The organism is Marinobacter sp. H13 (assembly GCF_059072335.1).
In genome coordinates this window covers 629,394-687,064 of sequence record NZ_JCACRU010000001.1, presented here as the reverse complement: position 1 = coordinate 687,064, position 57,671 = coordinate 629,394, and the positions used below count along the sequence as shown (strand labels likewise).

Below are 57,671 nucleotides of genomic sequence, written 5' to 3'. Positions count from 1 at the left end.
GATTTTTCAGAGTCTGAACAAAAGCATCTGCTGGCTGGCCTTTCTTTATCAGGAGCGGCAGGTATAACCGATGCTAATTTTTCTGGTGTTTTCATATCGCCTTCATCACTTTTTTTGGCTTTTTTTGTTTTTTCTCAGGTTCTTGGGATTTTGTCTTGCTATGCAGCTGAAGCGGATGGAAAGATAGAGAAAGCAACTAGCAAAAATTCTCGTTGTCCTCTCTTTATAAGATTGAGCGTTTTTATTTTGGTTGGCCTAGCTCTTTGTTTTTATTGGTTCGGTCTCATTGAATTTTTCGATGCAATGTCGCTTGATGCCGAAACTTTTCGTGAACAAGAGCGAAGTCCGTTTGCTGCGAGATTTTGGCTGCATGGCCTGTTTCCGAGATCGCCATGATCATGTTCCGTTGGTGTGAATTTTGCAAATTGTTATTCATTAGGGTCTTTGTTGAGTAAACAGATGAAAAATGAAGAAATCGGATTCACCTTAATTGACCTCATGATCGTTGTTGCGATTGTCGGGATATTGTCGGCGCTAGCGTTCCCTGTTTACCAGAAGTATGTTATTGAATCACAAATGAAAAGAGCAGTTTCCGAGCTAAGCTATTATCGGGCCAACTTTGAAGAGGCGGTTTCTCGCCCATCAACCTTAGATAATCGCTCTTTGGGTTACACGCCTTCAACTTTGACCACGGGAAGTTTGTCTGAAAATATTGCTACTATTAATGGTGACGGTTCTGGTCAATTAGAAGTGACCCTCGGGGGCGATGTTCATCCGATTTTGTCAGGTGTGATTGTGAGGCATTCGAGAACACCGCTTGGCGAGTGGCGGTGTATCCTTTCCAATACTCCGGTTGACGCGTGGAGATCTAGTTACGTCCCCGACGGATGTGTTGTCGAATAGACGCATACGTATGTGTTGGTTAAACCTCCACCTCCTCAAACAACTCCGGCACCTCAACATCCCAGCCAAACTTATCTCGAATCCTCTTACGCATTACGTCACTAGCAACCATCTCCCCGTGAGTGACGTACACTTTCTCAGGCTTGAGTGAACCCTGTTCCAGCCAGGCCAAAATCTCGTTGTAATCCCCATGCGCAGAAAGCGAATCCAGATTATGAATTTCGGCCTTAACCGGCCAATGCTCGCCATGAATCTTCACCGATTCCGCGCCATTCACCAATGCATCCCCACGAGTACCTGGAGCTTGGAAGCCCGCAAAAACAATGCTGTTTCGAGGATTCGGTAGAAGTGTTTTCAGGTGGTGTAGCACCCGTCCACCACTGGCCATCCCGCTAGCAGAAATAATCACGCAGGGGTAGCGCACCGCGTCCAGCTCAATCGACTCTTCCACCTTTCGAACAAACGTGGTTTTCTCATCAATCAGTTCGCACTGAGCCGCGTTAAGCTTATGTTCCTTGTGGTGCTTGCAGAAGATCTCCGTAGCCTTGATGGCCATCGGGCTGTTCAGGAACACGGGAAGCTTGGGAATCTTCCCGTCGCCCATAATCTTGTGAATTACATAAAGCAGCATCTGTGCCCGGCCAACGGCAAAAGCGGGTAAAAGCACAATGCCTCCGCGACCCGCGGTTTTAGTAATGATGTCTGCCAATTCCGCTTCCGGGTCCGTCTCGCCATGAGCGCGATCCCCGTAGGTTGATTCGCACACCAGCACGTCGGCTTTCTGCAGCGGCTCCGGCGGCCGCATGATGATGTCGTTTTGTCGCCCCACGTCACCGCTGAACACAACCGTTCTGTCTGCGCCCTGGTGATGAACGTGCACACAGGATGACCCCAGAATATGCCCGGCCGGGGTAAAGGTTACCTGGAACCCTTTCACCGGCTCGAACGTCTCGTGGTAGTGCAGGGACTCAAAATGTTTTAGAGCTTCCCAGGCGTCTTTCTCGGTGAACAGCGGCTCCGGCATCTCGTGCTTCGAGAACTTCTTGCGGAAGGCGTATTTCGCATCCTCTTCTTGCAGAAAGCCGGCATCCGGCAGCAGTACCTTGCACAGTTCATGGGTGGCTTTGGTGCAGTAAACCTTGCCTTTGAAGCCGTTTTTCACCAGGGCGGGTAAATAGCCGGAATGGTCAATATGGGCGTGGGTAAGCACCACCGCATCAATAGTGGATGGATCCACCGGGAACTTCGCCCAGTTGCGCCGGCGCAGGGTTTTGACGCCCTGGTACATGCCACAGTCCACCAGTACACGGTGCCTATCATCCGAGAGCAGGTAGCGGGAGCCGGTGACTGTGCCTGTGCCGCCAAGGAAGCGAAGTTTCATAGAGGCGTCCTTCTGGTTCTTTGTTAAGGGAGTGTTACTATTACCCATCATAGTTCATAACGTTTTGATCTGAAGCAGGAAGCGAATCGCATGCATTACAGCTCCATCCTCCCGGATGTCATCAAGGTAGCAGACGAGGCCAGCGAGAAAGTGCTTCATATTTACCAGTCAGACTTCAAGGTGAGCTACAAGGCGGATGATTCGCCCATCACGGCTGCAGATACCGCTGCCCATGACATCATCGTCCACGGTCTGCGCAGAATAAGTCGCGACATCCCTATACTTTCCGAGGAAGGTAAAGACATTCCCTGGGAAGAGCGCAAGCACTGGCGCCGATTCTGGCTGGTGGATCCCGTCGACGGTACCAAGGACTTTACGCAGCGCACCGGGGAGTTCACTGTCAACATCGCCATGATTGAGGACGGTGAGCCCGTTATGGGTGTGGTCATGGCTCCGGCTTTGAAAGAAGCCTACTGGGGTGTGGTCGGTGAGGGCGCCCATATGCGCGATCGCACAGGCAAAGTTCACCGGATTAGGGTGGCGGAGCCCAAAAACGTAAAGCGTGTTGTGGCCAGCAAGAATCACCTTAACCCGGAGACCAGAGCGTTTATCGATAAGCTCGGTGAGCACGAACTCGTGCAGGCTGGCAGCTCGTTAAAGTTTTGCCGTATTGCCGAGGGGCACGCTGATATATACCCACGTATGGGGCCAACCTGCGAGTGGGATACAGGCGCCGCGCAGGCGGTGCTGGTGGCGGCCGGTGGGAAAGTTCAAACGGTGGATGGCAAGCCTTTGAAATATGGTAAACAAGATGTGTTAAATCCTTATTTCATTGCGGCGGGAAGCTGGTACATTCCCCAGCCATGACATGGTATGCACTTCAGCACAAGCCGGCGCAGGGTGACCGTGCCCTGCAACATCTTCAAAATCAAGACATTGTCTGTTTCTACCCGAAAATTACGGTGGAGAAAATCAAAGCCGGCAAGCGCACCAAAAGGCTTGAGCCGCTCTTTCCCGGCTATCTGTTCGTGAATCTGGAACAAACCGATCCTATGTGGGCAAAGCTGCGCTCCACTCGTGGTGTGCTGCGAATTGTGAGTTTTGCCAACAAGCCCGCCGCCATCAGTGATGAGGTTATCCAGCACATCAAGGACAGCCTGGATTCGGTGGCAGAGCAGGGCGGTATCAAGCCCGGTCAGGCCGTTCACTTGAGTGAGGGGCCGTTCGAGGGCATTCATGCTATCTTCCAGGCCTATGATGGAGAGGCGCGGGCTATCGTGCTGATTAACTTCATGCAGAAGCAGCAGAGGGTGAAAGTTCCGGTATCTGCGCTGAAAACCTGAGCAGTTTCCGCTTGAAACATCTACCGAAATCCCATGCCAGGCTTCAGGCTCTGGCTGTTTTAGGCGAAATGCCTGCATAATAATAAAAAAGGACGGCCACCTATGGAAGATAAGCAGCGTTCAGTTCAATCCTCTTATGACCACGAGATCAGCCTCGTTGACCTGGCTTCCACCTTCTTAAAGCGACGTCGAATATTCTACCTCGTATTTCTCGTATCTCTGGCGGCGGGCGTTCTATACGCCATGCTCTTGCCGGAAAAATATGATTATGTCAGCTTGTTCAGGCTGGCCGAGAAAGAGTCCGGAAATTTTATTGAGAAGCCGGCCATAGTGATCGCAACGCTGGAGAATCGTTGGCTTCCGGACATTGAGGCCCTTCACCAGGCGGAACAGGACCAGTCCATTCCGTTTGAGGTTCGCTTCTCGAACCCGGAGAACACCGGGCTTATCCGGATTGTCTCCGAAGGCACACCCGCCCAGGAGGAGGGCATCAAGCGAGTTCATCGCCAGCTCATTGAGAAATTGCAACAAACGCAATCCGTAACCGTCTCCAGGCTGCAAGAGAACCTTGAAAGGCAAATCGAATCGCTCACTTCCACCATTGGCAAGTTGGAGGGTTCTTGGGATGCCGGAGCCGCACTTGCCGATACGGTTGAAAAGCGCCTTTCCCTGGAGGCGGTCCTCAGTTCCATCCAACCGGCGGAACAACTGCTGCTCAATCGTCAGAGCGCGGAGCGAAAAGGCCCCGCACGGAGCCTGATTGTGGTGTTGGCTGCCATGCTGGGTTTGATGACCGGCATTCTTCTTTCGTTTTTCGCGGAGTTTGTAAGTTTGGTTAGAGCAAACCTGAGCGAAATGTAGACGGAAAAATTGAGATTCTGAACCTTTAACAATTCTTTACCCCCGTAACCTCCTGATAACGCATGTGTCAGACTTTTTGTCACTTGCGTGTCATAGACATTGCTGTAAAATCGGCACGCTTCTGAAACAGTACATTCACCTACCGACAAGGATACAGTTGGGAGTCAGTTGTCCCCTTCCTTTTGCCTGTTTCCTGTCGTTTTCAAATAATCCAACTTTATGACCTTAAAACACTGGGCCCTGGTCGGTGGGGCGGTAGCGTGTCTGACAAGTGTTTCTCTCCCCGCGGCCCCCTGGCTTGAGCCGGGCGATTCGCGGGCGAGATTTGCGGCCCAGAAGCTGGCTGACCGTGGCCATATGGATCGCACCATAAGCACTTGGCCGATAATGTGGAGTGCGGTCGACAGTGGCCTGGAGGACAGCGTCAGCGCTGACCAGGCTTCCGTGGGCTCCGCTGCTGCCTACCTGCGCTTCGAAAAGGAACAGCAGGCTCAGCAGGGTTTCCGGGGCGAGTACAGCCTCTATGGCAGCAGCGAGATACCCGGAGTTCGCGGTTTTGATCAGAATCCACTTGCGAAAGCTGGCACGGCTATCAACCTCCAGTGGCAAGGCGAAGTATGGGCCCTGGGGCTCAAGCCTTCATACGCCCATGAAACCGATGACGACGAAGAGCTTCGCTTGGATGGTAGCTACCTGGCTGCGGCTGCAGGTAACTGGGTGTTGGGCGCTGGGGCCATTGATCGGTGGTGGGGACCCGGCTGGCAGTCCAGCCTTATTCTCTCCAACAACGCCCGCCCCATGCCGGCGCTTTGGATTAATCGGAACAATACCCACGCTTTTGAAACCCCTTGGTTAAGCTGGATCGGCCCCTGGCAGTTCACAGCGCTTGCCGGCCAATATGAGAGTGACCGTGCGGTACCCGATGCCAAACTGATCGGCATGCGCTTCACGTTCCGCCCGATCGATGGCCTGGATATTGGTCTCTCACGGGCCATCATGTTCGGTGGAGAAGGGCGGCCTGAGGGCGCGTCGACCATATGGAACGCGCTGATCGGACGCGATAACGGCCAGCTCGAGGAAAACGACCCGGGCAACCAGCTCGCCAGCATTGATGCCCGCTATGGATTCTCAATTGGTCAGCAGTCTATGGGCTTATACGCCCAGATGATGGGCGAAGACGAAGCGGGCGCCTTTCCAGCCCGTAAGTCCTGGCTTTTGGGCGCGGACTGGACGACGCAGTTATTCAAAGCTGACCAGCAGTGGTTTGTTGAGTACACAAACACCCTGGCGGACGACTTCCTGGGCGATGCCATGCCCAACATCACCTACGACCACTCCCGCTACCGCTCTGGCTATCGCTATTACGGCCGCAGTATGGGGGCAAGTTTTGATGGTGACGCAGAAGCGGTAACCCTGGGTGCATTCAACTTTTTCGATAGTGGTGCCAACCTTGCTGCCAAAGTGACGTTCGCCCGGCTAAACAAGGATGGCGTAAGCCGCGCAGTTGTGACTGATAGCGACATTTTCTATGCCGTGCCCGAGAGTGACCAGGATGTTGCCATTCTTGATCTTGGATACGGCAATCGTTTTTTGAATGGCTGGCTTGACCTGGGCCTCCAGGCTACTGACAAGAAAATCCAGTACCTGGGCGGCGAAAAAGACCAATGGTCTTTGGAAGCCACCTGGACCTACCGTTTCTAAACTTTACCGAACCAAACCGCCGGATCTATAACTGTGAAGCTTAAGAATCTATTGCTCCCGCTGGCTCTGCTGTTGCCAATGGCGGCCGCCGCCCAATCCATCAGCCCGTCTCAGATTGAGCAGTTCAAAAACTTGCCAAGGGCCCAGCAAGAAGCCCTGGCTCGGCAGTACGGCATAGACCTGGATAATATTCAGGGTCGCCGCCAGAGCCAGCAACGCCCTGAAAATATTGATGTTGTCGAGCCTGAACAAAATGATGCGAGTGACAATCAACGGCGGATGCAAAAAGAGCAGGAACAGCAGCAGAAAGAGGAAGAGCTGGCCCGAAAAAATGGGGGGCTTAAACCCTTCGGGTACGATCTCTTTGCGGGTAGCCCAACAACCTTTGCTCCGGTAACGGAAATTCCCGTTCCCAACGATTACACACTCGGCCCTGGCGACGTGCTCCGCATTCAGTTGTGGGGTAAAGAAAATCAGCAGCTTGAACTGCCAGTCAGTCGTGATGGCTCAATCAGCTTTCCCAACTCCGGCCCTCTCAGCGTTGCAGGCCTGAGCTTTGATGAAGCGCGCCAACAGATCCGCAAACGGGTCTCCGAACAATACATCGGCGTGGAAGCCGGTGTTTCCCTTGGCGAACTGCGTAGCATGCGGGTATTTGTGCTGGGCGAGGCCCGCAATCCCGGTTCCTACACGGTAAGCTCGCTTTCCACCATCACCAATGCATTGTATGTGTCAGGCGGTGTAAAACAGTCCGGATCCCTGCGCGCTGTGCAGCACAAGCGCAATGGCAAGCTCATCGGCATCCTGGATCTGTATGACCTGCTTCTCAATGGCGACAGCTCTGGTGACCACCGCCTCCAGCCAGGGGATGTTGTTTTCATTCCGCCAGTCGGCGAGCGCGCGGGCATTGATGGTGAAGTGTACCGACCCGCTCTCTACGAGTTGGAAGACGAAACCAGCCTCAAGGAGCTGGTGCGCCTGGCCGGGGGGCTTACCCCCCAGGCTTATCCGGAACGAGTAAAAATTGAGCGCACCAATGAAGACTTCCTGAGAATCATCGCAGAAGCGGATTACACGGAGCAGAAGGGCCAGAGTGCTCGGGTGCTGCCAGGGGATCGCATCACCATTGCTTCCATTGCCGACATCACCGGCCAGTATATCGAAGTTCGTGGGGCCGCCACGCGACCGGGGCGCTACGCCTTCGTGCCCGGCATGAGGGTGTCATCTGTCCTCAAAAATCTCCGAAACGACCTTTTGCCTGCGGCAGATCGAGATGTAGCGCTTCTCGTAAGAAAGTCCACGGATGATCACCTGAGCACCGTGGTGATTGATCTGCGAGATGCCCTTCGCAGCCCCGGTAGTGAAGCCGATCTGATCCTTGAGGAACGCGACCAATTACTCGTGTTCTCTGATCTGGAGAAAACAGAACTCGATGAAAGGGCCCTTAGATACGCCGAATACCAGGATCTTCAGGAGCGCCTGGAGAAAGGCGAGCGAATTTCGAAGCCGTCCGAGCAACAGTTGGCCAATCTGCGTCCCCAACAGCGGGAGGAGCTCCAGCAGAACTATGAAGAGCGCCGTTGGCTTGCCATGCTGGAGCGAGAGCAACTAACTGAAAGTGAACAGGACGGGCTGCGGCAGCTGCAGGATGCAAAGCGGGAGAAGCTACTGCCAGGTTTGGTGAAGCAGCTTCGCATCCAGGCAACGCCCCTCGAGCCTGCCTCGTTTGTCACCATATCCGGCGAAGTACGCTATCCGGGAGAATATCCTATCCCCGAAAACGGCGGGCTTGCCGATGCAATTGCTCTCGCCGGAGGCCTGAAAGACTCAGCTTCGCTCCTTTCGGCGGAACTGGCTAGATCGGAGCTTGCAGAAGAGGGCGACCGCAGAGTGATCACCCGCCAGATTGCATTGGCGGATGTAATGGCAGGGGAAACGCGGCAAGCACTTCAAAGCCGTGATTCTATCCTGATTCAGCCTACTCCGGATTTTGACAAACAATTCCGAATCACCCTTTCTGGTGAGGTACGCTATCCGGGAGAGTACACCTTTGGTGAAGGGGAGACTCTGAGGGACGTCATTCTCCGCGCGGGCGGCTTGACTGAGAACGCATTCCCGAGAGGAGCCGTGTTCACCCGCCAGAAGCTTCGCCGGTTGGAGGCCCAGCGCCTGCGAGAGGCCGAAGAACGCTTGCAGGGTGACCTCCTGGGTGTCCAGCTCCAGGGCGACACCTTCGGCGGGCAGAACGCTCAGCGGGTGCAGCAGGTTCAGGGCTTGTTGGAAGAGGTTCAGAACAGTCGTCCTGTGGGCCGCATGGTTATCGACCTTGCCGCAGTTATGAAGGATGAAGGCTATCAGAACATCCGCCTTCAGGATGGCGATTCCTTGAGTGTTCCGAATATACCGCAGTCAGTTTCAGTGTTCGGAGAAGTCCAGTTCCCGACCAGTCACCTTCATCAGCCCGGTCTCACCGTTGATGACTACCTTGAGCGCTCTGGCGGCCCAACCCGCCAGGCCGATGACAGCAGAGTTTACGTTGTGAAGGCAGACGGCTCTGTGATGCTGCCAGAGAAAAGTAGATGGTTCGGTGGACGTAGCCAGCAACTGGAGCCGGGAGACACTATCATAATGCCGATTGACGTGGACCGTCTGAACAAGCTGGAGTTGTGGACAAACGTAAGCCAAATCGTATATCAGATGGCCCTTGGTGCAGCAGCTGTGGGGAACCTGTGATGAGCAAGCATGAGGTGCCGGTTCAGCCGGCAATGGCGCAGCCCTACTATCCGGGTGATGAGATCGACCTGCGGGAACTCTTTGTCACACTCTGGCGGGGCAAGTGGATCATACTTTTCTCCACCATTGCTTTTGCTGCTGCAGGCGTTTTATTTGCCCTCAGTAAACCTAATATCTATCAGGCCAGCGTTTTACTAGCACCAACCCAGGACGAGGGCGGTATTGGTGGATTAAGTGGCCAGTTGGGTGGCCTGGCCAGTCTGGCCGGTATCAATCTGGGTGGCGGCGGTGCTAATAAAACCGTGATGGCCAAACAGGTATTGCAATCCCACGCCTTTCTTTCCGATTTCATTCATCGCCATAACCTGAGTGTGCCGCTAATGGCGACCGAAGGCTGGAACACGGAAAACCAGGAATGGGTGATCAACCGGGAAGTCTATAATCCGCAGACCAATGAATGGCTTCAGGATGAGGACGGCAAAAGTTATAAACCGACGGATTGGGACTTGGTGAAGAAGTTCAGAGAGAGCCACCTCAGCATTTCTGAAGATCAAGAAACCGGCATGGTGACTCTGAGTGTGAAAAGTCAATCACCGCCAATGGCGAAAGAGTTGGCGGCAAAGCTGGCACACGACATTAACGAGCACATGCGCCAGCAGGATATAAACGATGCTGAGGCCCGAATTGCTTATCTGGAGGAGAAACTCAGCGAAACTAACATAGCTGGCATGCAGCAAGTTTTTTATCAACTGGTTGAAAGCGAAACGCGCACCGTTATGTTGGCTAATGCCCAGAGTGAGTACATATTTAAAACAGTTGACCCTGCGGTTGTGCCTCAGGAGAAGAGCGAGCCTAAGCGGGCTATTATAGCTATCGTTTCCACAATGTTGGGAGGCATGCTGGGTATTTTCCTTTGGTTCATTATTGTTTTCATTCGGAACAGTAAGAAGTCAATGGACTGAGAGATCCACACAAAGTGTTCGCATGCTAGTGGCTTAGGTCCCCCCGTTCCCACTTTCCAATTCACCAATTGATATCGTTAATCAAAATGCAAAAAGATCAGCTCACCATCGCCGTTATAGGTCTTGGCTACGTAGGCCTGCCTTTAGCCGTAGAATTCGGAAAAAAACGCAACGTCATTGGGTTCGATATCAACCAGAGCCGAATTGACGAACTCCACGCCGGACACGATTCCACTCTTGAAGTTGAAGACGAACTGTTGTCTGAGGCAAGAAGCCTTAGCTTTACCACGAAAGTCGCAGATTTGGTCGCCGCGAACGTGTATATCGTTACGGTTCCTACTCCGATTACAGAGCACAAAACACCGGACCTCACGCCCCTGGTTAAAGCCAGTGAAACCATTGGCAAGACACTCAAAAACGGCGATGTAGTTGTTTATGAATCGACCGTATATTCCGGGGCTACGGAAGAAGATTGCGTGCCTGTTCTGGAAAGAGTTTCTGGCCTGAAATTCAATCAGGATTTTTATGTTGGTTACAGCCCTGAGCGAATCAACCCAGGCGACAAAGACCACCGGGTTACAAGCATAAAAAAAGTAACTTCGGGCTCTACGCCTGAAATCGCCGAACTGGTAGATAACCTTTACAACGAAATCATCACGGCCGGTACTCACAAAGCCAGCAGCATCAGAGTGGCTGAAGCTGCCAAGGTTATCGAGAACACACAGCGCGACCTGAATATTGCCCTCATCAATGAGCTGGCGGTTATCTTCAATCGGATGGGCATTGATACTGAAGCAGTGCTGGAAGCGGCTGGTACTAAGTGGAACTTTCTTCCATTTCGCCCGGGACTTGTCGGCGGGCACTGCATCGGAGTGGATCCGTACTACTTGACCCATAAAGCCCAGGCTATTGGCTACCACCCTGAGATAATCCTCGCAGGTCGGCGATTGAATGACAGCATGGGTGAGTACGTAGTGTCTCAGTTGGTCAAAGGAATGCTCAAAAAACGTATTCACGTTGAGGGCGCACGGGTTCTCGTTATGGGGCTGACTTTCAAGGAAAACTGCCCTGATTTACGAAACACCCGGGTTATCGATATTGTGAGGGAGCTAAAGGAATACAACACTCAGGTAGACGTGTTTGACCCTTGGGTTTCGAAAGAAGAGGCCAAGCATGAATACGATATTGTGCCAGTAAGCGAACTGGAAAGCGGCGTTTACGATGCGATTATTATTGCCGTCGGCCACCAACAGTTCGCAGCGATGGGCATGGGGAAAATCCGCAAATTGTGTAAACAAGACGACCACCTTGTTTACGACCTGAAGTATTTGTTCCCTGCCGATCAGACGGATCTACGCCTTTGAGCACTTTTCAACAATGAACGCACATCATCAAATGGAGTAATTAAAGCGTGAGCAAAAAGTTTGCCCTGATCGGCGCCGCCGGTTACATCGCCCCTCGCCACATGAAAGCCATCAAGGAGACCGGTAATGAACTGGTAGCTGCGCTGGACAAAAATGATTCAGTGGGCATTATTGATAGCTTCTTCCCCGATGCCGACTTTTTCACCGAATTCGAGCGCTTCGATCGTCATATCGATAAGCTCAGGAGAGTAAACGGCGGCCGCGCAGTGGACTATGTAGGCATCTGTTCGCCGAACTACCTCCACGACTCCCACATGCGTTTTGCGCTGCGCTCGGGCGCTGATGCCATTTGCGAAAAGCCATTGGTGCTGAACCCCTGGAACATTGATGGCCTTCAAGAAATCGAACGGGATACAGGCCAGAAGGTAAACACGATCCTCCAGCTTCGCCTGCACCCCTCCATTATCGCGTTGCGGGAAAAAGTGCAGAATGAGCAGAAAGCCACCAAGCATGAAGTAGACCTAACCTATATCACGTCCCGTGGTCACTGGTACCTGCAGTCCTGGAAAGGCGACGAACACAAATCAGGTGGTATTGCTACCAACATCGGCGTTCATTTTTATGACATGCTGCACTTTATCTTTGGCGAGCTGCAGGAAAACGTGGTCCATCACAGCGATGACACCATGGCCGCCGGCTACCTCGAATACGAAAAAGCCCGAGTGCGATGGTTCCTGTCCGTGGATTATAAATATGTACCGGAAAGCGCCAAGGCGGATGGCCAGCGCACCTACCGCTCAATAACCGTGGATGGTGAGGAAATCGAATTCTCTGGTGGCTTCACAGACCTCCATACTCGCAGCTATGAAGAAATTCTCAAAGGCAATGGGTTCGGTCTGGAAGAAAACCGCGTGGCAATCGAGACCGTTGCCACCATCAGAAATGCAAGCCCTGCGGGGCTCACTGGTAACTACCATCCTTTCCTTAAGAACTGAGAGTGAGCGATGTGAACAAAGGGGCCTGCCCCCATGAGGTCAGACCCCATTTTAACCAAACAAAGGTAAGAGCTATGTTGGCAACCGTCCACCCCAGCGCCATAGTAGATGAAGGGGCCCAAATCGGCGAAGGCTCCCGAGTCTGGCATTTCGTCCACGTATGCGGTGGTGCCAGAGTTGGCAAAAACGTCTCCATGGGCCAGAACGTATTCGTCGGCAACAAGGTCACTATCGGCGACAACTGTAAAATCCAGAACAACGTCTCCGTCTATGACAACGTCCATCTTGAAGAAGGCGTGTTCTGTGGCCCAAGCATGGTCTTCACCAACGTATACAATCCCCGCTCCCTGATCGAACGCAAGAGCGAATACAGGGATACACTGGTGAAAAAGGGGGCAACATTAGGTGCCAACTGCACCATCGTATGCGGCGTGACCGTTGGCGAATACGCCTTTGTTGGCGCGGGCGCGGTTATTAACAAAGATGTCCCGGCCTACGCGCTCATGGTTGGTGTTCCCGCGAGACAGATAGGTTGGATGAGTGAGTTCGGCGAACAACTGGACTTACCGGTGAAAGGGGAGGGTGAGACCACTTGTCCCCATACTGGCAGCCGTTACGTGCTGAAAGACAACCAATTGATCAAACACTGAGAGCCATCTCTCTGATAATGGATAAAGCAGAAAGGTATTTGCCAAATGCAATTCGTAGACCTGGCCGCCCAACAAGCCCGCATCAAAGACCAGATAGACCAGAATATCCAGAGAGTGCTCGCCCATGGCAAATACATTCTGGGCCCCGAGATTGCTGAACTGGAGGAGAAGCTCGCTGCCTACTGCGGAGCCAAGCACTGTATCTCGGTTGCAAATGGAACAGATGCGCTTCAAATTGCCCAGATGGCATTGGGGGTGGGCCCCGGCGACGAAGTGATTGTGCCGGGTTTTAGCTACATCGCCACGGCGGAGACGCCAGCCGTGCTGGGGGCAAAGCCGGTTTACGTGGACATCGATCCGAAAACCTACAACCTGAATCCTGAAAAGCTTGACGCAGCTATTACTCCCCGGACCAAAGCCATTATTCCGGTGTCGCTGTATGGCCAGTGCGCAGATTTCGATGCCATCAACGCCATTGCCGAGAAGCACGGAATCCCCGTCATCGAAGACGGGGCGCAAAGCTTTGGCGCCAACTACAAGGGTAAAAAGTCCTGCAATCTGACCACCATCGGGTGCACCAGCTTCTTCCCGAGCAAACCACTGGGCTGCTATGGCGATGGTGGTGCTATCTTCACGAACGACGACGAGCTGGCCATTATACTGCGGCAGATTGCCCGCCATGGTCAGGATCGGCGTTATCATCATATCCGCGTAGGGGTAAACAGCCGGTTGGACACTGTGCAGGCAGCCATTCTGTTGCCGAAGTTGGGCTTGCTTGAAGAGGAAATTCAGCTGCGTAACCAGGTTGCTGAAAATTATGCACGCTTACTTAATGACGCTGGGATCGATACAGCGCCCTTTGTCGAAGCGCATAATGTATCAGCCTGGGCGCAGTACACTATTCGCGTAAACAATCGTGAGGCCGTTCAGAAGAAGCTTAACGAGGCGGGCGTTCCAACGGCGGTGCATTATCCGATTCCGTTGAATAAGCAGCCGGCTGTTGCAGACCCTGCTGCTGATCTACCTGCAGGGGACGAGGCTGCCAGGGTTGTTATGTCGTTGCCTATGCATCCTTACATGTCTGAGGGTGATCAGACGCGTGTGGTTGAAGCATTGGGCGGGCTTTGATCCCCCATGCATATTCTTTTTTTTCCATCTTGGTACCCCGATTATCCCGCAGATGTCAAAGGCGTGTTTTTCAGAGACCAGGCATTTGCTCTCCTGAAATACGGACACCAGGTAGGGGTGATTGCTCCAAAGCTCAAATCCTTGCGAACGCTGGTGAATCGCGGAGGGGCACCATTTACACCCTCTTATGAGTTGGACGAAGGTATTCCAACCTATCGACGGGACGTGCTTGCGGCCTTGCCGCGTGTGCCATTTGGTAATTACTGGCTTTTCAGCAAAGCAGCACGATCGTTGTTCAAACAATATATCAAGTACCATGGAAAGCCGGATATCCTGCATGCCCACTCCGCGATATACAGTGGTGCGGCGGCGGCAGGTTTAGCCAGCGAATTCAGCATCCCGATGGTTTTAACCGAGCACAGTAGCGCTTTCGCCCGAAATCTTTATTCAGACTGGCAGCTGGAGTTAGCGAGAAGTGCCCTGTACGGCGCGCACAGGAGGATCGCTGTGAGCCCAGCGCTCGGACAGATTCTCGGTGATGCTTTCCCGCCAACCAGGAATCGTTGGCATTGGGTACCTAACGTCGTATCACACCGCTTCAAGGTCCCAAATAAAGTCATTGAAAAGAAAGACGCCATTCGATTCCTGAACCTTGCGCTGATGACAGAGAATAAGGGTCAGCTAGATCTCATTGAAGCCTTCAAAACCGTTGCAGATAGTAATCCCTCCGCCGAGCTTTGGTTTGGTGGTGACGGGCCAATTCGGCAAGCCTTGGAAAAGAGGGCCTCCGAGCTCGATATTGCCAATAACGTGCGTTTTCTAGGGATGGTTCCTCCTGCAGAGGTGCCTCAACTCCTTGAGCAAGTTGACATAATGGTGGTTTCCAGCCATTACGAAACATTTGGCGTCGTAGCGGCAGAGGCGTTGATGGCAGGTGTGCCCGTTATCGCGACGCGTTGTGGTGGCCCTGAGTGTATTGTTGAGCAGGGCGACGGTCTGCTCGTTCCCGTCAAAAACCCCAAAGCCCTTGGTTCTGCGATGAAGGCATTGTCGGACGATCTAGAGTCTTTCGACCCTGTCTCGATTGCTGCTCGAGCCCGAGCGCGCTTCTCAGGGGAAGCCATTGCTGGAAGGCTGACCAGAGAATACAAGGAGGCGATAGCCTCAAGTAAGAAAGAGCCCGAATGGGCATGAGTGCGTTGCTTTTAAAAGTCCGGCAACTCGCCTCCGGCTCGCCCATGAGACGAAACATAGGCATGACACTGGGGCGTCAGATTGCAGCAGCACTGATGCAGTTGCTGGTTGTGGTTATTATTGCCAGGCAACTCGGGCCGGAAGGGAATGGTTTCTACGCCATGGCGGTGCTGGTACCAACACTGCTCGCAAACTTTTTGAATCTCGGGATTGGTCCCGCGACCGTTTACCATCTCAGTCGCCGTGATTTTTCCGCTAACCAAGCCGTTCGAGGAAATATCCGGCTCGCCTTGGTTATTACCTTTGTTGGTTTGGTCGTATCTTTACCAGTACTCACTGCCTGGGGCGATACTCTGTTCCCAGGAATTCCGAAAGAACTCTTGTTTATCGGGTTAGCCTGTTTTCCAATCATGCTCTTACTGGCCTTCTTGGCTACAGTGTTACAGGGCATGGAGGATTTTCGGGCGTTTAATGCATCGGTACTACTCCCACCTTTGATAACGCTCACAGGGGTGACGGTTGCGTTGTATATATTTGATGCAGGCATCTACGGTGCACTAACTGCATTCATTTTGGGCCAATTGGCCGCACTCATCGCTGTCTCTCTGTTTCTGCGAACTCACGTGCCAGTGGATGAGGCGAAAGTGGCAGGCAAGCGGGCCGATAAAGCAAACAGCTACAATCAGCGGGTTTTGGATTATGGCTGGAAATCCCATCTTTCAAATGTGATAACGCTCATAAACTACCGGGCCGATATCTTCCTCGTAAACTTCTTTCTTACTCCTGCCGCCACGGGACTCTACGTGATAGCAGTGCAGATATCGGAGAAGCTCTGGATGCCATCCCAGGCTGTCAGCACGGTGTTGTTTCCCAGGCTTTCGGCGATGAAAGATAAGCCGCTGGAGCGCCTGAAACTTACGAGAAAGGGCTTTGTTCTGGTGGCACTGATAACCGCGTTTATCAGTGGAATTGCCGCATTGGCACTCTATTGGCTTATCGGTCCAATTTTTGGCGACGATTACCGCGAGGCGTTGCCCGCATTCCTGTGGTTGATTCCGGGCGTAGTCCTCTGGGCGGGTGCGCGGGTTCAGGCAAACTGCATCGCCGCAGCCGGTAAGCCGGAATGGAATATGTACGTTTCACTGGGTGTTTTAACTATTAATGTCGGTGGAAACATAATGTTGATACCAGAGTATGGAATCGTAGGAGCAGCTTGGGCGACCAGTTTTGCCTATGTTTTTGATGCGATATCAAAATATTTTCTAATCGAGCGTAATTCAAAAATGCATGAAGCTTTATAGAAGTATTTTAGGAAAGTTGATCCTTAACAACTAGTTAGCTTATTTGTATATTTAAAAGTATTTTTATTCAGGAAAGTTGATGTTAAGTTTTCGTGTAAATTCAGCTTTTTATTTTATTTATTTTTTTCTCGTTCTCGCTATATTTTTAAGCTCTATAAACATAGTTCCGGGTATGGTCTCCTGGGTCTCGAACAAGTTAATTTATGCTTTTGTTTTGTGTCTTTTGTTTATTTGTATATTTTTTCATCGTATACAGTTTTCGAGATTGCAGATTTTCATACTTGGAATAATGATTTTTTATTTTATATTCCTGGCTTTTGTAACAGTTTTTTCGGTAAGTTCAAAGGATTGGATTCCTAATATAGTCGGAAAGGGGTTTATGTATGGAGCCCTATTTTTGGTCGCTGTAGCTGCAAATAATTTGCTAGGACCCAAGAAATGTGTAGGCCCGTTTCTTCTCATTGGAGGCGCTGTCTTAAGTGTTTCGATATTAATGTTTTTAGGGGTCGACCTCCCCTACTATGGGGTTGAGAGGTCAACTTTAACAGACGAGCTTAGATCGTCTTCGATGTTTGGTTTGCTATTTTTTTCGGGTCCATATGTGAATCAGAACTCATTTGGGGCTTTTTTAGTTGTAAATGTTTCAGTTCTCGCTCTTTTTCTATTTGGTTTTAGAGTGTCAGGTTTTCTGAAGATTGTTCTTCAGGCAGCTTTAGTTTTATCTTTATTGTTTCTTTTGGCCACGGTAGCTCGAGCATCGATTCTTGCGGTCGTTATGATAGCGGCGTTGTTTTCTATTAGGTCACTGGGTGATAGATCTGTTCGACTGGGTGGAGCGCTCATCATATGTTTTCTTTTTTTTATATATGCTTATATTCCTGACATACTGGATACTCTTTTTCAGAGGGTGCAATCCGACGGAACCAGTCACCGGGCAATTATTTGGCAGGATGCTATGCGCCGCCTCTCAGAATCTCCTCTCACCGGCGTCGGTGAATATTCTTATAAAATGGGCAACGAAGAGTTGAGCGCTCACAATTCCTATATTCAAAAACTAGTTACCGATGGCGTTGTTGTTTTTGTATTGTGGGTGATCTTTTATGTTTTGTATTTCTTAAAAAGCTTTTCTTTAATTTTTTTTAAAAAATCATTTTATTTTAATGAAGTAAGATTGATCGCATCTGCGAGCTTTATTGCGCTGTGCATTCATCAGTTTTTCGAAATCAATTTTTTTAATTCGTTTGGTTTGCTACCCTTATATGCATTCATCTTGTCAACGATCATTGAAGGTGTTCCTCGCAAGAGATACGTTTTTTCGTGAAATTCAGGCTTGAAGTAAATTTCGACAGATATGCTTGAGATTTTGTTAAGTCCTTTTTTGTGGAAGTTGGCTATTGGCTGGGTTGGCTAGGAGTGGTTCTGTGTTATTGTTTTTGTTCTTGGTTAGACCCAAGAGGATTTTGATCTATTTTTATGTCCTGTTCTCGTTTTTTTGCTATCTCTAGTAAGTTCATCAATTATTAATAACTTCATTTTCTTTTTGGCGATCTTTTCCTCACCAGGCGTGTCGGGATTTTTGGTGAAAGTTTGATGGTTAATATTCTGAATTTTTCAGGGACTCTGTGAGTGTATGTCTATAATTTTTATTGAGCCAAATAATGTTCCGGGATCACCAGCTTTCGAGAGAGTCTCTGCTTTTAAGCAGTTTTTTACGGAAAATGGTATTGAGTGTCGATTGATTAGTCAAAATCAGTTCAAGGTTCTAGATCTTATTTTACGTAAGGATAGGAAAACCTTTGTTTTTTTGTCGATGCCTCCCTTCAGAGGTTGGTGGTTGTTTTTTGTTCCTTGGATTAAAGTTATATTCGATATTAGAGATGGTTGGTCAATTGCGATTGCCTCCGGATACGGCGGTCTTACAGAAAGAAAACCCATAAAGGCATTTTTTGCCCGTTTTGTAGAACGGTTTGCCATTAGAAGTTCATTTTTGACGATAACCTGCACTCCAGGGTTGAAAGAACATCTGGAAAAGATTTCGGGTCGCGCGGTTTTATTGGTCCCCAATGGTGCGTCAGATGAAGATATCAATTTGGCGTCCAGTTTAAGAGAAGTGTCCCATTCATCAAAAAATACATTGAGTAAAAATCGGCTGACACTGGGCTGTGCGGGAAAGTTCAGCGAATACGGTGATGATAAAGTAAAGAAGATTGTTAAAGTTATTTCTGAGCGCTACTCTGATTATGAATATGTGATTAAGCTTTTCGGTTCTGATTATGAAAATAATAGTTGGTTACAAGAATATGTGGAAAAAGCTTCAGGTGGGCGAGGTCAAGTCGAGATATTAGGTAGGCTCTCTAAAGCTGAACTCTATGCAAAGATGGCTGAGTGCGACATCGGAATATCCGTGATAAGGGATCCGGACTACGATTTTGGGACAAAGGTCTTTGATTATATCGCTCTTGGTTTACCAGTGTTGAACTATTTTGATAAGCCCAACTCGTTTACTGAATACTTTAACGCGTACTTGGATCGACCTTTTGATGGCTCTGTCCTCGAGAAAGAAATTGGCCGCCGCCACCAGATTGATGAGGCATTATCCGGGGTGTTTCGTTAGTGAAAATTGCTTTATTGGCTGCAGCATCCTCGATTCATACTGTACGTTGGGCCAACGGGCTTAGCGCAGCAGGTCACGAAGTTCACGTAATTAGCCAGCATCCGGTAGTAGAGCCCTTTGCGGAAGATGTCGAGGTACATTTGTCACGCTTTCGCGGAGCGTTGGGGTACTTCACTATGGCTGCCGAAGTTCGCACGTTACTGACACGAATATCGCCGGACATCGTCAATGCACATTATGCAAGTGGCTACGGGACAACCGCTCGCATTGTGGATTGGCATCCTTGGGTAATGTCTGTTTGGGGCAGCGATGTTTATGATTTCCCGTTGAAATCCTTCCTGCATAAATGGCTTGTAAGAAAGAATCTGTTAGCCGCGGATAAAGTTGCATCTACTAGCCTCTGTATGGCCGAACAAACCCGCAGTATTGCCCCCGAAATATCGCATATTACCGTTACACCGTTTGGTATCGACCTTGGTGCTTATGAGGGCAGTCTGTTACTGGAGCCTTGTCTTAATAACAAGCTCGTGATTGGCACGGTCAAGTCGATGAAACCGGTGTATGGCATCGACACCCTTATTGAGGCGTACGCAATACTGGTTAAACGTTTTCATTCCAGAAAGAACGTCATGCCGCCTCAGCTGGAATTGCACTTGGTGGGGGAGGGAGAGCAGCTAGCTGAACTTCAGTCACTGGCTCGCAATCTTGGAGTCGCTGAGAGTGTGCGCTTTGTAGGACGGGTTCCTCACATTCAAGTACCGGCCGAACTCTACAAGTTGGATATTTTCGTTGCATTGAGTCGAAGCGAGAGCTTCGGTGTTGCGGTTCTGGAAGCCGGAGCGGCGGGGCGTCCGGTTGTTGTTTCGGATGCTGGGGGGCTTCCGGAAGTGACGGTCGACGGGATAACCGGGTTAGTTGTACCTCGTGAGAACCCGGAAGCAGCTGCCGATGCGCTGGAGAAGCTGGTTCTGGATCCGGAACTGCGGGAACGTATGGGTAGTATGGCGCAAAGGCATGTCGCGGAGAGTTACTCCTGGGAATCTTGTGTGCACACCATGTTGTCTGTTTATGACAAAACGATTTATGAATACAGAAAGGGAAACTAATGCTACGTATCCTTACAATCATCGGCGCACGCCCTCAATTCATCAAAGCCAGTGTGGTCTCCCGCGCTATTAAGCAAACCGACGGTATTGATGAAATCATGCTGCACACGGGCCAGCACTTTGATGCCAATATGTCGGACATCTTCTTTAACCAGTTAGGCATTCCCAGGCCAGATATCCAATTGGATATTCACGGTGGCAGTCACGGTCAGATGACCGGCCGGATGCTGGCGGAAATCGAACAAGCGCTACTGGAACACAAGCCGGATCGGGTTCTTGTTTATGGCGATACCAACTCTACTCTGGCCGGGGCGCTGGCAGCAGCCAAGTTACATATTCCGGTTGCCCACGTGGAAGCCGGCCTGCGCAGTTTTAACATGCAGATGCCGGAGGAGATCAATCGTATCCTCACGGATCAGATCAGCGATTTGCTCTTTTGTCCCACCACTACTGCAGTCAAGAACCTCGAGGATGAGGGCTTTGCCAACAAGCCAGTCAAGGTGATGCAGGTGGGAGACGTCATGCAGGATGCGGCGCTGTTGTTCGCGGAAAAGGCGGTGGCGCCAGCGCAGGAGACGCTCCCGGAAAACTTCATTCTTGCCACTCTCCATCGGGCCGAGAACACAGACGACCCGGATCGTCTGGCCAATATTGTTCGGGCCCTGAATCAGATACACCAGAACGAGGCTCCCGTCGTTCTGCCTTTGCATCCGAGAACCCGAAAATTGATCGCTCAGCAAGGCCTGGACTTGAACGTTGAGCTGATCGATCCGGTGGGTTACTTCGAAATGGTCTGGTTGCTGGACCACTGCCAGTTGGTGTTGACCGACAGTGGCGGTGTTCAGAAAGAGGCCTTTTTCTTTGGCAAGGCCTGCGTAACCATGCGGGACCAGACCGAATGGGTGGAGTTGGTTCATGCCGGTGCCAATGAGCTTGTTGGGGCCGATCAGGAGAAAATAGTGGACGCTGCTGCTCGGAATGTTGGGCGCAGGGTCAAGGATACGGAACAGTTGTATGGCGGCGGCGAGGCCTCACAAAGGATTGTGGATGAGTTGGTGAAGGCCGGTTGATGAGGAAGACAGTCTGGATCGTTAACCAATATGCGTCTACGCCGGATTATGGGTACGCTGGCCGTCATTATTATATAGGAAGAGAGCTGGCGAAGCGTGGCTACAAGGTCTATCTGATCACGTCTGCTGCCCATCATCTTTTACGCGAAAAGCCAGCCGTTGCGTCAGAATTTGAGCTCGAAGAGCAGGGAAACGGGTTTACAGTTGTCTGGGCCAGAATGCCTCATTACGAACAGGCTCATAGCAAGGGTCGAATTCTGGGCTGGTTTCTTTTTTCCTGGCGTCTCAGAAGTCTGTGGAAGGTGATCCCCGAGTCGCCCGATGTGGTGGTTTGTTCTTCTCCGTCTCTGCTCTCGTTTCTCGGGGCGAAGACGTTGGCGCGTCGGGTTGGTGCAAAACTGGTATTTGAGGTCCGGGATATCTGGCCAATGACTCTGATGGATATCGGCGGATACTCCCCGAGACATCTGTTTATCCGTCTTATGCAGTGGGTTGAGGACAAGGCCTATCGTGACTCCGACCGGGTGGTTTCCAATCTCAAGAATTCTGTAGAGCATATGGTCAGCCGGGGTATGAAGCGGGAAAAGTTCACCTGGGTGCCTAATGGCTTCTCTATGGATGAGGTAAGCCTCAATGCAGCCTTGAACGCCAGGGCAGTGGATCAACTTCCTCAAGAAAAGTTTATAGTTGGCTATACCGGAACCTTGGGAGTTGCAAACTCACTATATACGCTGGTTAATGCCGCTGAGCGCTTGAAAGAGTATCGGGAAATTGCGTTTGTTCTGGTGGGGGATGGAAAAGAAAAGGCTGGATTGCAGAAGATGGTTGCCAGTAAGGGACTGGACAATGTGTTTTTTGTTGACCCAATTCCGAAAGTTGAAATCCAGGCAATGCTAGCTCGGTTTGATGGTTGCTATATAGGCCTTTCGAAGGATCCATTGTTCAGATTCGGTGTTTCGCCCAATAAGCTTTTTGACTATTTGTACTCGGGCAGGCCGATTATCTATGGCATTGAGTCGGGCGAGTACAAACCTGTGGATGATGCTGGCGCAGGGTTACAGATAGCTTCCGAGGATGACAAACAACTTGCTGATGCCGTCTTAAAGCTCTACTGCATGGCTCCTGAAGAGCGGGCTGCTATGGGAGCCAATGGTCGAAAAGCGGCCCTTGAGCAGTACGAGTATGGGCAACTTGCGGAAAAGCTTGCCGCTGTGTTGTTTGATTAGAGTGTTGCCTGACATTTGTTATGAACTTTTGAATCCGGAGTTAGCGTGAAAGTACTGTTGACCGGGGCCACGGGCTTCGTTGGTCGTCGATTAGCCGAATCGCTCGAAGGTTTGCCTGATAAGGAATTGACCTGTGCAGTAAGGCGGTCTGGGGCTGTTAACTGCGGGCGCGAAGCGTTGTTTAATGGCCTTGATGCCGGCACGGATTGGTCCTCAGCCGTGGCTGGGCAACAGGTGGTGATTCACGCCGCAGCCCGAGCTCATATAATGAAAGATGAATTGACTGATCCGCTAGCGGAATACCGCAGGGTTAATGTGGAAGGCACGCTTAACCTTGCCCGGCAGGCGATTGATTCGGGTGTCAGGCGTTTCATCTACATCAGCTCTATCAAAGTGAATGGTGAGCGAACGTTTGAGGGGAATGCTTTTTCCGAGGATGATGAGCCGGCACCAGAAGATCCCTACGGTATTTCCAAGATGGAAGCGGAGCAGGCGCTGAAGCGCCTTGCGGCCGGCGCTGGTATGGAACTGGTGATTATTCGCCCGCCTTTGGTCTATGGGCCGGGGGTGAAAGGTAATTTCGCCACAATGGTGAAAATAGTGGAGAAAGGCTTGCCTCTTCCACTTGGCGCAGTTCACAACAAGCGTTCATTAGTCGCACTGGATAATCTGGTGGATCTTATCGTGACTTGTATCGATCATCCTGCCGCCACTGGCCAGGTATTTCTGGTGAGTGACGGAAAAGATCTTTCCACAACAGAATTGTTACAAGGCGTTGCCAAAGCTATGCATAGGCCTCTGCGTTTGATTCCGGTACCCGCAGGTGTACTGATGTTCGGTGCCGGTCTTCTAGGTAAAAAGCCAGTTGCCCAGCGTTTGCTGGGATCTTTGCAAGTGGACATTTCAAAAGCTCGTAACCTTCTGGGTTGGCAGCCACCGGTCACTGTGGCCGAGGGCTTGGCCAGAGCGCTCGGAAATGAAAGGGCCTAGCGGTGAGAGCCGCCAAAGTCATTTTTCTTATTAGGTGGTGTTTGTGATTCGGTTATTCGATTTTGTGTTTGCCCTACTGGGGTTGGTGGTTGGGTTCCCCGTCTTGCTGCTGCTGACTCTGATTGGTCTGTTTGATACCGGTTCTCCTATCTTTCGCCAGGAGCGGGTCGGCCGAAATAAAAAGCCGTTTGTGCTGGTGAAGTTTCGTACGATGAAGAAAGACACCGTTTCGGTTGCAAGCCATCTTGCAAGTGCCAGCGCCATTACACCGTTCGGGCGTTTTTTGAGACGTTCCAAGCTGGATGAATTGCCACAGCTGTGGAATGTGTTGAAGGGGGAGATGAGCCTGGTGGGTCCCAGGCCATGTCTATTTAATCAGGAAGAGCTGATAGAGGAGCGGGCACGTCGAGGTGTACTGGCTGCTCGACCGGGGATAACTGGGCTGGCTCAGGTGAATGACATTGATATGTCCACGCCTGCTTTATTGGCAGAGAAGGATCAAAAAATGCTTCAAAACCTCAATCTCGCCGCCTATTTCAGGTACATTTTTTTGACGATTGTCGGAAAAGGGGCGGGGGACAGAGTTCCTGGTCAGTAATCGTCATCTCCCTCATTTGGTAGTTTTTCTATTTTTATTCTGGAGTTGTGAACCTTTATGTGCGGTATTGTAGGCGCCGTGAGCGCCAGTGATGTAACACCTTTTTTGTTAGCTGGCCTTCAAACACTGGAATATCGTGGGTATGACTCGGCTGGACTGGCGCTTCTTAACGACGGTCTTAAACGGGCCCGTTCTGTGGGCCGTGTGTCCGAGCTGGGGGCATTGGTTGATCGGGAACAGTTACAGGGGCATATCGGTATTGCCCACACACGCTGGGCCACACACGGAGTGCCGGTGGAACGGAATGCGCACCCCCATGTGTCCGGTAATCTTGCGGTTGTTCACAATGGCATAATCGAGAACCATGTTGAACTACGCGCGATGCTGTCGGGTTTCGGGTACGACTTTACGTCGGATACTGATACGGAGACTGTCGCTCACCTTGTTGAGGCTTGCCTGGCAGGGAAGATGGGGGAAGCGTCACCCTCGCTCTTCGAGGCTGTTCGGGCTGCGGTCCCTTACCTGAAAGGTGCGTATGCCCTTGCTGTGGTCCATGGGGACGAACCAGAAACCCTGGTTGTGGCCCGGGAAGGTTCGCCGCTCATGCTGGGGCAGGGTGATGCGGGCTTTTATGCGGCCTCCGATGCCTCCGCTTTGATTTCGGAAACCCGTAAGTTGATGTATCTGGAGAACGGTGATGTTGCTCAGCTTACCGTGGATGGTGTGACGATTCGGAATGCAGAAGGCCAATCGGTTATCCGCCCTGTGACCACCTCCTCGTTGACAGCGGACGCGGTTCAGTTGGGCGAGTACAAGCACTACATGCAAAAGGAGATTTTCGAGCAGCCTCAGGCGCTTGGCAATACTCTCGAGATGCTGGGTGGTGCTGGAACGCTTCAGGCCGGTTTGTTTGGTGCCGATGCCGCTGGAGTTTTTGAGGAAGTGGAGTCAGTACTCATTCTCGCCTGCGGTACTTCCAGCTATGCCGGAATGGTCGCGCGATATTGGATTGAGGCGATTGCCGGCGTGCCCTGCAATGTCGAGATTGCCAGTGAATATCGATACCGGAAATCAGTAGCCCGGGAATCCCAGTTGGTTGTCGCCATATCTCAGTCGGGGGAGACCGCGGATACCATTGCGGCGCTTCAGTACGCCAAGGCGCTCGGTCACAGGCATACTTTGGCCATCTGTAACGTGCCTGAATCTTCCATCGTGCGTGAGGCGGCTCTGCGATTTATTACGCGGGCAGGTCCTGAGATCGGTGTGGCTTCCACCAAAGCGTTTACCACCCAATTGTCTACGTTGTTCCTTTTGGCTTTGCTGTTAGCGAAGGGGCGCGGCGTGCTATCGGCTGAGGATGAGGCAGCCTACCTTGATGAAACACGCCATTTACCGGTCGCTGTTGAAAAAGTCCTGGCGCTGGAGCCGGCGATCCGCGATCTGGCCCAGCAGTTCGGCAGCAAGCATCACGCGCTGTTCCTTGGCCGTGGCCGCCATTACCCGATTGCACTTGAAGGTGCCTTAAAACTGAAAGAAATCTCCTATATTCATGCAGAAGCTTACCCGGCGGGCGAATTGAAACACGGCCCGTTGGCGTTGGTGGATGCCGACATGCCCGTAGTAGTCGTGGCGCCCAATGACGAGTTGTTGGAGAAGTTAAAGGCCAATATGGAAGAAGTTCGGGCCAGGGGTGGCGAATTGTTCGTCTTTGCCGATGGCGATAGCCAGGTAGCTTCGGAGCCCGGCATCCAGGTTCTTCAAATGCCCGAGCATTATGGAGTCTTGTCGCCGGTTCTCCACGTTGTCGCTCTGCAGTTACTGGCTTACCACGTGGCGCTCGTAAAGGGCACCGATGTAGACAAACCTCGCAATCTGGCCAAAAGTGTTACTGTTGAATGACAGGTTTGGTTGCGGTTTTTTGGTTGTCAGATCATAAAAAGGTTGGTAACAAAACGCCGCTATAGCTCGCATTCTTCCGCACTGAAAAATCCGGAATAAAGAATAGAGTTGGTAACTTTCAGGCGGGAAATCTCGTTCACGAAACGAACTAAGATACGGCGGTCGTCGGTTAAGCTACTGATAAACCTTGTGACTTAATGATTTCAGGTTTATGGCGAAGCCGGAAGTTACCAACTTTATTAATTTGTTGCCGACTTTATTATCACGCCACATTGGTAAGGGAACACCATGTTTGAAAAATTCCTGAATTTATCTCGGGTCCACAAACGGCTGGTGTCGGTTGTTGCCGATGTGGCGGTTCTGTTTTTTGCTTTGTGGGCGGCGTTTTCGCTGCGCCTGGAGCAACAGTTCTGGGTGCCTGATCAGGGGCAACTTATTGTTTCTGGGTTAACGGTTGTCTTCACGATTGCCGTTTTTGTCAAGCTGGGACTCTATCGGGCGGTTATCCGCTATTTGAGTGACAGAGCCTTTATTACGGTGATAACCGGGGTGGTGGTTTCTGCAATCACTCTGATCGTGTTGGGTTATTGGCTGGAGGTACAAGTTCCTCGATCCGTTCCGATTATATACGGCGCACTGGCTTTCATCTTCGTTAGCGGTACCCGAATGACGGTCCGTATGCTTGTCAATCGGCCGAGGCATCGTAACAAACAGTTTGTGGCGATTGTTGGATCTGGGGAGACTGGCCTACAACTTGCGAACGCGCTGGACCAAGGCACCGAATATCATCCTGCTGCTTTTATAACGTTGTTGAAAGCGAATCACCGGGCCTTGATAAATGGAATTCCGGTGTACGACATCAGTCATATTGAGCGTGTGGTGAGGGAGCATCGCATCAAGCGTTTGTTGTTAGCTTTGGATGCGGATTCTGGTATCGACCGTAAGCGTTTGCTGAAAAAGCTGGAGCCTTTGGCCATACCGGTGCAGACGGTTCCCACAATGTCGGAGTTGGTAGCTGGCCAGGCGCGGATTAACGATATCCGTGATCTGGAAATTGAGGATCTTTTAGGGCGTGATCCGGTGAAGCCCGATAATGCGCAGGTTGCCAAAAGCCTTTATCAGCGTGCCGTAATGGTAACCGGGGCCGGAGGTTCGATTGGTTCGGAGCTCTGTCGGCAAATTATTCAGCATCGCCCTTCTAAATTAGTGCTGTTTGAGCAGTCAGAGTTTTCCCTGTATGCGATTGAGCGCGAGCTCCAGGCGATCAATACAATTGAGGGGCTTGGGGTGGAGATACATCCCTTGCTTGGTAGTGTAACTCACCGTCGGCGCTGCGAAATGGCGATGCGGAGTTTTGGCATAGAGACGGTATACCACGCCGCGGCGTACAAGCATGTGCCGCTGGTCGAACACAATATTATTGAAGGTGTTCAGAACAATGTATTTGGCACCTTCCATGTTGCGGAAGCCGCTATTGCGGCTGGCGTAAAGCGCTTTGTGCTTATCTCCACCGACAAGGCGGTGCGCCCCACCAATGTGATGGGCGCCAGTAAGCGCCTTGCCGAGCTTGTGCTCCAAGGCCTGGCTCAGCGGCAGTCAGACACCATCTTCTCCATGGTGCGATTTGGTAATGTTCTTGGCTCTTCCGGCTCTGTTGTGCCTCTATTCAGGGACCAGATTCGGGATGGTGGGCCAGTTACCGTCACTCACCCGGATATTATCCGCTACTTCATGACCATTCCCGAGGCCAGCCAGCTCGTTCTTCAGGCTGGCAGCATGGGGCAGGGGGGTGAAGTGTTCGTTCTGGATATGGGCGAGCCCGTAAAAATTGCCGACCTGGCCCGCAAGATGATTCACCTGATGGGGTTGATGGAGAAAACCGACGATCGGCCTGACGGGGATATCGAAATTGTATTCTCCGGGTTGCGGCCAGGTGAAAAGCTTTATGAGGAGTTATTGATTGGTGATAACCCGCAGGGCACTGCGCACCCAAGGATAATGATGGCGAGGGAGGTCTCGATGCCTTGGGAAGAAGTCGAGCAAACCTTGAATCGGTTGATGCGGGCAAGTCACGACTTTGACTGCCAGGATATTGTTCAGATTCTGAAAACGGCGCCAACGGGGTTTGCCCATAATGGGGATGTGGCGGATCTGGTTTGGTGCAACGGCAATCAGGAGCGGGTTGGCGAAGCAAAGAATGAGGACAAGGTCCGTCGGTTGCCCTTGGCCTAGGATATAATCCTGGCTGGTAATTTAGTGGTGGGGGCTTGATTGCCCCCGTTTTTGTTTTTCAACAAGGAACGTTGACGATGATTGAAGTTTTCCACCACGGCGCCACCACTGGCGTCACTGGCTCCTGCCATGAGCTGACTCTGACTCCGGGTATGAAAAAGGGGTCTGACCCCGCGGGGTCAGACCCCAACTTCACGGCACCAAGCTCCTCCGGCATCCTCATAGACTGCGGCCTATTCCAGGGCCAGGACGAGGGGCGCGGCGCTTCCGCTTCCGACCTCTCCATTGATTTTCCCATTGATCATATCCGGGCCCTGGTGGTCACCCACGTGCATATCGACCACGTAGGTCGCATTCCCTACTTGCTGGCTGCGGGTTTCGACGGGCCCATTATTTGTTCTGAGCCCTCGGCGATTATGTTGCCAGAGATTCTGGAGGATGCTCTGAAGATCGGGTTTACCCGCGATCGGCAGCTGATTGAGCGGGTTCTGGGGCTGATTCGTTCCCGCCTGGTGCCGGTGCCCTATGGCCAGTGGCACTCGGTGTTTGATGAGGATGATTGCTCGCTGTCGGTTCGGCTGCAGAGAGCAGGGCATATTCTGGGGTCGGCTTATGTGGAATGCGATGTCCGTGCTGGCAAGGCTGAAGAGCGGATTGTGTTCAGTGGCGATCTTGGAGCGCCCCATGCTCCGTTGCTCCCGGCGCCTCAATCGCCGGAGCGGGCGGACCGCCTGGTTATTGAGAGTACGTATGGTGATAAGGACCATGAGGACCGGGAAACGAGGCGTTACCGATTGAAGGCGGTGTTGGAGCATGCGCTTGGGGATGGAGGCACGGTGCTGGTGCCGGCGTTCAGTATTGGGCGGACGCAGGAGTTGCTTTATGAAATTGAGAGTTTGATTCATGAGTTTGGGAGTGACGCGGTAGCTTCGGGCATGAAAATGGGGTCAGACCCCTCTTTTACCTGGGAGTCTCTGGAAATCATTGTGGATTCGCCGCTGGCAGCAGAATTCACCCGAATCTACCGCGATTTGAAGCCCTACTGGGATGCGGAAGCCACAGAATTGGTCCGCCAGGGCCGGCATCCGCTCTCTTTTGAGCAACTCACGGTCATCAACTCCCACGAAGACCACCTGAATGCGGTGGATTACCTGGCCCGTTCCCATCGCCCTTGTGTGGTTCTGGCAGGTTCCGGCATGTGCGCCGGTGGCAGGGTGGTGAATTACCTGAAAGCGATGCTCGGAGATAAGCGGAACGATGTGCTCTTTGTGGGCTATCAGGCCGCGGGCACGCCAGGTCGAGATATTCTGACTTATGGCCCCCGTGGTGGCTGGGTGGAGCTGGATGGTGACCGCTATGATATCCGGGCCCGGATTCATCAGGTTGGGGGCTATTCGGCCCATGCGGGGCAGAGTGATTTGATTCGGTTTGTTGAAGAGATTCCTGAAGCACCTTTGGAAATTCGGGTGGTGCATGGGGATGAGGATGCAAAGGCGGCATTTCAGGTAAGGCTTCAACGGGTGTTGCCTGGCTCCCAAGTGCTGATTCCGGCGTAGCGAGGTTTTGATGCGCGCACGATTTGGGTATTGTTGGAAGTAACAGAACAGAACCGACAACGGTTTGAGGATGCTTGGCATGACTACTTCGCCTGAAAAAGTCTGGTTTGATGAAGACAATCTTTGGGTCACTCTTTCTGACGGCCGCACAATCGGTGCTCCGTTGGCCTGGTTTCCACGTCTGCTGCACGCGGAACAAAAAGCCAGAGATGACTTTGAACTGAGTGTTCATGGTATTCACTGGGATTCGTTGGACGAGGATATCAGCGTCCAGGGGTTGCTGGCTGGCCAAGGCGACCAAACCCACCCAAAACGTGATCACGCGGCCTGACATGGAAAAGATAAAGATTTTTGCCACCAAATCCACGAAAGAATACGAACAAAGACTGACTGATTAAAAGTCAGGGCTTCCTTGTCTTTCCCTTTCGTGTTCTTTCGTGGATTTAGTGGCGAAAATGTTCTTGAAAATAAGGATATAAGATGCTCAAGGAAAAAGAGCTTTGCTACCGTATTACCGGCTGTGTGTATGAGGTATACCGGCATCTGGGAGCAGGTCACAAAGGCGAGCCCATTGCCGAACACCGGGTCGATCTTTTGGTCGAGAACGCCGTCATCATCGAACTTAAAGCCCAGAAGCAAATGCCGATATCGGCGGAGCCGCAGTTAATCAACTACCTCAAAGCCACAGGGAAAGAGCTTGGTCTGTTGGTTAATTTTTCGTTTCCAAAGGCTGTGGTAAAGCGGGTGGTGTTATGACCGGGCCGGGTTTTTCATGGGAGGGCAGCCCCCTCCTTCACCAGGGATCTCTGGAAATTGTCGTCGATTCTTCTCTGGCGGCGGAATTCCCCCGGATATACCGGGATCTGAAGCCCTACTGGGACGCCATTGCCAGATATATATCGTGACCGGCACCTGCTAGAATTGTTTTTTCTGAAAAGCTGGCAGTTTTAATCGTTTTTTTGGCAGGATAATCATTTTGAGCACGATGGCGGGTGATGAAATTGGCTATGCATGGTTGGCAGCACGTTACGACGTGCAGGCAATCCAGCCGCTGCCGCTGGAGAGCCGTATCGGGCGTAGGCGCCAAACCTACGACCAGGCCGGCCGCCGCCTGGAATACTACACAGAGGCGATGCGCCCGCAAGGCACGCTGGGCGCGCACCTGACCTTCGCTTTAAAACACGAAGGGGTGGCGCTGGAGTTTCTGGCAAGGTTGTTTGGGGCATTGCCCGCAGAGGCGCTTGCTGACTGGATACGCTCTGAACCTACCGGCCAGTATGCCCGGCGTGCTGGTTTTCTCTACGAATGGCTAACCGGCAAGACTCTGGCAGTGGAGGGTGTCGGTGGCAACTATCGTGATGCGCTGGATCCCGAAGTGTATGTTACGGCGGCTAACGGGGGGTGTCGTAACCGCCGCTGGCGGATTAATGACAACCTGCCGGGAACCCCTGAATTCTGCCCCCTTGTTCGTCGCACGACTTCAGTGTTGGAAGCCCGTCAATATGGAATCGCTGACAGGCTTTTAGCGATGGAAGGGGAGTTTGGACCGGATATTTTGCGTCGCAGTGCAGTGTGGCTGACTATTAAAGAGAGCCGTGCCAGTTTCGCGATCGAGCACGAAGGGCAGCATCAGGATCGCATACGCCGTTTTGCCACCGCCATGGAACAGTATTGTGGCCGGCTGGATTCCCCCCTTGATGATGACGCCCTGAGTGAGTTTCAGTCAGCTATCCTGGGAACCACCACGATCCGGACGGGCCTTCGGCAATCGCCTGTGTTTGTTGGGAGTAGTTCGATCGATTACGGTGCAGTTGTTCATTACGTCTGCCCGCACTGGGAGTGGTTGCCAGGCATGCTGGAGGGATTGCAGCGTTTTCTGGCGCAAACCGATCCGGGCGATGCAGTGGTTCGCGCTGCTGTGGCAAGTTTCGGGTTCGTCTTCATTCATCCGCTGGCTGATGGTAATGGACGAATCTCCCGTTTTCTGGTGAATGATACTCTTCGCCGCGACGGCGTGGTGCCTGAGCCTTTTATTTTGCCGGTTTCAGCGGCGATAACGTCCTCGGCGGTCAGGCGGGCCGACTATGATCGAATTCTTGAACGTTACTCCCGGCCATTGATGTCGGCTTACCGTGATGCGGTCGATTTCACCCAGGAACGCGTGGCCTACGCAGATGGTATTGAATCGGATTTTGTTTTTAATGCCTATGAGGAGGCAGCACCTGTCTGGAGCTATCCGGACTTGACCGAACATACGGAATATCTGTTCGCGATCATTCGGCATACGTTGGAGCACGAGATGCACCATCAGGCCGCCTTTCAGCGGGCGTGGTATCGCACACGCGAGGCGATCAAGGATTGGGTTGAAGGCCCCGATGAGCACATTGATCGGATGATCCGGGCGATACGCCAGCATGGCCGGGTCAGTGGCAAATTGATGAAGGAATTTCCGGTGCTGGCGCAATCCGACATTGCATCGGAGCTAGAGCAGGCCGTAGCCGAAGGTTTTGCCGATCTGCCGGATGTGAATCAACGATGATTTTGGTGAGGGCATATCTCTGTGTAGTGCAGTTATTCGCCGCTGGCCGCTCGATCGAAGGCCATCCAAATGCCGTGGATTACCTGGCCCGGATGCATCATAAAAGGTGTTTTCAATCCCTGGCTGGTACAGACATAATTATTCCATCAGAGTAGGGCGTATGGTCGCCGTATTGAGCTTCCTCGCAAAGGATTTCAAATGAAGAAGATTGCAGTTATTGGTCTTGGTTATGTGGGACTGCCTCTTGCCGCGGCCTTTGGCGAAAAGCGTGAGATTGTCGGCTTTGATATCAGCAAAAAGCGGATTGCCGAGCTGAACGATGGCGTTGATTTTACCCGTGAGGTTTCCCGGGAAGAATTGGCTGCGGCGCCTGGTTTGTCTTTTACCGATGATCTTGAAGGCATTCGCGATTGCCAGATTTACATTGTGACTGTGCCCACCCCTATTGATGAGTTCAAAACGCCGGACTTAACGCCTCTGGTAAAAGCCAGTGAAACGGTTGGGCAGGTTCTGAAGCAGGGCGATATCGTGATTTACGAATCCACGGTATATCCCGGCGCCACGGAAGAAGTTTGTGTTCCGGTATTGGAGAAAGTCTCCGGCCTTACGTTTAACAAGGATTTCTTTGCTGGCTACAGTCCTGAACGAATCAATCCGGGCGATAAAGAGCATCGGGTGACCAGCATTATGAAGGTTACTTCTGGCTCCACTCCGGATATTGCGGATGAAGTGGATGCGCTTTATGCCAGTGTTATTAAGGCAGGCACCCATAAAGCCAGTTCCATTAAAGTGGCCGAAGCGGCGAAGGTTATCGAAAATACCCAGCGTGATTTGAATATCGCGCTGATGAACGAGCTTTCAATGATTTTCTCGCGCCTGAAAATTGATACCCACGAAGTGCTGGCGGCAGCGGGCACAAAATGGAATTTCCTGCCGTTTAAACCGGGGCTTGTTGGTGGCCACTGTATTGGTGTGGATCCGTATTATCTGACCCACAAGGCCCAGGCCATTGGTTATCACCCGGAGATTATTCTGTCCGGCCGGCGGGTAAACGACAATATGGGCCCGTATGCGGCGGCCGAGCTGGTTAAAGCAATGATTAAAACCGGGCATACCGTGGCATCGTCAAAAGTGTTGGTGATGGGGCTGGCCTTCAAGGAAAATTGCCCGGATTTGCGGAACACCCGGGTGATTGATGTTATCCGTGAATTGCAGGATTTCGGCTGTTCCGTGGATGTGACAGACTGCTGGGCGGATAATACGGAAGCCGAGCATGAATATGGGATTTCACTGGTGGAGGCTCCGAAAGCCGGTGACTACGATGCGCTGTTTCTGGCTGTGCCTCATCGTGAATACGCCGCTAAAACTTCGAAAGAGCTGCGGGCTTATCTGAAAGACAACGGAGTTTTGTTTGATTTGAAGGGTGTGCTGCCTCTGGGCGAGGCAGACCTTCGGTTGTAACCGTTTCGGCGCTATAAAATGGCCTGCAAGCGTTTTAATTGAAACCGTTCCGCCTCGTCTTGAAGTCGACTCACCTGTGAGTCCCCCAGCTCGACAGTCAGATGCTCCCGGGCGGTGTTTGTGGGTCTTTGGCTGGGGGGAGCGTCGTAGAACTTGTCCAAGTGCCTCAAGGCGGAACGGACCAGGTTGATCCGCTCCTCCATCTCTTTGTTGGCGACGATCACTTGCAGGGTATGGCCCTGAAGCTGTGGCGTGAGCGGCCAACCTGTGACGGGAATGGCCGGGTATTGACGGGTTCCGCAGATCGCTAGCCAGGGCCGGCCGGTGCCAAGCGCATTGGATCTGAAAAAGTCGTCGCTACCGCCCTGAAGAGTGAGCGTGGGCAGGCCGAGGTGATTGATTTCAAGGTTGCCGGTGATGTCTGCGCCGGCTTCCTCGAAGTGGTTCAGGATGGCTTGTGCTTTGGTTTTTTCCGAACCGCCGGAGCTCGGCCGGTCCGGGTTGAAGGCCCGCACTAGGGGTTTGACGCTGGCGATGTCGTAGGCGCGCAGGTCTGCTCCCCACTGAATCCAGGCCTGGCTTGCGCTCTTTTTGCCGGAGAGGTGAAGCAATCCCCGGGAGTAGGCCGGAGCAACGCCTCTGACTTCCATGATCGTTTCTGTCTCGTCGGTCAGATTAACGGCGCGGCGATCCGGATAAAGGCTCAGGTCAAGCCCCGTGAGAGGCACGGTTTCAGGCTCCGGAATCAGGTCCTGAAACCGGATTTTTTCCGCAGTCAGTGTTTCGATAAGATCGAACGGTTGCAGGTAGGCCCCGTGGGGCAGCAAACGGTGAGTCAGAGCGCAGTATCTGACCGCTCGGCTGATTGCGCGTAGCGGCACCCCTGCCCGAATGGATTCCAGCCCAAGACTGGTGAGCGACCAGCCGTTCTTGCTGTGCTCGAGCAGGAATTCCCCTTCTTTTTGAAGCAGAAAGCTTTCCACCCTCTCGAAAGCCAGGCCGGTTAACGTGGCCAGGTCTTCAGGAGACTGGATACCGTGGCTGATGAGCTTGAGCAGAGTCAGGTCGTATTTGCTGATTTCTTCCCGGCCCCGCTCCGATACCAGAAGCTGCAGCTCAAGGCATGGCAATCGGCAAGGGTAGGAGTAGTAGAGCTGGTGGCCAAGTTCTGCCAGGGCTTGCTCCAGACGTTTCTCCCGGACAAACGAGGGTACGGCTTTTCTGGCGCGGTCAGGTGCATTCATGACTGTGGCTCCCTCTTCTTCTGTGACGGCTGAATTGTGCCTGGTGACTCCCGGTATCGCCATTTTGCTGCATCGAGGACCGCGTTGCGTTGCTCACAGTGTGTGATGAGGGTTTTCATGGCCTGCTTGAATTCCGTATCGGGCGCCTGCTTAAGTTTCCCAGGACGGGTGAGAGTTGAGGAATCTCCAATCATGATCAGTTGTCTTTTGGCTCGGGTCTGTGCCACGTTCAATCGCCGCCAGTCGGCCAGAAACCCGACGCTGCCTCGTGTGTTCGAGCGAGTGAACGGAAACAGGATGAGATCCCGCTCCTGGCCCTGGAAACTGTCAACGGAGGCGACCAGTTCGTTCAGTGGGGTGGTCAGGTGTTTCAGGCGGCTCTGCCGTTGGGCCTTTTTGATGGCCTGCTGGATTTTTTTCACGTGATTGGCATAGGGCACGATGACCCCGATTTCTCTTTGTTCTGAGAGCTCCGGATGTTCGGCGAGGGCTTGCTCCAGCAGGTTTACCACCAGTTCTGTCTCGATTTTGTTGTCCTGCACCACGTTGCGACCATCCTGCTGCACACTGCTCTCGAACCTGTCCGAAATCGTTCGGGTATCGACAAAGACCATCGGGCTGGGGGTAAAAGAGAACAGCGGTTTTTTCAGTTCCATGCCTTTCCCGGCAAAGTAACCGTTGTCATAGAAGGCTTCAGAGACAAAATCGCTGATCACGGCCGGGCATCGGAACTGGGTGTCGAGCATGACTTTCTTGTGGTCCGGGGTCAGTTCCCAGAGTTCTTCGAACCAGCTGTTGCGGTAAAGGTGGTCCAGGTGGCCGGCGCCACGGCTTTCGATCTCCTCCAGAACTTCATCCTGGACAACTGGAGGCAGTTGTTTGTGATCCCCCACCAGGATGGCTTTGGGCGCCCTGGACAGGGGGACAATAAGGTTGTGGGCCTGAATCTGGCCGGACTCGTCTACGATAACGACATCGAACTTCATGTTCCGGAAGCGCTTTTGGGTATTAATGCCGATGCAGGTGGCACCGACAACGTTAACGTGCTCGAAAAGCAGGTCGTAGAGGGCTTCCTGCCGCGCTGAACGGAGCTCGTTGAACCAGCCTTCAATGTCTGCCTGGAGTTCATCCAGCCGGGTTTTCAGGGCGTTGACCGCCTGAGTGCTGAAGTTCTCCGGACCGGGTATAGCGAGGCCGGCAACGAGATCATCCGGGCGATCTCTGAAAAAGCCTTGTTGCCTGGTGCGCAGTTCTGAAAGCTCCGCCTGGAGTTGTTGTATCTGCCGGTTGAGGGTTTGCTCCCGGGTAAGCGCGGTGCTCAGGGCCTTTTGTTGTTGGGTAACCTTGCGGCCGCTGAAGACCAGGCGGATTTTGGTGATCAGGGCGGGAATACAGAAGAGCAGTTGCAGGATCTGTTTCAGCCCGGCCGGCGCCACGGGGCTATGCAGCTTGTGCAACCGGTTTTGCAGGCTGTGCAGTTGTTGGGAGAGCCGGTGAATGCTTTTTTCGAGGGTCCGGGTCTCGGTTTTGACGGTGCTCCACTGTGATTGGGCCGACTGCTCCGCCTTGCTCTGGGCGTCTATTTGCTGCTTCAGGGCTTCAATCCCGGAGGCTGACGACCGGAGTTTATCGGCGTATGCCTGGCACTGCCTCAGATACTCCAGTGCCCTCCCTTCTTTATCGAACAGTTTGCTTTGCAATTCCGCCGCTTTGTTATCGAGGGTTATATGGGCGAGTGTGGAACTGATTTTGGCCTCGTTACCAATACGGATGCACTCACAGGTTTCATCCTCTGCGAGTTTCTCCAGTACATTATCGACGGCTTTATTGTTCTGGGAAGTCACCAGGACTCTTTTTCCCTGGCTCACAAAGTGCCGGACCCAGCTGAGGATAACGGTGGTTTTTCCGGTGCCGGGCGGGCCCAGGACAAGTGCGTAATCGTTGGTACCTGCGCCTTTTCGGATGGCTTTTAACTGCGACGCCGTGGGCGGGTAATCGCTTTCGGGCAGGGTAACTTCTGCCATATCGGTGGGCTGGAATTCGTACTCTCCGGCGAGTAAGGGGAGCAGCCAGGGATTGGTGGTGGCGCCTTCGGCCAGTTGTTCCAGAACGTTTTTCCTGACGCGCTGCAGGGTAGGTAGTGCGGCGAGCAGAAGTTCGCCGGATTCGGGTATTCTCAGGTGATCGGTCTGTGTGTCCAGGCTCAGGTTGATTTTTGCCTTGCCGGAGACCGGTTCCAGATCCTCAACGGAGAATCGGAGGTCATCCGGCAGCCCCATGGCATCGGCGGGAGCGAGAATCGAAGGCTTGATTTCGCGAATCCGCTCGTAATCCTGCTCATCCACGGTCACCTGATAGTACTGTTTGCGGTACTGGGTGCGGGAGAGTGCCTTGAGGTTGGTAAACAGAAAGCCTGGGGTTTGCTGGGCAAGTCGCTCTTCCAGTTCAAACTCGGCGTCGATGAAGCTTTCGAGGCCCGACACCAGGTCGGCCTCCAGCTCAGAGATCTGCCGGTGGGTATCCGCTGTTTGTCCTGCCTGGCCGGCCAGAGGACAGGACGTGCGGATGAGTTCTCGAAGATCCTGTGCATATTGCCCGCTGGCCCAGAACTGGTCACGTTTTTCCAGGTTGCCCATTTCCTGGGGGGTGAGTATTTCGATGCCATCGTGGGACAGCTGAATGCCCTCGCGGAACGCCCGTGCCCTGTCGGCATTGGTGGCGTAGTTAACATTGCCGAGCCACAACTTGGGTGTTCCGGAGCCCTGATTGACACTGCCTCTGAGGCTGTAGGGACCTACAATCAGGGTGACCTGGTCCTCTTGAGAAACCATGGCCCACGCACGCCGGGCTTGCCTGAGTTGCTGGAAAAGTTGCGCCTCACCGGGACCTGTCCGGGGCCAGTTTCTGCTCGTGGCTTTTCGGGTCTGGGGCAGGATGAGCGGTATGATCCGACCCCAGTTGGCGGTGTGTTGTTCGCCCCAGAAGGCAACGTTTTGTTGGCTGATATCCGGATTGATCACCGTCTGTTTCCTTGCAGTTGTTTGCGGGCACCGTTGATTTCGTTGGCAAACTGGCTGGCGGAAGTGTGTCTTTGCCGAGGGTCGAATCGGGTTGCCTTTTCCAGTAGTTCGGGGAGCCGGGTGCCACAAAATGCCGGCAGTATGGGCGGAGCGGAGGGTGCCCAGTCGCTGTAATCAGCGTTGTAGTCCCTCTGTTGGGCCGTTCCCGTCACCAGGAACCAGCCGGTTTGCCCAAGCCCGAAGACATCGGTGGCTGGTGAAATATTCTTATCCCGCCGTAGGTCCTGTTCAGGGGCCCGATAACAATAGGTGCCTTCCTCCTGGTTTCGGCCTTGAGCGGCGAGGCCGAAATCAATCAGATAGCAGTCTGTCAGGCGCTCGCCAGCGCCGGTTACGATGAGGTTGTCGGGTTTGATATCACGGTGCGTTAACTTTGCCTTGTGTATGGTGTCGAGCCGTCTGGCAGCCAGGTTCAGTGCCAGCAGCCGCCGGTCCAGGTCGTATCGGTCTTTCGGCATCCCGGTAAAGAACCGGTTGAGCGGCGTACCCCCGATCCAGTCCAGTAGCAGGTACAGGCAGTGCTGGTCCTGAAAGAGCTGATGGCAGTGGGGAGCGAGGCCAAAGGGGAGCCGGTTGAGAGCGGTAATTTCCCGACGGGCGACGGTTTCGCTGTTTTCTGCGAGGCTCAGTCGTTTAAGGCTGTAAAGCAGGCCGGTTTCCTGGTGACGGACCTTGAACAGGGCCCGACCTGTCTGGCTGTTCTCGTACAAGGTCTCGATCAATTGCAGTTTGCGGGCGTTGAGGATTGCCGTCATAGGGTGCTCCAGCGGTGCAGTTCCTGTCCGATTTCTGCGAATGCCGGCCGCTCGGCTGGGGTATCGTGAAGTGCTTTTTGCCAGAGCGGGGCCGCTTGTGCCGGCAGGCCCAGGGTGGAAACCAGGCTACGATAAAAGCCGGGGCGTATTTTCTGGGCTTTGAAGGCGCGGGCCTCCTGGCCGATCAGGTGGCGGCCGGTTAGCGCAAAGTAGACGCAGAGCATGAAACTGTATACATCCGTAGCCGGGGTTAGCCGTTTTCCGGCCTGATTAACCTCCGGCGCCTGGTAGGACTGGTTGAACGTCTGCCTGGCATCGACCAGAAGGGTGGCAAGCGTATCTGTCTGGCACAGTTCGAAATTGATCAGCTGCGGGCTGCCGTCTTCCTGAACCCGGATGTTGCGGGGAGTAATGGCCCGGTGGACGACCGCCGGCCGCAACTCTGCTATCGCGGCCAGCATACCAGCGAGCGCGTCCAGGAGCTTCAGACGGGCTTCTCTGGTCGGGTTTCCAAAGATCCACTTTTCAAGTGTCCATGGCGCACCGGGTTCAACAAAAACCAGCATTGAATCAGGCGCACTGCGGGTTTCATAAAAGTAGGGGATGCCAGGTATCCGGCGGCGGCTCAGGCGATGAAGGACCCGCGCTTCCCGGCCAATGCGGCTTAACTCCTCGGCACGGGACACACCGCTGAGGCTTGAGAGCCTGAACTCTTTTGCCCAGAGTTGATCGCCATCGAGGGTAGCCGGGTACACCGTGTAATAGGGACTGCTCTCCGATGCCAGCGGATTCTCGTAATCAACGTTGAAGCCGCCACCCACCGGATTACGTTCGGGGGCGCTGTCTACATTTAGCAGTCCCCGACATATCTGGTCTATGTCGGCCTCGCTCAGTTGCGCCCGGAACTTTTTACCCGTGTATTCTCTGGCGTAGGCCTTGATGCCTTGGGCAATGGACGCCGGCTGGCAGATCAGCACCTCGCCATCTTGCCAGGGCAGCGGGCAGGGTGTGTTGTCCATGCCCAGGCAGGTTACCTTTCCGGCCGGATGGGTGAAGACGACAATGCCCATCCGTCTTGCTCTGACCTCCTGAATGCTTTGCAATGCCGGAATCATGCTGAACGGCCTGATGGCTTCACGAACTTTAACCACCGGATTGGTGGTTTTCTGCTGTTTGCCGTTATGGCTGATAATCAGGGACTCCCGCTGATCTTTGCCCAGATGCAGGGTTATGTCGCCGTAGTAGTCTTTCAGCTCCAGGGGGAATATGCCCAGAGGGCATACCAGGAGTCCGTCCAGGCAGCGTGAACTGTTTTTCGAGGTTATGGCTGGTGACGGGATAATCCGAAACCCGGCCATGGTTCTTTCGGCGAACAGGGCATCAGCAATTGCCTGAAGGCCGGTCCGCTCATGGTAGCGTTCTTCCTGTACGCCTTCGAAAGGGTTATACGGCCATTCCTTTCGCACCAGCTCGGCCTGCTCGGCCACGGGGAACAGTAGTGCGCTCCAGTCGTTCTCCCGTGCCATCGGGGCCAACTGCTGGTAAAGGCTGGCCCCCCTGAAATCACTGGCATTGAGACCACTTTCCGTGACTTTTCTGTGGTCGACACCGTCGGATGTCAGCAGAAAGTTGGTGTCGGGTTGAAGGTCGACCAGCCTGGTTTCCGGAACCGGCACTTGGGGCTGGCCGAGTGTCTGGTCTGGCTGCGACAGGGCTTCATCCAACAACAGCCGAACCGGTTGGTTGTCTGAAAATGCATACAGGCGAATGTTGCCGACATAATCGACCTGGAAGCGTTGGCCGGTTCGGGTTACGACTGCACCAACGGCCTGGCAATCGGAGGCGGCCAGTCGCTCATGCAGGCTTTCAAAAATTGCCGCTGGAGCGGTCGGGTGTTCTCCGGCGTTGGCCTGCAACCAGTTCAGGCAAAGTTGCCGGGCACGCCCCGGGTTTGCACCGGATACGCCATCCAGCAAGATGGCCTGACGTCCGCTGGGGTGAATAAAGGTTGCATCGCCTTCGTTAAGACTGCCCCGTGCTTCCAGGAAATTCAGTACAGCGTTCATGTATGACAGGCTTCCGGTTCGTGTGGGTCAGATTTCTGCTGTGAAAAACGCACCCGCGCTCAAAGTGTAGTGTTTTATGGTGTCCAGGCGCGCAGAAGCAGGTCCGGGAGCGTGCCTGGCGAATTGTTCATGGAGCTGGCCGGCCTTTTTAAGGACCTTGACCCAGTCAAGTGATTCGTTGACAGCCATTATATTGTGGGCTGGGCTTGGGCCACCCTCCTCGCTGCCATGGTTAGCGGTTTCTGGTACCGGTTCAGTGATGGCCGTAAAGGTGAATTGAATCGGGTTGGCGCCGCTGTATTTTATTAGAGCCGCGTCCAGTAATTCTGTGTACTGCTCCGCAAGGGCGCCGGGTAAAGCGAGGAGCAGATCGTCACCACCCAGATAGAGCAGATCAACCGGCCCGGCCGTCAAGTTGTGTGCCTTGATCAGATTTGTCAGGGCTTCGAGCCAGCTTTTTCGCAACAATGACTCGAGCTGAGTGCTCAATTCTGGTCGTTCACACAGTGGCAGCGCGCTGAATCTCTGGCCTACGCTGTCGCCATCGTATTTTAGATAGGTTATCCGGTTGTCGGCATAAGGCAGTGCCCGGATCAGGTCCCGACGGGTCTCCGGCCGGGTTACAGGCAGTTGGTGTTCATCTCTCAGTCGCTCATAGATTGCCTGCCCCGTCATTCTGGAAAATGTTATTTCAGCGAGGCTGAAGGCGGTGCTGGCAAAGCCATAGGCTTGGCGTCCACTTGGGTTATACCAGATAGGGATCTGGTTCTCGCTATTGGTGAAAGCTGCCGATAACCGGTGGCCGCTGCAGGGGTGCCGGGAGGGTGTGGATTTGAACTGGAGGTCGATCAGGGTGTCCTCGGAGTCCACACCCGGAATGTTGATGTGGTTTTGGCCCGGTAACAAGTTGGCAGTGGCCAACTGAAAGAGCGACAGGCCTTTTCTGTGTTCTGTGCCCATCAGGGGCAGGATCTGGGCGGTTGCCAGCTGCTCTTTGCGGGCAGCCTCGTAGTAGGGGGCAAGGCGCGGATAGAATGTGCGTATGAGGGAACTGGACAGGTGTTCAGGGCTGTCCGGATCAAGGAAAAACCGGGTTGCCGCGTTGGATATTGCCGGCCCGGATATGGCGCCGCCTTGCGGGAAAGCCAGGATGGTTACGGCATCGTTATCGATCAGCAGGGCAGGTTCGAAGCCGTATTGTGCAGATTCCTCGGCCAAGAGATCTCTCATGCGGGCCGCCATTTGTGAGCACCAGGCGCTGGCCCCTCGTTGTATGAAAGGTTTGGTGCAGGCAGAAAGAAACGTTTGCGCTTTTTTGACTTTCAGGTAGAGCAAATCGACTTTGCAAGTGGTTAGAGTGTCCAACAGCTGGGGCTGAAGGCCCAGCAAAGGCGGCAGATCGTTCGCGCTGTATTCGGGATGTGTTGCGCGCATGGCCGACAGGCTCGCCATGATTTGGGCAGCCCTGAGTCCTTCGCGCCGGAATAAGGTGCGGAATTTGCGGGACCGTTCCTGACCCTGATGGGAGACGCCAAGAAGATCCAGCGCTGTCTGTTGTTGGGCTGGCTCGACCAGGCAGTCGATAATGACTTCAAGCGCTGCAGTGTAGTACAACTCCTTCGAAAGGGCGGTTCGGTGCTGTTCTGCTTTGGCCGTCTCTGCAAGGAGCAGACATACGAGGACGTTGAACCAGGATATCTCGACGCTGATCGGTTTTCGCCCGGGTTGGAATGGCATCTTTGTCTGCTGCAGGGCGTTGGCGAGTTCCAGGCTGTTGGCCCGTTGTCTGGAAAACGGATAGTCACGGCTTCTGCCGCCCCGCACTCGACTATGGCCGAGGCATATCTCAAGGAGCAGAAGCCAGCGTTGTCGTGCACCGAGCATGGGGACCAGTGCGTCTGAGCTGGTTTCAGTGAGTAAGTGTTTGAGCAGTGGGAAGTGCCCCTGCAGTGGTGCGGGTTTTTGGTGCGTGTCTTGCAAAAGTTTAGTCCGGTACTTCCATTTTAAGTGAGTATTCCCTGATCTGATAAACCTCTTCGCCAGGGCAGTCGACATATTGGAAGGCGATCCCCTGGGAGTGGCAAACAAGCGTGGCTGCTGATGAGGTGATCGACTTCCCGCCCGTAATATCAACAATCAGATCGTTCCTCGCCGCTTGGGGAGTTATGTGTAATCGGATCGTTTCCAGCGCATCGACTATTTCTGAGAGATTATCAAAATCAATGCCTTGCCCCCAGCTTTCTGGTGCAATATCTGCCAGAGTCCGGACTTTGAATGTTTGGGCGTCAGGAAGGCATGCATTGAGTAGCTCGACAAAGTGCGGAATTTGCTGATGGGACGACTGCTCGCCTGAGGAGCCAATGATCCAGACTTCTTTTAGAGTACCTTTGGATGCGTGGGCGTGAATGGCTTCAAGGGGAATGCGCCAGTTACTGTGGACAGAGCGTCGTTCAGTTGCTTCCGGTGTCATTACATTCTGCGCCTGTTCGCGATTATGGCTGAGAAAAATGACCAGCCGATGGCGTGGCTGAACGTCCAGGCTTTGGGCGGAGAGTAGGGCCTTCTCGAAGCGTGTTCTTGCCTTCCGGTGCAAGGTTGTCAGCCACAGAATCAAAAGCAGCACCGGTGCCGCAGAAACGAGAGCGCCCAGGGCACGATGGACAGAAAAAGCCTCGCTGCGCAGAATTGAGAACGCTTCGAAAAGGGTATCGGTTGCCCACCCCAATAACATCAGCATGACGACGATGCTGATAATGGAGGATTTATCCATTCCGCCAAACAGCGTGGTGATCAGCTGGCGGGCGGAACGGGTTGAGCCGGCTTGTTTCGCTTGTTGTTGGTAGGTGTTTTTAGAGATCAAAAAAAGTATCCATGGAGATGTTAAATTTTGGCTAACTGTACACCAATGGTCGTTCAGCTGTGTATTGTAACCGGCCAGCCGCTGGCAAATTTGATACCTATTTTGCAGGAAAATCCTGCTCGGGTGGCGCTTGCGGTCTCTGACGGGATGACCGCAGAGGCGGATAGCTTCGAACAAACGCTGGCCATGGCTGGTTGGGCCGATGAACTGGTTGACCGTTTTGAGGGCCTTCCTGCAACCGGTTATGACGGGATCTTTCTGCGGGCGCTGGAAATAGAAGAGGCTCTAATCGCCCGCCACCCAGGCTGCAGCATTGTTTATAATGCCACCGGCGGAAACAAGTTGATGGCCATGGCCTTTGGCTCTGTATTCGGCGCCGGCACAGAAAAGCGCCGGGTGATTTATGTTGATACACCCGGGAGGAGCATTGAGGTGTTGCACCCCAGGAGCGAGCCTCCTGTGCCCATGGCATCGGTGCTCAACCTGGAACTTTATTTGAAGGCAGAAGGTAAAACGGTTCGAAGTCGGCAGGATAGTGATCCTGTCTGGCGGGAAGCGGCAGATATGCGCAAACCGGCTACCCGGTTTCTTGCGAACAATGCAGATCAGTTGGGCTGGTTGGTATCGCAGTTCAACAGGCAGTTGGGGCCGTTTCATGGCAGCGGAGATTCACCGTCGGCACTCAGGCTGGAAGGTCGCCCAAGGGGGCTGGCGCTCAGGGCGCTGGAACGTCTTGTAGAAACGGGCGTGCTCGCGCCTGGCAAAGATCACTCGGAATGGAGGTTAAGCGCGCCGGATGCAGTGAAATACCTCAGTGGTGCCTGGCTGGAAGAGTACGTCTGGTTAGTAGCCAGAGACTGTGGGGTGGATGAGGTTGCGCTGAGCCTGACTATGACAGACGACTTTGCCCGCAAGGCGGATCTTCGAAATGAGATCGATGTTGCTGTGGTTCACGCAAATCAGCTACTGCTTATTGAATGTAAAACCGGCAACCTGGCAAGGGATGGTAAGGACCAAGATACTGTATATAAATTGGATAGCCTGGCAGACCAGGCAGGAGGCATTCTGGGAGCGGGACTATTAGTATCTTTTCAGCCTCTGGAACGGACTACTCGTGGTGGTCGTAAAGTAAATATTAGGGCCAGAGCCGGGAGTGTTGCTCTTTATACCTGTGAAGCCGGGCAATTATCGAATTTGAAATATTCAATACAACATTGGATGCAAACTGGTAAATGGGAGGTGGTGTGACTTGTTGGTTTGTAAGCAGGCATTCGGGAGCTAGGGAGTGGGCAAGTCGCCAGGGAATTCATGTTGATTGCTGGGTTGAACACCTTGCGCCCGAGCAGGTAAAAGAGGGTGACGTAGTGTATGGCACCTTACCTATACCTCTGGTCGCCCTGATAAACGGCAGGGGAGCGAGATATATTCATTTGGTGCTTGATTTGTCACCCTCTCTACGCGGTAAAGAACTGTCCCCCGAAGAAATGGAAGCAGGTGGGGCGAAGTTTCAGGAATACAAAGTGATTAAAGTCTAGGCCGCGCATTTAATATTGTGCTTAATTTCAACATTAAATCTGGCTAATGGTTAAAATTATTTTGCCAATAAAAAACCGATCGTATATTATTGGGCTCGACTTCAAGTCAACTCCTATATCTTTTTAAAACCCCTAATTGAATAAGGTTTTAATTCCATGGCAAAGATTAACGATTACTACCAGAAGAAACAGCTTATGGAAAAGCTTTCTGCAGAGCTGGAACAGCTTGAAAAAGACCAGGCTCTGAAAGGCGAACTGGAGTTTGAAAACAAGGTTCGCGCATTGATGAAGGAGTATGACAAGTCACCGAAGGATGTTCTTCAGATTCTTTCTGCAATTGATCCCTCAGTGTCCGGGGCAAAGGCTGACACAACCGCTGGCAGCCGCCCAAAGCGCCCGATGAAGACTTACAAGAACCCGCACACCGGTGAAGTGGTCAAGACCCGTGGTGGCAATCATAAGACGCTGAATGAGTGGCGTCAGAAGCATGGTAAGGAAGCTGTGCAGAGCTGGCAGCAGGACTGATTCAGGCCTGCATTTGCTTCCCCCCTCTCCCCCGGCCCCTCTCCCGCAGGGGGAGAGGGGAGCTCAAAATCAAAGTTCTTCTTTAGCCCCTCTCCCGCAGGGGGAGAGGGGAGCTCAAAATCAAAGTTCTTCTTTAGCCCCTCTCCCCTGGCGGGAGAGGGGTTGGGGAGAGGGGGGATTAACCAACCACCACTCTGTTTCTTCCCCCCTCCTTGGCGGCATACAGCGCCTCATCCGCCTTCTGCATCCACTGCATATAGTTCTCAGGCTTTTCCGTTAACTGGGCAATGCCAATGCTGATGGTATAGCGGATCGGCGCCACGCTGGTTTCCACCACGCTCTGTTCAATGCTCTCTCGTATCCGTTCGCAGATGATACGTGCGCCTTCTGCGTCGGTTTCCGGCAGTATGATGCCGAATTCCTCACCGCCGTAGCGGCCAGCGCTGTCGGATTGGCGGATGGCATTGCGGGTGAGACTAGCGGTGTGTTTGATCACTTCGTCCCCTGCCAGATGGCCATGGGTGTCATTAACCGGCTTGAAGTGGTCAATATCAAACATCACCAGGCTGGTGGTGTGGCCGTAGCGGCGGAAGCGTTCGAATTCGGCGTCCACCAGGTTTTCCCAGGTGCCCCGGTTGAGCAGGCCGGTGAGGCGGTCGGTCATGCTCAGTTTGGCCAACTGTTCGTTGGCCCGTTCCAAAGCCATTTTACTGCTGGCGATGTCGGTAACGTCGTACACCATCAGGCACACTTTCTCGACTTCCCCATTTGTGCCGGAGAGCGGGCTGATGGTGAGGTTCTGGAACATGTACTCTTCAGTTCCGGTGATAGGGCGGGTATTGCGGAACTGGAACAGGTAAGGGCGTTGCTCCCACGATGTAAAGGCTTTGGTGTTGAGCAGGGCTACGGCATCTACTTTGCGGGTCAGCCAGGCTTGGGGGATATCCGGGAATACATCAAACAATACCTGGCCCTGGATCTTGCTGGCGGTGATGCCGCTGTGGTTTTCCATGAATCCGTTCCAGACTTCGACTTTGAAATCCAGGTCCAGCACCACCAGGCCCACTTCCACGGATTCCAGCATGTCCATCAGCCAATGAAAGGTGTTGGCTTCAGATTCTTCTATGGCCATGAGTCAGTCCACCAGATATTGCAGGCGATCTTCGAGAAAAGGCACTGAATCCTCGGTGAGAAGGATCAGCATGTCGCATTCGATGTCCCGGTCTTCCAGGGCGTAGCAGATTTCGATACACAGCAGCTGTTCTTCACGGGCGCTGTGGTGCTCCAACAATTCGGTAATTTGGCGGTGCTGCCCCAGCACCGTGGGGTGGCCAAGGCTGAGTTTCAGGTCGAGCTGGTCGCCAATGCCTTTAAGGAAGGCGCCGAAGAGTATGCTGGACATATCCATCAGAACCTCTACGTTCACCGCTTCACCTACCAGGGTGTCGTAGTGAAGCATTTCCGCCATTTCCCGGAAGCTGGCGTCTGCGAATAGCAGAAGAGCTTCTCCAGCGATGCCGGCCCCGGTGAAGCCCTGGCACACGGCGGAATAGGTGTCGCTGTCGCTGACCGAGGAAATGGCCATGTGCAGTTCGGAGTTGGCCAGGAAGGCTACCTTGGGAATCGGCTGTTTCACGAAGACGCGCAGAAGGCGAGCCAGAAGGTCGGAGGACCGGCCCATGGCGACGTTGGAGATCTCCTGCAGGTAGTCGTTCAGGGAAACGGAGATTTCCGGAGCGGCACTGCCTGTGCTCTTCAGGCTGCTGTCCTGTAGCGCCGAATCTTCGAGTTCTCCGGGGCGGTACACTCCGTATTCCACCAGCAGGTCAAGTACGGTGCAGGTTTCTGTCGGCTTTTTGATGAAATCGATGGCGCCGAGTTTTTTCACCCGCTCCCGGGCTTCGGGCTGGATATCGCCGGAAACCACGATGGTCATCACCGGCAGGTCTTCCTCGCGGATCTGCTCCAGTACCTGATAGCCGTCCATTTCCGGCATGTTCAGATCCAGGAACATCAGCTCTGCCTCATGCCTCCGCAATTTCTCAAGGGCTTCCACGCCGTCTTTTGCGTAACTGACATCCCCCCGCAGCCCCTCCGGCAGGGCCCGGGCCATTTGTTTTCTGGCAAGGGCGGAGTCGTCGCAGATCAGTATGCGGGTGGTCATTGAGGAAGCCGTTGAGGGTTGATCATAAGGGGCGAAAGTATATCAGTAGTGGTTGTTATGTACACGTTTGCTACAGCGTTCGTAACCGTAGGTAAGGTGTTGTAAGCATATTAAACCAAAGGTTTTGTGACTGTATTCAAACTTGGCCGAGTATTACTGAATTGTAAACGGCGATTGTGAACCTGCTCACTCTATTGGCCGGTCTGCCTTGTTTATAGTGTGTCGTCGGCACATAAAATAATAATGGTTTTTCAGAGACGCAATTATATGAGACAGCAGGCGTATGGATACGCTGCCGTCACCCTGTTCTGCCTGGGTATTGCGCCCGTTGCCCAGGCCGAGCTGAAGCCCATTTCAGACGAAACAATGGGTGAGGTGACCGGGCAGGGGTTTATTCAGATTGAAAACATACCGGGAGATCCCCACCAGTTCACGCGGATGACGCTGAGCATGGACGTGGAAACCCGGATGAATGTGGACGATGTGAAAGCGGGTGAGATCGACGGCGGAGTGGACTTCGCGGCGCAGCACGTGGCCCTGGGGCACATTGCCCGTAATGACGGCGTTCAGTATAACGGTCGCGCCTACAATGCCGGTGACACGGTGCCTTTTGAAGCGTTCCAGCCCTATATCGAGCTGGCGGAAGATCCCTCCGAGGGCAGGCTCTCCGGATTCCGCATGGGGTTCGGGCAGGCGAGGGGATCTGTCTCTTCACTGACCAGCAGTTTCAGTGGCGATATCGGGCTTAAGCTTGTTGATGATAGCGGTACCGAATTTGACGCCACCTTATTCGACCAGAATTCCCAGGCCACCAACTATCGGGCCAGTTACATTGGTATAAACGATGGTTCGGCCGATTGCGCTCAGGGCATCAACTGTGCGCCGCTGACCCAATTGCAGTCGCTGTTTGTGGGCCAGGAAAGCACGGATGGCACGACCGGCTTCACCAGCGACTTCTTTATCGGCTTCCAGCGAGAAGGTGTTGAGTGGCAAAGCCCGGATGGCACGAACGTAATCAATGCCGGCAAGGGCGTGTTTATCAATCTGCCCACGAGCATGAAGGTGGATATGAGCCAGCTGATCAACCAGGGCTTGCCGCGACTGCAGACCCACCGGGAGGATATGGGTACCCGGCTGTTCTAGATGCTAAACTCCCGCCAGTCCGAAATTTATTTGGCAGGAGTTTAGTCCCTTGATCCGCTCTTTTTACTGGCACGATTACGAAACCTTCGGTGTAGATCCGGTTCATGACAGGCCTTCCCAGTTTGCCGGTGTGCGGACGGACGCGGATCTGAACATCATCGAGGATCCGCTGGTGCTTTACTGCAAGCCGGCGGACGATTACCTGCCATCGCCCGAAGCCTGTCTGATTACCGGGATCACCCCGCAAAAGGCCCTGGAAGATGGCTTTCCAGAGGCAGAGTTCATCGCCCAGATTAATGAAGCCTTCAGTCAGCCCGGCACCTGTGTGGTTGGCTACAACAGCCTGCGCTTTGACGACGAAGTGACTCGGCACACCCTCTACCGCAACCTGCGCGATCCCTACGCACGAGAATGGCAGAACGGCAATTCCCGCTGGGACATCATTGATATGGTGCGCCTGACCTACGCCCTGCGCCCGGAGGGTATCAACTGGCCCCGGAAGGAAGATGGCAGCCCCAGTTTCAAGCTGGAGGAGCTGACCGTTGCCAACGGCATCGCCCACGAAGCGGCCCACGACGCCGTGTCGGATGTTGAGGCAACCATTGCGGTAGCCAGACTGATCAAGGAGAAACAGCCAAAGCTCTTTGATTTTGTGCTGCAGAACAAGGACAAACACTCGGCACGGGCCATGCTGGATACGGCCACTATGAAGCCGGTGTTCCACGTGTCCGCCAAGTACCCAGCGAGCCGGGGTTGCTGTGCCCTGGTCGCACCCGTAGCCGAGCATTCCACAAATAAGAACCAGGTGATTGTCTACGACCTGCGTGAAGACCCCGGCGAGCTGATCAACGCCAGTGCTGAACAGATTCGTGAGCGGGTATTTACTTCCCAGGCGGAATTGGGGGAGGGGGTGAGCCGCTTTCCGCTGAAAGGGGTGCAGCTGAACAAATGCCCGGTGCTGGCGCCAGCGAACATGCTTTCCACCCTTTCACAGGAACGCCTGGAAGAACTGGCCTTGGATGGTGATACTTTGCGGGCCAACCTGGCCATGCTGCGCAAGGCTCCGGATCTACCAGCCAGGATTGCCGAGGCCTTCGACCAGCCCCACGAAAGCGACCTCACAGACCCGGACGAACAGCTCTATGCTGGCGGTTTTATCAGCAAAACCGACCGCGAGAAGCTGAACTGGGTGCTGGAGCAGCCGGTGGAAACACTCGGCGAGCTGGATGTGACCTTTGAAGATGATCGCCTGCAGGAGCTGCTGTTTCGCTATCGGGCCAGGAATTATCCGGGCAGCCTGATGGGTGAGGAGCTGGAGCGATGGGAGGAGTTTCGCAGCCAGAGGCTAATGCACCCGAAGAAGGGCTGGCGGTCTTTGGAGGCTTATGCCCAGGAGTTACAGCGTCTGGCGGCGGACCCGGAACTGACGCCGGAGCGGCGGCATATCCTGGAGGATTTGCATTTGTATGGGGAATCTTTGATTCCTTATATCTGGGGATAAAGATGTTGGCTCCGTTGGAGCCGCCGTAAGGGCTTGCCCCCCCTCTCCCCAACCCCTCTCCCGCGAGGGGAGAGGGGCTAAATAGAGTTATCCGGACATGTGATCGAGAAGCCCGGCTCTGCGTTAGCCGGAAAAAGGAGCCAGGCAGAGTTATCTTGGGAATTTGATCCGAAGACTCCCCTCTCCCCTTTGTGGGAGAGGGGCCGGGGGAGAGGGGGGGTATCGAGCGCGAGACCATTGCATCCCCCGCAAAACGGGCAGGAAGCCCACCACAAACCCAGGGACGAACCATGAACCAAACAACCTTCACCAAACACCTCCGCAAAAATATGACCGACGCCGAAAGGCGCCTCTGGTTCCACCTCCGTGCCTACCGACTCAATGGAAAACGCTTCCGCCGACAGCAACCGTTGGGACCCTTTATTGTGGATTTCGTGCATTTCGGTTCAAAAGTCATCGTTGAGGCTGATGGTGGGCAGCACAGTGAGTCAGCAACTGACGAACGAAGAGACGCTTGGTTGAAAGCGCAGGGTTACAGGGTGCTTCGGTTCTGGAACCACGAGATTCTACGACAGACCGATGTGGTGCTCTCGGTTATTTACAAAGCAGTTGAAGGCCGAGGGGAATGAAGGAGTAACAATTTAACCACCCCCTCTCCCGCCAGGGGAGGGGGCTTTGATGGTGTTGTCCTCATTTCTGTACCCCTAATCTCCCCTCTCCCCTGGCGGGAGAGGGGTCGGGGGAGAGGGGGAGAGGCGGAGAGGCGGAGAGGCGGAAGCGTCCTGGCCTCCACAATCCAAATCACCGCCGCTTCAAAAAATAAACACTCAAATTCTGCCCCATCAAACTCTGCACCTCACTGCCCAGTGCCTCCGCCTGAATTTGCTTCTGCACCGGCCCGGTTGCCAGGCTGTGGCCATCCACATCCCGCGCTTTCACGAGCTTCCATTCCACCTCGTTACTCGCCATGGCCATCAGTTCTTTCAGCTGGGCTGTGTCCTGCGGCCGGAACCATCTGTCGCGACAGCCGCCGAGGCTGTAGAAATCGGCGTCGGCGGTCAGGTCCTGCCAGGCAGTATCGTTTCGGTTGGCCAGAACCATCCGGCGGAGCTGGCGCAGCGTCTGGCGGGTGGGTTGGAGCTTATGCTCGCTGACCAGTTTGCGAATCTGTCTGTCGCCGGACGTTTGCTCGGCAATGGCGGTGTGCATGTGCACTACAGCGCCGGAGCCGGTGGCTTGATTAACCAGGGCCGCCAGAGACAGGGTGGTCATGGCCGGGGAGGGCAGTCGACCGACTTCGATCCAGTGCACCTGTTGGCCATCAATGTTTTAAGGCTGCTTTCGGTGCGGTAGGCCAACCGAGACCAGGACGGCCATGCCTGGGGAGCATCGGTCTTATCCAGACAGAGTTCCTCGGCCTTCTCATCGAAATTCTGTTTGATGGCCTCTTCTTCGGCCCGATCGTAATAGCTGGCGGCCAGAACGGGCTGCAATGCCAGGGGCCAGTCCACGAGGTTCCATTGGCCAAGTTGCACTGCGAAGGGCTGGTGGAAGAGAGCGCCGTACATGGCGCTGGTCATCAGTGAGCCGATGAGTCCGTCCTGTTCCTCGCCAAGGACAAACTGGGCCTGGATGCTGTCGTTGATGGCAGAGACCAGCCGTTCTTCATCGTCTTCAACTGCCAGGGCATAGCCGGTTCTGTCCGCATACTGGGCAATGGCCAGCGTCAGGCGCTGGAGTTCGTCCCGAAGTTCAACGGTTTGTGCGACTTCGGCGATGATCGCCCGACGCAGCAGGGTAACCAGCTCTTCCATCGCAGGATTGGGCATCAGGGTTTTCTGGGGGGCAAGGATCAGCAGTTCGTCTTCGCTGGCGGCTTCAGATAGCCCCGACATTCCTGCCGGGCCTTCAGCCGCTGGATATGGCTGAGACCGTTGCTGTTGGACTCCCCATAGGCAAGGTTGGCCTGCAGGAGCAGGCGCGCAACCTGGGCCTGCTGGGATTGGGAAACCTGGACTTGATGCTTGGCTTGCATGGGACACCTCGTGATAACAGCCGCAATCCGGAGCGGCAAAGGTCTGCAGTTTTTGACGGTTTGCCGTGCTTTGAGGGAGGTGTTGCGAAAGGTGTGCCAGTTCTCTAAATCAACCGAACAGGCCCCGGATAGCGTGCAACCAGCTCATCGGAGGTAAGTAGCAAGAAACCTTCTGTCTCTGCCTGGGCGACCAGAATCCGGTCGAAAGGATCCTTGTGTATGTCCGGAAGGTGGCTTACGGCAAGTGCGTGCTGCGACGATATCGGCAATTCCAGGTAGCCGTTATCCATAAGGCCACGCCTCAGTAGATGCGGATCAACGTGAAAATCCGGTCGGCCCAGCCCATTCTTGATAACCACTTCCCAAAGACTTGCGGCGCTGAAATACAGGCGGTTACTTTCGTTGCTGATCAGGGTTGCCGCCTCGGGTGACAGCTTATCCGGCTCGGCCGCTGCCCATAGCAGAATGTGGGTATCCAGAAGCAGGTTCACCTCAGCCTCCGAACATTTCAACTATTTCGTCCTGGCCCATCCGGTCAAAATCTTCCGGCACCGTGAATTCACCTGCCATGAAGCCAATCCGTTTTTGCTGGCTTTGTTCGGGGGAATCGTAAGCCATTACCCGGGCAACCGGCTTTCCCGCTTTGGCGATGATGAATGCCTCGCCCTTGGCGGCACGGGCCACCAGTTGTGACAGGCGGGTTTTTGCTTCGTGCATGTTGACGGATTCCATTTTTCCTCCATAGACTTAGTTCTTTGAACTTAGTCTATCACTGGCGAGGTAGTTGGGCTACCTTCCGGCGCATTTCTGATTAGGCAATGCCGCAACAAGGTAGAGTGCCGGGAAGGTGTGGGTTAGACTTTTGGGAAAGCGACTTATTTATAAGGGAGCGGGAATGGCTAAATCCGGATTGCCAGGTGTCCTGAGGGATCGACACGGAGAACTGAACCAGCTTTGCCGTAAGTACAATGATTGCGTTTAGAAATGTGCTCATGAAGTGGACCCCAAACTACCGGAGCCCTTATGCCCCCGCCAGCCAACAAAGCCTACCAACTCAAAGTATCACTTCTCGGCGCCCGGCCGCCGATCTGGCGCCGGTTGCTGATTGCGCCGGATACCACGTTTCAGGATCTTCACCGGATTATCCAGTTGGCGATGGGCTGGCAGGCCTGTCATCTGCATATGTTTCAGGCGGGTGATGACCGGTTGATTGGTGATCCGGCGGAGGATTTCGATGGCATGCTGAATTTTCAGGATGAAACCATGGTGGCGGTGTCTGCTGTGCTCAACAAGGAAGGGCAGGCTCTGACGTATGACTATGATTTCGGCGACAGCTGGGAGCATGAGGTACGGCTTGAAAAGGTCCTGCCGGGCGATCAGGGCGAGCCGTTGCCCCGCTGCATAAAAGCCGTGCGCCAGTGCCCGCCAGAGGATGTCGGTGGCTTGCCCGGATTCTACGATTTTCTGGAAGCCATGGAAGATGCCGCTCATCCGGAGCATGTGGCAGTGCGCGAGTGGATGGGTGGCGAATGGTTCGAGCCGGAGTTTGTGGATCTTGATGACATCAACCAGGCGCTCGCCGAGCGGGATGCCCTGTTTTCCGAAACCGAATCCGAACCCGATATCCCGCCGGCCAGAGACTTCTTCGGCCTTAGCCCCAGCCAGGTTTATGAGCTGCTGCAGAACCCACTGAATTGCCCCTCTGTGTTCAAGCCGCTGATCGATGCCGAAGCCGTAAACCGCGAACTCGACACCGCGCCGGTCATCCGGATGGCGAAAGTTCTGGTTGAGGCCATGAAAGGCAAGGGCATCCGCCTCACCGGCAAGGGCAACCTGCCTCTCAAACAGGTCAAGGCCATGATTGAAGCCGGTGGAGAAGAGATTGTGGCACCGATGGCGAGATATTCTCCGATTCGCTCCGAGGAGCACATTCTGGCCGTGATTCTCACCCGCGTGTTGCTGGAAATTGCCGGCTATACCAAAAAGCAGAAAGGTGTACTTTCACTCAAAAAAACCGCCGAAACCAGGCTTGAGAAAAAAGGCTGGTTAATGGTTTACAGGGATCTGCTCTCCACCGCGTTCTCGCGGCTCAGCTGGGCTTCCATGGACCACTACGATGGCCTGGATGAAATACAGTACACCGCACCATTCTGCTTCTGGCTGCTGTCAGAGAAAGGCGAGCAGTGGCGCCCGGTGGACGACTACCTGGAGGACATGCTCAAGGCCTTTCCCCGGCTGCCGCTTGCCGCCTACCCGGTGGTCTACATGAGCGATGAGGAGCAGGCACGATCTGCGATGCGCTCAAGAATGTTGACGCTGTACCAGCTACTTGGCCTGATCGAGCTGGATCCTGAGCATGCACGGTTGCGGAGTGAGGGTGAGCAGATGATGCGGCGGACGGCGTTGTTTGAGGGGCTATTTACCAGAGTATAAGTTTCGGGGCTGGCTCCAAAGTAGTGGCGGTGCATTCTTTGGCAATTTTTGCCATTATCTGACCATTAGAGGGCTTAATTATGGCAACGATGAATATATCCCTGCCCGATGCGATGAAAACCTGGGTAGAGCAACAGGCCGAATCTGGTAGGTATTCCAATACCAGCGATTATGTTCGTGATCTTATTCGTAAAGATCAGGACCGGCGACACAAAATCGACCAGTTACAAAGTCTCGTTACAGCGGGAATTGCCAGTGGCAAAGGGACTTGTTCAATGGATGAACTGAGAGTTTCTGCAAAGAAACCAGCCAGGGATTCATCCACCGCGATCACTTCCACATCGTCCAGATAGCTGGCCAGTTCCATGGCCCGCTGGCCGGACTGGGCGCCGCAGACCATGATGCGCAGAGTGGCCGGGAGATTGTCGGTGCCCAGCCCCAGTTCGGTGACCATCGCGGCCTTCTCATCGAAATTCTGTTTGATCGCCTCTTCTTCTGCCCGATCGTAATAGCTGGCGGCCAGAACTGGCTGCAATGCCAGAGGCCAGTCCACAAGGTTCCACTGGCCAAGTTGTACCGCGAATGGCTGGTGGAAAAGGGCGCCATACATGGCGCTGGTCATCAGTGAGCCGATGAGCCCGTCCTTTTCCTCACCAAGGGCAAACATCGCAGGATTGGGCATCAGGGTTTTCTGGAGGGCAAGGATCAGCAGTTCGTCTTCGCTGGCGGCTTCAGATAGCCCCGGCATTCCTGCCGGGCCCTCAGCCGCTGGATATGGCTGAGGCCATTGCTGTTGGACTCCCCATAGGCAAGATTGGTCTGCAAACTCCACCGTCCATAGTCGAGCCATCGGGTGATCGGCCTGCCAAGGCTGCGGTAAGTTTTGTCCTCAGTCTACCTGGACCAGCCGCACAGGCCCCGGGTGCGCGCCACCAGCTCATTCGAGGTAAGTAGCAAGAAGCCCTCAGTCTCCAGAGGCTGGCAGCACTGAAAAACAGGCGGTTATCTTCATTGCCGATCAGCTCTGTCGCCCGAGGGGATAACTTGGAGGGCTCACCTTTGGCTGCACGGGCAACCAGTTGCTGCAAGCGGGTTTTCGCTTCCTGCAAATTGACAGATTTCATGATTGACCTGACCGGCCATCTAAACTTGTTCAAAAGAACTTAGGGAGACTCTGAATAAGTCTCAAAATCAGCGATAATACGGCCATCGTCAACCGCACAGGATTCATCACCACCATGGATCAGATTACCGTCTCCGAAGCCGAGTACCAGAACAAGAAGCGTAAAACCCGCCGCGAGATTTTTCTGGAACGGATGGACAAGCTGATTCCGTGGAAGCAGTTGGAGAAGAAGGTAGCCCGATATTACCCCAAGGGGCCAGACTGGCCGGCCACCGTATCCGCTGCCGACCATGCTGCGTGAAGGCAGCATTGTGGATGCTTCCATCATTTCTGCACCAAGCTCCACGAAGAATGAAAGCGGCCAGCGCGACCCTGAGATGCGACAAACCAGAAAAGGCAACCAGTGGTACTTTGGCATGAAGATGCATATCGGCGTGGACGATACGCTCGGCTTGATCCACAGCATCGATACCACCGCTGCCAATGTCCACGACATCGTGTCCGCCGGCAACCTTCTTCACGGTGACGAGCAGCGCGTGTTCGGTGATGCCGGTTATCTTGGCATTCAAAGGCGGGATAAGCATAAAGATCGCCAAAATGTATCCTGGTTCATTGCCAAGCGCCCCGATGTTGGCCGTTCCGGCCGCCGTTTTCTTTATTGTTTGGGGGGCAAGGTTTAAACTCCAAACACATACCTGCAAGTGATTGAGTAAAGTATGGCTGCAGCTAATGCACTGGAAATGCTGAAAGAAAAACAGGACGAGATTCGGCGGCTTTGTGAACAGCACCGGGTAATGTCGTTTGGTGTTTTTGGTTCAGCCGCCACAGGCCATTTCAATGAGAACAGTGATCTGGATTTTCTTGTGGATTTTGATCCGGCGCTAACGGCCTCACAAAAAGCCGCGGCGTTTTTCGGACTAAAAGAAGATCTTGAAGTGATGTTTTCTCGCTCCGTCGATCTGGTCACTGTGTCCTCCTTGACCAACCCTTATTTCAGAGCCTCGGTTCTTGAAGAGCGGCATTCCTTGTATGCAGCGTGAGGCTCTCAAGTACCTTTACGATATTCTTGCAGCTGCTGAGAAGGTTCAGCGTTTTGTTGCTGGTAGCAGTGAAGACGATTATCTGAGTGATGAGTTGTTGCAGTCTGCTGTTGAGCGCCAGTTCGAAATCATCGGAGAGGCAATAGGTAAGTTACACAAGATTGCTCCGGACGAGGCTGAGCGGTTTGTCGATTATAAAAAGATGATCGCATTTCGGAACGTGCTTATCCACGGCTATGCGACTATCGATCCGGTGATTGTTTGGGGTGTGGTGGAAAGCAATCTGAATGACGTTTTGAATCAGGCGCGGGAAGCTCTGAGCGCTGATTAATCATCGACAGTTGATATTGGACGAATGCC

52 protein-coding genes and 2 pseudogenes (1 of these 54 only partly in view) are annotated in these 57,671 nt (G+C 53.5%); 40 read left to right on the top strand and 14 right to left on the bottom strand.

The window, feature by feature from the left end; all coding sequences use genetic code 11:
• Window positions 1-396, top strand: partial view of an O-antigen ligase family protein gene (locus tag AC5JQH_RS03225; protein ID WP_008170231.1) — the final stretch only. Its footprint begins 1,101 nt before the window's first position; only the last 396 of its 1,497 coding nucleotides appear in the window; its start codon lies beyond the left edge, outside the window; it ends in the stop codon at window positions 394-396.
• A gap of 63 nt (window positions 397-459) precedes the next feature.
• Entirely contained in the window at window positions 460-903 is a 444-nt protein-coding gene (locus AC5JQH_RS03220; RefSeq protein ID WP_039881810.1) for a pilin, read from the top strand.
• A 19-nt stretch (window positions 904-922) separates the two neighbouring features.
• On the opposite strand, the gene AC5JQH_RS03215 is transcribed toward AC5JQH_RS03220, so the two are convergent.
• A complete protein-coding gene (locus tag AC5JQH_RS03215; RefSeq protein ID WP_008170235.1) occupies window positions 923-2,284 on the bottom strand; it encodes an MBL fold metallo-hydrolase in 1,362 nt (453 codons plus the stop codon).
• Between the two features lie 90 nt (window positions 2,285-2,374).
• Between AC5JQH_RS03215 and cysQ the strand changes: the two genes are divergently transcribed.
• The 26 genes from cysQ (at window position 2,375) to tviB (AC5JQH_RS03085) (ending at window position 33,807) form a co-directional block, all read left to right on the top strand.
• Entirely contained in the window at window positions 2,375-3,151 is a 777-nt protein-coding gene (gene cysQ, locus AC5JQH_RS03210; protein ID WP_008170237.1) for a 3'(2'),5'-bisphosphate nucleotidase CysQ, read from the top strand.
• Window positions 3,148-3,627, top strand: a complete 480-nt coding sequence (gene rfaH / locus AC5JQH_RS03205) for a transcription/translation regulatory transformer protein RfaH (RefSeq protein WP_008170239.1) — start codon at window positions 3,148-3,150, stop codon at window positions 3,625-3,627. Before cysQ ends, rfaH begins: the two co-directional genes overlap by 4 nt.
• A gap of 102 nt (window positions 3,628-3,729) precedes the next feature.
• On the top strand, window positions 3,730-4,488 hold the full coding sequence (locus tag AC5JQH_RS03200) for a Wzz/FepE/Etk N-terminal domain-containing protein (RefSeq protein ID WP_493805293.1): 759 nt from the start codon (window positions 3,730-3,732) through the stop codon (window positions 4,486-4,488).
• Window positions 4,489-4,875: 387 nt separating this feature from the next.
• On the top strand, window positions 4,876-6,189 hold the full coding sequence (locus tag AC5JQH_RS03195) for a capsule assembly Wzi family protein (RefSeq protein ID WP_493805292.1): 1,314 nt from the start codon (window positions 4,876-4,878) through the stop codon (window positions 6,187-6,189).
• A 33-nt stretch (window positions 6,190-6,222) separates the two neighbouring features.
• Window positions 6,223-8,922, top strand: coding sequence for an SLBB domain-containing protein (locus tag AC5JQH_RS03190; RefSeq protein WP_493805291.1), 2,700 nt, complete (start codon window positions 6,223-6,225; stop codon window positions 8,920-8,922).
• Window positions 8,922-9,884: a Wzz/FepE/Etk N-terminal domain-containing protein gene (locus AC5JQH_RS03185; protein ID WP_493805290.1), complete on the top strand. Its 963-nt coding sequence runs from the start codon at window positions 8,922-8,924 to the stop codon at window positions 9,882-9,884. The genes AC5JQH_RS03190 and AC5JQH_RS03185 overlap by 1 nt, the downstream gene beginning before the upstream one ends.
• Before the next feature lie 86 nt (window positions 9,885-9,970).
• Entirely contained in the window at window positions 9,971-11,248 is a 1,278-nt protein-coding gene (gene tviB, locus AC5JQH_RS03180) for a Vi polysaccharide biosynthesis UDP-N-acetylglucosamine C-6 dehydrogenase TviB (protein WP_493805289.1), read from the top strand.
• 47 nt (window positions 11,249-11,295) lie between these two features.
• The gene (locus AC5JQH_RS03175) at window positions 11,296-12,243 is read left to right on the top strand and encodes a Gfo/Idh/MocA family protein (protein ID WP_493805288.1); all 948 of its coding nucleotides are present in this window, start codon (window positions 11,296-11,298) and stop codon (window positions 12,241-12,243) included.
• A gap of 74 nt (window positions 12,244-12,317) precedes the next feature.
• Complete coding sequence (gene wbpD / locus AC5JQH_RS03170; RefSeq protein WP_493805287.1) at window positions 12,318-12,893, top strand: UDP-2-acetamido-3-amino-2,3-dideoxy-D-glucuronate N-acetyltransferase; 576 nt, start codon at window positions 12,318-12,320, stop codon at window positions 12,891-12,893.
• 45 nt (window positions 12,894-12,938) lie between these two features.
• Window positions 12,939-14,021 carry a DegT/DnrJ/EryC1/StrS family aminotransferase gene (locus AC5JQH_RS03165; RefSeq protein ID WP_493805286.1) on the top strand — a complete coding sequence of 361 codons (1,083 nt, stop codon included), beginning with the start codon at window positions 12,939-12,941 and terminating at the stop codon, window positions 14,019-14,021.
• Window positions 14,022-14,027: 6 nt separating this feature from the next.
• Window positions 14,028-15,215, top strand: coding sequence for a glycosyltransferase (locus AC5JQH_RS03160; RefSeq protein WP_493805285.1), 1,188 nt, complete (start codon window positions 14,028-14,030; stop codon window positions 15,213-15,215).
• Entirely contained in the window at window positions 15,206-16,516 is a 1,311-nt protein-coding gene (locus AC5JQH_RS03155; RefSeq protein ID WP_493805284.1) for a flippase, read from the top strand. The genes AC5JQH_RS03160 and AC5JQH_RS03155 overlap by 10 nt, the downstream gene beginning before the upstream one ends.
• Before the next feature lie 379 nt (window positions 16,517-16,895).
• Window positions 16,896-17,837 carry an O-antigen ligase family protein gene (locus tag AC5JQH_RS03150; protein WP_493805283.1) on the top strand — a complete coding sequence of 314 codons (942 nt, stop codon included), beginning with the start codon at window positions 16,896-16,898 and terminating at the stop codon, window positions 17,835-17,837.
• Between the two features lie 309 nt (window positions 17,838-18,146).
• A complete protein-coding gene (locus AC5JQH_RS03145) occupies window positions 18,147-19,130 on the top strand; it encodes a glycosyltransferase family protein (RefSeq protein WP_493805282.1) in 984 nt (327 codons plus the stop codon).
• Window positions 19,130-20,236, top strand: coding sequence for a glycosyltransferase (locus AC5JQH_RS03140; protein ID WP_493805281.1), 1,107 nt, complete (start codon window positions 19,130-19,132; stop codon window positions 20,234-20,236). Before AC5JQH_RS03145 ends, AC5JQH_RS03140 begins: the two co-directional genes overlap by 1 nt.
• Entirely contained in the window at window positions 20,236-21,306 is a 1,071-nt protein-coding gene (gene wecB / locus AC5JQH_RS03135; protein WP_493805280.1) for a non-hydrolyzing UDP-N-acetylglucosamine 2-epimerase, read from the top strand. Before AC5JQH_RS03140 ends, wecB begins: the two co-directional genes overlap by 1 nt.
• A complete protein-coding gene (locus tag AC5JQH_RS03130) occupies window positions 21,306-22,532 on the top strand; it encodes a glycosyltransferase family 4 protein (RefSeq protein ID WP_493805279.1) in 1,227 nt (408 codons plus the stop codon). Before wecB ends, AC5JQH_RS03130 begins: the two co-directional genes overlap by 1 nt.
• A 45-nt stretch (window positions 22,533-22,577) precedes the next feature.
• Entirely contained in the window at window positions 22,578-23,522 is a 945-nt protein-coding gene (locus AC5JQH_RS03125) for a UDP-glucose 4-epimerase family protein (RefSeq protein ID WP_493805278.1), read from the top strand.
• 43 nt (window positions 23,523-23,565) lie between these two features.
• Window positions 23,566-24,120: a sugar transferase gene (locus AC5JQH_RS03120; RefSeq protein WP_493805277.1), complete on the top strand. Its 555-nt coding sequence runs from the start codon at window positions 23,566-23,568 to the stop codon at window positions 24,118-24,120.
• 57 nt (window positions 24,121-24,177) lie between these two features.
• On the top strand, window positions 24,178-26,019 hold the full coding sequence (gene glmS, locus AC5JQH_RS03115; protein WP_493805276.1) for a glutamine--fructose-6-phosphate transaminase (isomerizing): 1,842 nt from the start codon (window positions 24,178-24,180) through the stop codon (window positions 26,017-26,019).
• 288 nt (window positions 26,020-26,307) lie between these two features.
• Window positions 26,308-28,251, top strand: a complete 1,944-nt coding sequence (locus AC5JQH_RS03110; protein ID WP_493805275.1) for a polysaccharide biosynthesis protein — start codon at window positions 26,308-26,310, stop codon at window positions 28,249-28,251.
• A 77-nt stretch (window positions 28,252-28,328) separates the two neighbouring features.
• On the top strand, window positions 28,329-29,807 hold the full coding sequence (locus AC5JQH_RS03105) for an MBL fold metallo-hydrolase RNA specificity domain-containing protein (RefSeq protein ID WP_493805274.1): 1,479 nt from the start codon (window positions 28,329-28,331) through the stop codon (window positions 29,805-29,807).
• 79 nt (window positions 29,808-29,886) lie between these two features.
• On the top strand, window positions 29,887-30,138 hold the full coding sequence (locus AC5JQH_RS03100) for a DUF2442 domain-containing protein (RefSeq protein WP_493805273.1): 252 nt from the start codon (window positions 29,887-29,889) through the stop codon (window positions 30,136-30,138).
• Window positions 30,139-30,287: 149 nt separating this feature from the next.
• Window positions 30,288-30,563 (top strand): GxxExxY protein, encoded by a 276-nt coding sequence (locus tag AC5JQH_RS03095; protein ID WP_493805272.1) that lies wholly within the window; start codon window positions 30,288-30,290, stop codon window positions 30,561-30,563.
• Window positions 30,564-30,792: 229 nt separating this feature from the next.
• Window positions 30,793-32,346 carry a Fic family protein gene (locus AC5JQH_RS03090; protein ID WP_053112594.1) on the top strand — a complete coding sequence of 518 codons (1,554 nt, stop codon included), beginning with the start codon at window positions 30,793-30,795 and terminating at the stop codon, window positions 32,344-32,346.
• 198 nt (window positions 32,347-32,544) lie between these two features.
• Window positions 32,545-33,807: a Vi polysaccharide biosynthesis UDP-N-acetylglucosamine C-6 dehydrogenase TviB gene (gene tviB / locus AC5JQH_RS03085; protein ID WP_493805271.1), complete on the top strand. Its 1,263-nt coding sequence runs from the start codon at window positions 32,545-32,547 to the stop codon at window positions 33,805-33,807.
• Window positions 33,808-33,818: 11 nt separating this feature from the next.
• On the opposite strand, the gene AC5JQH_RS03080 is transcribed toward tviB (AC5JQH_RS03085), so the two are convergent.
• From AC5JQH_RS03080 to AC5JQH_RS03055, 6 genes are read right to left on the bottom strand one after another with little or no spacing between them, the layout of a single operon-like run.
• A complete protein-coding gene (locus tag AC5JQH_RS03080; RefSeq protein WP_493805270.1) occupies window positions 33,819-35,051 on the bottom strand; it encodes a hypothetical protein in 1,233 nt (410 codons plus the stop codon).
• A complete protein-coding gene (locus AC5JQH_RS03075) occupies window positions 35,048-38,071 on the bottom strand; it encodes a DEAD/DEAH box helicase (RefSeq protein ID WP_493805269.1) in 3,024 nt (1,007 codons plus the stop codon). The genes AC5JQH_RS03080 and AC5JQH_RS03075 overlap by 4 nt, the downstream gene beginning before the upstream one ends.
• Window positions 38,068-38,886 carry a serine/threonine protein kinase gene (locus AC5JQH_RS03070; protein ID WP_493805268.1) on the bottom strand — a complete coding sequence of 273 codons (819 nt, stop codon included), beginning with the start codon at window positions 38,884-38,886 and terminating at the stop codon, window positions 38,068-38,070. Before AC5JQH_RS03070 ends, AC5JQH_RS03075 begins: the two co-directional genes overlap by 4 nt.
• On the bottom strand, window positions 38,883-40,952 hold the full coding sequence (locus AC5JQH_RS03065) for a protein kinase domain-containing protein (protein ID WP_493805267.1): 2,070 nt from the start codon (window positions 40,950-40,952) through the stop codon (window positions 38,883-38,885). The genes AC5JQH_RS03070 and AC5JQH_RS03065 overlap by 4 nt, the downstream gene beginning before the upstream one ends.
• 27 nt (window positions 40,953-40,979) lie before the next feature.
• Window positions 40,980-42,932: a hypothetical protein gene (locus AC5JQH_RS03060; RefSeq protein ID WP_493805266.1), complete on the bottom strand. Its 1,953-nt coding sequence runs from the start codon at window positions 42,930-42,932 to the stop codon at window positions 40,980-40,982.
• Between the two features lie 4 nt (window positions 42,933-42,936).
• The gene (locus AC5JQH_RS03055; protein WP_493805265.1) at window positions 42,937-43,812 is read right to left on the bottom strand and encodes a hypothetical protein; all 876 of its coding nucleotides are present in this window, start codon (window positions 43,810-43,812) and stop codon (window positions 42,937-42,939) included.
• A 27-nt stretch (window positions 43,813-43,839) separates the two neighbouring features.
• Between AC5JQH_RS03055 and AC5JQH_RS03050 the strand changes: the two genes are divergently transcribed.
• From AC5JQH_RS03050 to AC5JQH_RS03040, 3 genes are all read left to right on the top strand, one after another.
• Complete coding sequence (locus AC5JQH_RS03050; RefSeq protein WP_493805264.1) at window positions 43,840-45,060, top strand: Card1-like endonuclease domain-containing protein; 1,221 nt, start codon at window positions 43,840-43,842, stop codon at window positions 45,058-45,060.
• Entirely contained in the window at window positions 45,045-45,347 is a 303-nt protein-coding gene (csx16, locus tag AC5JQH_RS03045; RefSeq protein WP_493805263.1) for a CRISPR-associated protein Csx16, read from the top strand. Before AC5JQH_RS03050 ends, csx16 begins: the two co-directional genes overlap by 16 nt.
• A 156-nt stretch (window positions 45,348-45,503) precedes the next feature.
• Complete coding sequence (locus tag AC5JQH_RS03040) at window positions 45,504-45,872, top strand: histone-like nucleoid-structuring protein, MvaT/MvaU family (protein WP_053112590.1); 369 nt, start codon at window positions 45,504-45,506, stop codon at window positions 45,870-45,872.
• Window positions 45,873-46,050: 178 nt separating this feature from the next.
• Here the strand turns inward: AC5JQH_RS03040 and AC5JQH_RS03035 are convergent, their stop codons facing one another.
• Entirely contained in the window at window positions 46,051-47,004 is a 954-nt protein-coding gene (locus AC5JQH_RS03035; protein WP_493805262.1) for a sensor domain-containing diguanylate cyclase, read from the bottom strand.
• Window positions 47,005-47,007: 3 nt separating this feature from the next.
• Window positions 47,008-48,036, bottom strand: a complete 1,029-nt coding sequence (locus AC5JQH_RS03030) for a response regulator (protein ID WP_491713971.1) — start codon at window positions 48,034-48,036, stop codon at window positions 47,008-47,010.
• Window positions 48,037-48,303: 267 nt separating this feature from the next.
• On the opposite strand from AC5JQH_RS03030, the gene AC5JQH_RS03025 reads away from it, so the two are divergent.
• From AC5JQH_RS03025 to AC5JQH_RS03015, 3 genes are all read left to right on the top strand, one after another.
• A complete protein-coding gene (locus AC5JQH_RS03025; protein WP_008171304.1) occupies window positions 48,304-49,179 on the top strand; it encodes a hypothetical protein in 876 nt (291 codons plus the stop codon).
• A 49-nt stretch (window positions 49,180-49,228) separates the two neighbouring features.
• Window positions 49,229-50,680 (top strand): exodeoxyribonuclease I, encoded by a 1,452-nt coding sequence (sbcB, locus tag AC5JQH_RS03020; RefSeq protein ID WP_493805261.1) that lies wholly within the window; start codon window positions 49,229-49,231, stop codon window positions 50,678-50,680.
• Window positions 50,681-50,970: 290 nt separating this feature from the next.
• Window positions 50,971-51,309 (top strand): endonuclease domain-containing protein, encoded by a 339-nt coding sequence (locus tag AC5JQH_RS03015; protein ID WP_493805260.1) that lies wholly within the window; start codon window positions 50,971-50,973, stop codon window positions 51,307-51,309.
• 172 nt (window positions 51,310-51,481) lie between these two features.
• Here the strand turns inward: AC5JQH_RS03015 and AC5JQH_RS03010 are convergent.
• From AC5JQH_RS03010 to AC5JQH_RS02995, 4 genes and pseudogenes are all read right to left on the bottom strand, one after another.
• A pseudogene (locus AC5JQH_RS03010) lies at window positions 51,482-52,560 on the bottom strand (tetratricopeptide repeat protein); the annotation flags it as partial.
• Complete coding sequence (locus tag AC5JQH_RS03005) at window positions 52,533-52,715, bottom strand: hypothetical protein (RefSeq protein WP_273073132.1); 183 nt, start codon at window positions 52,713-52,715, stop codon at window positions 52,533-52,535. The gene AC5JQH_RS03005 and the pseudogene AC5JQH_RS03010, both read right to left, overlap by 28 nt.
• Before the next feature lie 104 nt (window positions 52,716-52,819).
• Window positions 52,820-53,206 (bottom strand): type II toxin-antitoxin system VapC family toxin, encoded by a 387-nt coding sequence (locus tag AC5JQH_RS03000; protein WP_273082713.1) that lies wholly within the window; start codon window positions 53,204-53,206, stop codon window positions 52,820-52,822.
• A gap of 1 nt (window position 53,207) precedes the next feature.
• Entirely contained in the window at window positions 53,208-53,447 is a 240-nt protein-coding gene (locus AC5JQH_RS02995) for a type II toxin-antitoxin system Phd/YefM family antitoxin (protein WP_008171314.1), read from the bottom strand.
• A 291-nt stretch (window positions 53,448-53,738) separates the two neighbouring features.
• Here AC5JQH_RS02995 and AC5JQH_RS02990 point away from each other — a divergent pair, with 291 nt between their 5' ends.
• Both AC5JQH_RS02990 and AC5JQH_RS02985 read left to right on the top strand, forming a co-directional pair.
• On the top strand, window positions 53,739-55,148 hold the full coding sequence (locus AC5JQH_RS02990) for a plasmid pRiA4b ORF-3 family protein (RefSeq protein WP_288367928.1): 1,410 nt from the start codon (window positions 53,739-53,741) through the stop codon (window positions 55,146-55,148).
• 80 nt (window positions 55,149-55,228) lie between these two features.
• Window positions 55,229-55,501 carry a type II toxin-antitoxin system ParD family antitoxin gene (locus AC5JQH_RS02985; RefSeq protein WP_008171318.1) on the top strand — a complete coding sequence of 91 codons (273 nt, stop codon included), beginning with the start codon at window positions 55,229-55,231 and terminating at the stop codon, window positions 55,499-55,501.
• Here AC5JQH_RS02985 and AC5JQH_RS02980 read toward each other — a convergent pair.
• Window positions 55,456-55,881: pseudogene (locus AC5JQH_RS02980) on the bottom strand (tetratricopeptide repeat protein); the annotation flags it as partial. The gene AC5JQH_RS02985 and the pseudogene AC5JQH_RS02980 sit on opposite strands and share 46 nt — an antisense overlap.
• 505 nt (window positions 55,882-56,386) lie before the next feature.
• Between AC5JQH_RS02980 and AC5JQH_RS02975 the strand changes: the two are divergent.
• Genes AC5JQH_RS02975 through AC5JQH_RS02960 form a run of 4 tightly spaced genes read left to right on the top strand, consistent with a single transcriptional unit; the run spans window position 56,387 to window position 57,642 of the window.
• The gene (locus tag AC5JQH_RS02975) at window positions 56,387-56,572 is read left to right on the top strand and encodes a hypothetical protein (protein ID WP_050898262.1); all 186 of its coding nucleotides are present in this window, start codon (window positions 56,387-56,389) and stop codon (window positions 56,570-56,572) included.
• On the top strand, window positions 56,562-56,951 hold the full coding sequence (locus tag AC5JQH_RS02970) for an IS5/IS1182 family transposase (RefSeq protein WP_053112568.1): 390 nt from the start codon (window positions 56,562-56,564) through the stop codon (window positions 56,949-56,951). The genes AC5JQH_RS02975 and AC5JQH_RS02970 overlap by 11 nt, the downstream gene beginning before the upstream one ends.
• Before the next feature lie 36 nt (window positions 56,952-56,987).
• Window positions 56,988-57,311 carry a nucleotidyltransferase family protein gene (locus AC5JQH_RS02965; RefSeq protein ID WP_053112566.1) on the top strand — a complete coding sequence of 108 codons (324 nt, stop codon included), beginning with the start codon at window positions 56,988-56,990 and terminating at the stop codon, window positions 57,309-57,311.
• Window positions 57,301-57,642, top strand: a complete 342-nt coding sequence (locus tag AC5JQH_RS02960; protein WP_053112564.1) for a HepT-like ribonuclease domain-containing protein — start codon at window positions 57,301-57,303, stop codon at window positions 57,640-57,642. Before AC5JQH_RS02965 ends, AC5JQH_RS02960 begins: the two co-directional genes overlap by 11 nt.
• The last annotated feature ends 29 nt before the right edge of the window (window positions 57,643-57,671 follow it).

Excerpts from the sequence above, each read along its gene's own strand:
- AC5JQH_RS03165 (WP_493805286.1), top strand. The coding sequence starts at position 12,939 with ATGCAATTCGTAGACCTGGCCGCCCAACAAGCCCGCATCAAAGACCAG.
- AC5JQH_RS02990 (WP_288367928.1), top strand. The coding sequence starts at position 53,739 with ATGCCCCCGCCAGCCAACAAAGCCTACCAACTCAAAGTATCACTTCTC.
- wbpD (WP_493805287.1), top strand. The coding sequence starts at position 12,318 with ATGTTGGCAACCGTCCACCCCAGCGCCATAGTAGATGAAGGGGCCCAA.
- AC5JQH_RS03150 (WP_493805283.1), top strand. The coding sequence starts at position 16,896 with ATGTATGGAGCCCTATTTTTGGTCGCTGTAGCTGCAAATAATTTGCTA.
- AC5JQH_RS03030 (WP_491713971.1), bottom strand. The coding sequence starts at position 48,036 with ATGACCACCCGCATACTGATCTGCGACGACTCCGCCCTTGCCAGAAAA.
- AC5JQH_RS03070 (WP_493805268.1), bottom strand. The coding sequence starts at position 38,886 with ATGACGGCAATCCTCAACGCCCGCAAACTGCAATTGATCGAGACCTTG.
- AC5JQH_RS03185 (WP_493805290.1), top strand. The coding sequence starts at position 8,922 with ATGAGCAAGCATGAGGTGCCGGTTCAGCCGGCAATGGCGCAGCCCTAC.
- AC5JQH_RS03105 (WP_493805274.1), top strand. The coding sequence starts at position 28,329 with ATGATTGAAGTTTTCCACCACGGCGCCACCACTGGCGTCACTGGCTCC.
- AC5JQH_RS03195 (WP_493805292.1), top strand. The coding sequence starts at position 4,876 with ATGTGGAGTGCGGTCGACAGTGGCCTGGAGGACAGCGTCAGCGCTGAC.
- AC5JQH_RS03145 (WP_493805282.1), top strand. The coding sequence starts at position 18,147 with ATGTCTATAATTTTTATTGAGCCAAATAATGTTCCGGGATCACCAGCT.
- AC5JQH_RS03110 (WP_493805275.1), top strand. The coding sequence starts at position 26,308 with ATGTTTGAAAAATTCCTGAATTTATCTCGGGTCCACAAACGGCTGGTG.
- AC5JQH_RS03025 (WP_008171304.1), top strand. The coding sequence starts at position 48,304 with ATGAGACAGCAGGCGTATGGATACGCTGCCGTCACCCTGTTCTGCCTG.
- tviB (WP_493805289.1), top strand. The coding sequence starts at position 9,971 with ATGCAAAAAGATCAGCTCACCATCGCCGTTATAGGTCTTGGCTACGTA.
- wecB (WP_493805280.1), top strand. The coding sequence starts at position 20,236 with ATGCTACGTATCCTTACAATCATCGGCGCACGCCCTCAATTCATCAAA.
- csx16 (WP_493805263.1), top strand. The coding sequence starts at position 45,045 with ATGGGAGGTGGTGTGACTTGTTGGTTTGTAAGCAGGCATTCGGGAGCT.
- AC5JQH_RS03090 (WP_053112594.1), top strand. The coding sequence starts at position 30,793 with ATGGCGGGTGATGAAATTGGCTATGCATGGTTGGCAGCACGTTACGAC.
- AC5JQH_RS03040 (WP_053112590.1), top strand. The coding sequence starts at position 45,504 with ATGGCAAAGATTAACGATTACTACCAGAAGAAACAGCTTATGGAAAAG.
- AC5JQH_RS03095 (WP_493805272.1), top strand. The coding sequence starts at position 30,288 with ATGCTCAAGGAAAAAGAGCTTTGCTACCGTATTACCGGCTGTGTGTAT.
- AC5JQH_RS03155 (WP_493805284.1), top strand. The coding sequence starts at position 15,206 with ATGGGCATGAGTGCGTTGCTTTTAAAAGTCCGGCAACTCGCCTCCGGC.
- AC5JQH_RS02985 (WP_008171318.1), top strand. The coding sequence starts at position 55,229 with ATGGCAACGATGAATATATCCCTGCCCGATGCGATGAAAACCTGGGTA.
- AC5JQH_RS02965 (WP_053112566.1), top strand. The coding sequence starts at position 56,988 with ATGGCTGCAGCTAATGCACTGGAAATGCTGAAAGAAAAACAGGACGAG.
- AC5JQH_RS03065 (WP_493805267.1), bottom strand. The coding sequence starts at position 40,952 with ATGAACGCTGTACTGAATTTCCTGGAAGCACGGGGCAGTCTTAACGAA.
- AC5JQH_RS02960 (WP_053112564.1), top strand. The coding sequence starts at position 57,301 with ATGCAGCGTGAGGCTCTCAAGTACCTTTACGATATTCTTGCAGCTGCT.
- glmS (WP_493805276.1), top strand. The coding sequence starts at position 24,178 with ATGTGCGGTATTGTAGGCGCCGTGAGCGCCAGTGATGTAACACCTTTT.
- tviB (WP_493805271.1), top strand. The coding sequence starts at position 32,545 with ATGAAGAAGATTGCAGTTATTGGTCTTGGTTATGTGGGACTGCCTCTT.
- AC5JQH_RS03130 (WP_493805279.1), top strand. The coding sequence starts at position 21,306 with ATGAGGAAGACAGTCTGGATCGTTAACCAATATGCGTCTACGCCGGAT.
- AC5JQH_RS03035 (WP_493805262.1), bottom strand. The coding sequence starts at position 47,004 with ATGGCCATAGAAGAATCTGAAGCCAACACCTTTCATTGGCTGATGGAC.
- AC5JQH_RS02995 (WP_008171314.1), bottom strand. The coding sequence starts at position 53,447 with ATGGAATCCGTCAACATGCACGAAGCAAAAACCCGCCTGTCACAACTG.
- AC5JQH_RS03005 (WP_273073132.1), bottom strand. The coding sequence starts at position 52,715 with ATGCAAGCCAAGCATCAAGTCCAGGTTTCCCAATCCCAGCAGGCCCAG.
- AC5JQH_RS03220 (WP_039881810.1), top strand. The coding sequence starts at position 460 with ATGAAAAATGAAGAAATCGGATTCACCTTAATTGACCTCATGATCGTT.
- AC5JQH_RS03215 (WP_008170235.1), bottom strand. The coding sequence starts at position 2,284 with ATGAAACTTCGCTTCCTTGGCGGCACAGGCACAGTCACCGGCTCCCGC.
- AC5JQH_RS02970 (WP_053112568.1), top strand. The coding sequence starts at position 56,562 with ATGCTGCGTGAAGGCAGCATTGTGGATGCTTCCATCATTTCTGCACCA.
- AC5JQH_RS03160 (WP_493805285.1), top strand. The coding sequence starts at position 14,028 with ATGCATATTCTTTTTTTTCCATCTTGGTACCCCGATTATCCCGCAGAT.
- rfaH (WP_008170239.1), top strand. The coding sequence starts at position 3,148 with ATGACATGGTATGCACTTCAGCACAAGCCGGCGCAGGGTGACCGTGCC.
- AC5JQH_RS03015 (WP_493805260.1), top strand. The coding sequence starts at position 50,971 with ATGAACCAAACAACCTTCACCAAACACCTCCGCAAAAATATGACCGAC.
- AC5JQH_RS02975 (WP_050898262.1), top strand. The coding sequence starts at position 56,387 with ATGGATCAGATTACCGTCTCCGAAGCCGAGTACCAGAACAAGAAGCGT.
- AC5JQH_RS03200 (WP_493805293.1), top strand. The coding sequence starts at position 3,730 with ATGGAAGATAAGCAGCGTTCAGTTCAATCCTCTTATGACCACGAGATC.
- cysQ (WP_008170237.1), top strand. The coding sequence starts at position 2,375 with ATGCATTACAGCTCCATCCTCCCGGATGTCATCAAGGTAGCAGACGAG.
- AC5JQH_RS03080 (WP_493805270.1), bottom strand. The coding sequence starts at position 35,051 with ATGAATGCACCTGACCGCGCCAGAAAAGCCGTACCCTCGTTTGTCCGG.
- AC5JQH_RS03100 (WP_493805273.1), top strand. The coding sequence starts at position 29,887 with ATGACTACTTCGCCTGAAAAAGTCTGGTTTGATGAAGACAATCTTTGG.